58 protein-coding genes and 1 tRNA gene (2 of these 59 only partly in view) are annotated in these 55395 nt (G+C 67.6%); 33 read left to right on the top strand and 26 right to left on the bottom strand.

Going from position 1 to position 55395, the window contains the following annotated elements; all coding sequences use genetic code 11:
• Positions 1 to 34, bottom strand: the beginning of a protein-coding gene (locus tag PSV00_RS12345) for a cyclic nucleotide-binding domain-containing protein (protein WP_300447707.1). Its footprint begins 746 nt before the window's first position; only the first 34 of its 780 coding nucleotides appear in the window; it begins with the start codon at positions 32 to 34; the stop codon falls past the left edge of the window.
• 303 nt (positions 35 to 337) lie between these two features.
• On the opposite strand from PSV00_RS12345, the gene PSV00_RS12340 reads away from it, so the two are divergent.
• The 12 genes from PSV00_RS12340 to hemN are packed head-to-tail and all read left to right on the top strand — an operon-like array spanning position 338 to position 15355.
• Positions 338 to 1678, top strand: coding sequence for a nitrate/nitrite transporter (locus PSV00_RS12340; RefSeq protein ID WP_300447646.1), 1341 nt, complete (start codon positions 338 to 340; stop codon positions 1676 to 1678).
• Between the two features lie 12 nt (positions 1679 to 1690).
• On the top strand, positions 1691 to 3085 hold the full coding sequence (locus PSV00_RS12335) for an MFS transporter (RefSeq protein WP_300447644.1): 1395 nt from the start codon (positions 1691 to 1693) through the stop codon (positions 3083 to 3085).
• Positions 3086 to 3087: 2 nt separating this feature from the next.
• Complete coding sequence (locus tag PSV00_RS12330) at positions 3088 to 6831, top strand: nitrate reductase subunit alpha (RefSeq protein WP_300447642.1); 3744 nt, start codon at positions 3088 to 3090, stop codon at positions 6829 to 6831.
• Entirely contained in the window at positions 6828 to 8351 is a 1524-nt protein-coding gene (gene narH / locus PSV00_RS12325; protein WP_300447641.1) for a nitrate reductase subunit beta, read from the top strand. Before PSV00_RS12330 ends, narH begins: the two co-directional genes overlap by 4 nt.
• A gap of 2 nt (positions 8352 to 8353) precedes the next feature.
• Positions 8354 to 9064 (top strand): nitrate reductase molybdenum cofactor assembly chaperone, encoded by a 711-nt coding sequence (narJ, locus tag PSV00_RS12320; RefSeq protein ID WP_300447639.1) that lies wholly within the window; start codon positions 8354 to 8356, stop codon positions 9062 to 9064.
• An 11-nt stretch (positions 9065 to 9075) separates the two neighbouring features.
• The gene (gene narI / locus PSV00_RS12315; protein ID WP_300447637.1) at positions 9076 to 9795 is read left to right on the top strand and encodes a respiratory nitrate reductase subunit gamma; all 720 of its coding nucleotides are present in this window, start codon (positions 9076 to 9078) and stop codon (positions 9793 to 9795) included.
• Entirely contained in the window at positions 9792 to 10904 is a 1113-nt protein-coding gene (locus tag PSV00_RS12310) for a peptidylprolyl isomerase (protein WP_300447635.1), read from the top strand. Before narI ends, PSV00_RS12310 begins: the two co-directional genes overlap by 4 nt.
• Position 10905: 1 nt before the next feature.
• Positions 10906 to 12132 (top strand): hypothetical protein, encoded by a 1227-nt coding sequence (locus PSV00_RS12305; RefSeq protein WP_300447632.1) that lies wholly within the window; start codon positions 10906 to 10908, stop codon positions 12130 to 12132.
• 31 nt (positions 12133 to 12163) lie between these two features.
• Positions 12164 to 12754: a hemerythrin domain-containing protein gene (locus PSV00_RS12300; RefSeq protein ID WP_300447629.1), complete on the top strand. Its 591-nt coding sequence runs from the start codon at positions 12164 to 12166 to the stop codon at positions 12752 to 12754.
• The gene (locus PSV00_RS12295) at positions 12751 to 13422 is read left to right on the top strand and encodes a carbonic anhydrase (protein ID WP_300447626.1); all 672 of its coding nucleotides are present in this window, start codon (positions 12751 to 12753) and stop codon (positions 13420 to 13422) included. The genes PSV00_RS12300 and PSV00_RS12295 overlap by 4 nt, the downstream gene beginning before the upstream one ends.
• Complete coding sequence (locus tag PSV00_RS12290; protein ID WP_300447623.1) at positions 13419 to 14000, top strand: molybdenum cofactor guanylyltransferase; 582 nt, start codon at positions 13419 to 13421, stop codon at positions 13998 to 14000. Before PSV00_RS12295 ends, PSV00_RS12290 begins: the two co-directional genes overlap by 4 nt.
• Positions 13997 to 15355, top strand: coding sequence for an oxygen-independent coproporphyrinogen III oxidase (gene hemN / locus PSV00_RS12285; RefSeq protein WP_300447620.1), 1359 nt, complete (start codon positions 13997 to 13999; stop codon positions 15353 to 15355). Before PSV00_RS12290 ends, hemN begins: the two co-directional genes overlap by 4 nt.
• 225 nt (positions 15356 to 15580) lie before the next feature.
• On the opposite strand, the gene PSV00_RS12280 is transcribed toward hemN, so the two are convergent.
• Positions 15581 to 15672, bottom strand: a tRNA-Ser gene (locus tag PSV00_RS12280).
• Positions 15673 to 15800: 128 nt separating this feature from the next.
• Between PSV00_RS12280 and PSV00_RS12275 the strand changes: the two genes are divergently transcribed.
• Genes PSV00_RS12275 through PSV00_RS12255 form a run of 5 tightly spaced genes read left to right on the top strand, consistent with a single transcriptional unit; the run spans position 15801 to position 21492 of the window.
• Positions 15801 to 17402 carry an exopolysaccharide biosynthesis polyprenyl glycosylphosphotransferase gene (locus PSV00_RS12275; protein WP_300447617.1) on the top strand — a complete coding sequence of 534 codons (1602 nt, stop codon included), beginning with the start codon at positions 15801 to 15803 and terminating at the stop codon, positions 17400 to 17402.
• Between the two features lie 13 nt (positions 17403 to 17415).
• The gene (locus PSV00_RS12270) at positions 17416 to 18867 is read left to right on the top strand and encodes a lipopolysaccharide biosynthesis protein (protein ID WP_300447614.1); all 1452 of its coding nucleotides are present in this window, start codon (positions 17416 to 17418) and stop codon (positions 18865 to 18867) included.
• Positions 18864 to 19805, top strand: coding sequence for a glycosyltransferase (locus tag PSV00_RS12265; protein ID WP_300447612.1), 942 nt, complete (start codon positions 18864 to 18866; stop codon positions 19803 to 19805). Before PSV00_RS12270 ends, PSV00_RS12265 begins: the two co-directional genes overlap by 4 nt.
• A complete protein-coding gene (locus PSV00_RS12260) occupies positions 19802 to 20545 on the top strand; it encodes a polysaccharide deacetylase family protein (protein WP_300447610.1) in 744 nt (247 codons plus the stop codon). The genes PSV00_RS12265 and PSV00_RS12260 overlap by 4 nt, the downstream gene beginning before the upstream one ends.
• Positions 20542 to 21492, top strand: coding sequence for a glycosyltransferase family 2 protein (locus tag PSV00_RS12255; RefSeq protein WP_300447608.1), 951 nt, complete (start codon positions 20542 to 20544; stop codon positions 21490 to 21492). Before PSV00_RS12260 ends, PSV00_RS12255 begins: the two co-directional genes overlap by 4 nt.
• 9 nt (positions 21493 to 21501) lie before the next feature.
• Here PSV00_RS12255 and PSV00_RS12250 read toward each other — a convergent pair whose 3' ends face one another.
• Together PSV00_RS12250 and PSV00_RS12245 are read right to left on the bottom strand one after the other, a co-directional pair.
• Positions 21502 to 22200, bottom strand: a complete 699-nt coding sequence (locus tag PSV00_RS12250) for a hfsB (protein WP_300447606.1) — start codon at positions 22198 to 22200, stop codon at positions 21502 to 21504.
• Positions 22201 to 22249: 49 nt separating this feature from the next.
• Positions 22250 to 23695 (bottom strand): chain-length determining protein, encoded by a 1446-nt coding sequence (locus PSV00_RS12245; RefSeq protein ID WP_300447603.1) that lies wholly within the window; start codon positions 23693 to 23695, stop codon positions 22250 to 22252.
• A 128-nt stretch (positions 23696 to 23823) separates the two neighbouring features.
• Here PSV00_RS12245 and PSV00_RS12240 point away from each other — a divergent pair, with 128 nt between their 5' ends.
• Entirely contained in the window at positions 23824 to 24573 is a 750-nt protein-coding gene (locus PSV00_RS12240) for a polysaccharide biosynthesis/export family protein (protein WP_300447601.1), read from the top strand.
• Between the two features lie 51 nt (positions 24574 to 24624).
• Here PSV00_RS12240 and PSV00_RS12235 read toward each other — a convergent pair whose 3' ends face one another.
• Positions 24625 to 24933: a sel1 repeat family protein gene (locus PSV00_RS12235; protein ID WP_300447598.1), complete on the bottom strand. Its 309-nt coding sequence runs from the start codon at positions 24931 to 24933 to the stop codon at positions 24625 to 24627.
• Positions 24934 to 25124: 191 nt separating this feature from the next.
• Complete coding sequence (locus tag PSV00_RS12230) at positions 25125 to 25844, bottom strand: glutathione S-transferase N-terminal domain-containing protein (RefSeq protein ID WP_300447596.1); 720 nt, start codon at positions 25842 to 25844, stop codon at positions 25125 to 25127.
• Positions 25845 to 26019: 175 nt separating this feature from the next.
• Here PSV00_RS12230 and PSV00_RS12225 point away from each other — a divergent pair, with 175 nt between their 5' ends.
• Positions 26020 to 26577: an RcnB family protein gene (locus tag PSV00_RS12225; RefSeq protein WP_300447594.1), complete on the top strand. Its 558-nt coding sequence runs from the start codon at positions 26020 to 26022 to the stop codon at positions 26575 to 26577.
• Between the two features lie 165 nt (positions 26578 to 26742).
• On the top strand, positions 26743 to 27675 hold the full coding sequence (locus tag PSV00_RS12220; RefSeq protein ID WP_300447592.1) for an RcnB family protein: 933 nt from the start codon (positions 26743 to 26745) through the stop codon (positions 27673 to 27675).
• A 96-nt stretch (positions 27676 to 27771) separates the two neighbouring features.
• Here PSV00_RS12220 and gatB read toward each other — a convergent pair whose 3' ends face one another.
• From gatB to PSV00_RS12195, 5 genes are all read right to left on the bottom strand, one after another.
• A complete protein-coding gene (gatB, locus tag PSV00_RS12215) occupies positions 27772 to 29268 on the bottom strand; it encodes an Asp-tRNA(Asn)/Glu-tRNA(Gln) amidotransferase subunit GatB (protein WP_300447590.1) in 1497 nt (498 codons plus the stop codon).
• On the bottom strand, positions 29261 to 29656 hold the full coding sequence (locus PSV00_RS12210) for an SMI1/KNR4 family protein (RefSeq protein WP_300447588.1): 396 nt from the start codon (positions 29654 to 29656) through the stop codon (positions 29261 to 29263). Before PSV00_RS12210 ends, gatB begins: the two co-directional genes overlap by 8 nt.
• A gap of 3 nt (positions 29657 to 29659) precedes the next feature.
• Positions 29660 to 31138: an Asp-tRNA(Asn)/Glu-tRNA(Gln) amidotransferase subunit GatA gene (gene gatA, locus PSV00_RS12205; protein ID WP_300447586.1), complete on the bottom strand. Its 1479-nt coding sequence runs from the start codon at positions 31136 to 31138 to the stop codon at positions 29660 to 29662.
• A 2-nt stretch (positions 31139 to 31140) separates the two neighbouring features.
• On the bottom strand, positions 31141 to 31428 hold the full coding sequence (gatC, locus tag PSV00_RS12200; RefSeq protein ID WP_300447584.1) for an Asp-tRNA(Asn)/Glu-tRNA(Gln) amidotransferase subunit GatC: 288 nt from the start codon (positions 31426 to 31428) through the stop codon (positions 31141 to 31143).
• Positions 31429 to 31511: 83 nt separating this feature from the next.
• The gene (locus PSV00_RS12195; RefSeq protein ID WP_300447582.1) at positions 31512 to 32045 is read right to left on the bottom strand and encodes a hypothetical protein; all 534 of its coding nucleotides are present in this window, start codon (positions 32043 to 32045) and stop codon (positions 31512 to 31514) included.
• 130 nt (positions 32046 to 32175) lie between these two features.
• On the opposite strand from PSV00_RS12195, the gene ruvX reads away from it, so the two are divergent.
• The 7 genes from ruvX to topA all read left to right on the top strand — a co-directional run bounded on the left by ruvX (position 32176) and on the right by topA (position 40288).
• Entirely contained in the window at positions 32176 to 32595 is a 420-nt protein-coding gene (gene ruvX, locus PSV00_RS12190; protein ID WP_300447705.1) for a Holliday junction resolvase RuvX, read from the top strand.
• Positions 32592 to 33512: an AEC family transporter gene (locus tag PSV00_RS12185; protein ID WP_300447580.1), complete on the top strand. Its 921-nt coding sequence runs from the start codon at positions 32592 to 32594 to the stop codon at positions 33510 to 33512. The genes ruvX and PSV00_RS12185 overlap by 4 nt, the downstream gene beginning before the upstream one ends.
• A 23-nt stretch (positions 33513 to 33535) precedes the next feature.
• Positions 33536 to 34519 carry an aspartate carbamoyltransferase catalytic subunit gene (locus PSV00_RS12180; protein ID WP_300447578.1) on the top strand — a complete coding sequence of 328 codons (984 nt, stop codon included), beginning with the start codon at positions 33536 to 33538 and terminating at the stop codon, positions 34517 to 34519.
• Positions 34516 to 35802 (top strand): dihydroorotase, encoded by a 1287-nt coding sequence (gene pyrC, locus PSV00_RS12175; protein ID WP_300447577.1) that lies wholly within the window; start codon positions 34516 to 34518, stop codon positions 35800 to 35802. Before PSV00_RS12180 ends, pyrC begins: the two co-directional genes overlap by 4 nt.
• Before the next feature lie 15 nt (positions 35803 to 35817).
• Positions 35818 to 36459, top strand: a complete 642-nt coding sequence (gene plsY, locus PSV00_RS12170) for a glycerol-3-phosphate 1-O-acyltransferase PlsY (protein WP_300447575.1) — start codon at positions 35818 to 35820, stop codon at positions 36457 to 36459.
• Entirely contained in the window at positions 36456 to 37541 is a 1086-nt protein-coding gene (gene dprA / locus PSV00_RS12165; RefSeq protein WP_300447573.1) for a DNA-processing protein DprA, read from the top strand. Before plsY ends, dprA begins: the two co-directional genes overlap by 4 nt.
• 101 nt (positions 37542 to 37642) lie before the next feature.
• Positions 37643 to 40288, top strand: a complete 2646-nt coding sequence (gene topA / locus PSV00_RS12160) for a type I DNA topoisomerase (protein WP_300447571.1) — start codon at positions 37643 to 37645, stop codon at positions 40286 to 40288.
• Positions 40289 to 40295: 7 nt separating this feature from the next.
• On the opposite strand, the gene PSV00_RS12155 is transcribed toward topA, so the two are convergent.
• A complete protein-coding gene (locus tag PSV00_RS12155) occupies positions 40296 to 41123 on the bottom strand; it encodes an NAD(P)H-hydrate dehydratase (protein ID WP_300447569.1) in 828 nt (275 codons plus the stop codon).
• A 119-nt stretch (positions 41124 to 41242) separates the two neighbouring features.
• On the opposite strand from PSV00_RS12155, the gene PSV00_RS12150 reads away from it, so the two are divergent.
• Both PSV00_RS12150 and glnA read left to right on the top strand, forming a co-directional pair.
• Entirely contained in the window at positions 41243 to 41581 is a 339-nt protein-coding gene (locus PSV00_RS12150) for a P-II family nitrogen regulator (protein WP_300447567.1), read from the top strand.
• 62 nt (positions 41582 to 41643) lie between these two features.
• A complete protein-coding gene (glnA, locus tag PSV00_RS12145; RefSeq protein WP_300447703.1) occupies positions 41644 to 43053 on the top strand; it encodes a type I glutamate--ammonia ligase in 1410 nt (469 codons plus the stop codon).
• Between the two features lie 83 nt (positions 43054 to 43136).
• Here the strand turns inward: glnA and PSV00_RS12140 are convergent, their stop codons facing one another.
• Genes PSV00_RS12140 through PSV00_RS12125 form a run of 4 tightly spaced genes read right to left on the bottom strand, consistent with a single transcriptional unit; the run spans position 43137 to position 45157 of the window.
• Positions 43137 to 43403, bottom strand: coding sequence for a hypothetical protein (locus tag PSV00_RS12140; RefSeq protein WP_300447564.1), 267 nt, complete (start codon positions 43401 to 43403; stop codon positions 43137 to 43139).
• Between the two features lie 59 nt (positions 43404 to 43462).
• The gene (gene tatC, locus PSV00_RS12135) at positions 43463 to 44347 is read right to left on the bottom strand and encodes a twin-arginine translocase subunit TatC (RefSeq protein WP_300447561.1); all 885 of its coding nucleotides are present in this window, start codon (positions 44345 to 44347) and stop codon (positions 43463 to 43465) included.
• A complete protein-coding gene (tatB, locus tag PSV00_RS15325; protein WP_366944662.1) occupies positions 44344 to 44913 on the bottom strand; it encodes a Sec-independent protein translocase protein TatB in 570 nt (189 codons plus the stop codon). Before tatB ends, tatC begins: the two co-directional genes overlap by 4 nt.
• A 25-nt stretch (positions 44914 to 44938) precedes the next feature.
• Positions 44939 to 45157, bottom strand: a complete 219-nt coding sequence (locus PSV00_RS12125; RefSeq protein WP_300447559.1) for a twin-arginine translocase TatA/TatE family subunit — start codon at positions 45155 to 45157, stop codon at positions 44939 to 44941.
• Positions 45158 to 45260: 103 nt separating this feature from the next.
• Here PSV00_RS12125 and rnhA point away from each other — a divergent pair, with 103 nt between their 5' ends.
• Entirely contained in the window at positions 45261 to 45713 is a 453-nt protein-coding gene (rnhA, locus tag PSV00_RS12120; RefSeq protein WP_300447557.1) for a ribonuclease HI, read from the top strand.
• Here rnhA and PSV00_RS12115 read toward each other — a convergent pair.
• The 3 genes from PSV00_RS12115 to PSV00_RS12105 form a co-directional block, all read right to left on the bottom strand.
• Positions 45710 to 46168 carry an NfeD family protein gene (locus PSV00_RS12115; RefSeq protein WP_300447555.1) on the bottom strand — a complete coding sequence of 153 codons (459 nt, stop codon included), beginning with the start codon at positions 46166 to 46168 and terminating at the stop codon, positions 45710 to 45712. The genes rnhA and PSV00_RS12115 overlap by 4 nt on opposite strands.
• A 3-nt stretch (positions 46169 to 46171) precedes the next feature.
• Positions 46172 to 47197: an SPFH domain-containing protein gene (locus PSV00_RS12110; RefSeq protein WP_300447553.1), complete on the bottom strand. Its 1026-nt coding sequence runs from the start codon at positions 47195 to 47197 to the stop codon at positions 46172 to 46174.
• Between the two features lie 83 nt (positions 47198 to 47280).
• Positions 47281 to 47724 (bottom strand): NUDIX hydrolase, encoded by a 444-nt coding sequence (locus tag PSV00_RS12105; protein ID WP_300447551.1) that lies wholly within the window; start codon positions 47722 to 47724, stop codon positions 47281 to 47283.
• Between the two features lie 88 nt (positions 47725 to 47812).
• Between PSV00_RS12105 and PSV00_RS12100 the strand changes: the two genes are divergently transcribed.
• Positions 47813 to 49219: an FAD-binding oxidoreductase gene (locus tag PSV00_RS12100; protein WP_300447549.1), complete on the top strand. Its 1407-nt coding sequence runs from the start codon at positions 47813 to 47815 to the stop codon at positions 49217 to 49219.
• Here PSV00_RS12100 and PSV00_RS12095 read toward each other — a convergent pair.
• The 4 genes from PSV00_RS12095 to PSV00_RS12080 all read right to left on the bottom strand — a co-directional run bounded on the left by PSV00_RS12095 (position 49216) and on the right by PSV00_RS12080 (position 51910).
• Positions 49216 to 50316, bottom strand: a complete 1101-nt coding sequence (locus PSV00_RS12095) for a serine hydrolase (RefSeq protein ID WP_300447547.1) — start codon at positions 50314 to 50316, stop codon at positions 49216 to 49218. The genes PSV00_RS12100 and PSV00_RS12095 overlap by 4 nt on opposite strands.
• Positions 50317 to 50385: 69 nt before the next feature.
• Complete coding sequence (locus PSV00_RS12090; RefSeq protein ID WP_300447545.1) at positions 50386 to 51195, bottom strand: helix-turn-helix domain-containing protein; 810 nt, start codon at positions 51193 to 51195, stop codon at positions 50386 to 50388.
• A gap of 105 nt (positions 51196 to 51300) precedes the next feature.
• On the bottom strand, positions 51301 to 51624 hold the full coding sequence (locus PSV00_RS12085) for a hypothetical protein (protein ID WP_300447543.1): 324 nt from the start codon (positions 51622 to 51624) through the stop codon (positions 51301 to 51303).
• A 52-nt stretch (positions 51625 to 51676) separates the two neighbouring features.
• Positions 51677 to 51910 carry a hypothetical protein gene (locus tag PSV00_RS12080; RefSeq protein ID WP_300447541.1) on the bottom strand — a complete coding sequence of 78 codons (234 nt, stop codon included), beginning with the start codon at positions 51908 to 51910 and terminating at the stop codon, positions 51677 to 51679.
• A 138-nt stretch (positions 51911 to 52048) separates the two neighbouring features.
• On the opposite strand from PSV00_RS12080, the gene yaaA reads away from it, so the two are divergent.
• On the top strand, positions 52049 to 52825 hold the full coding sequence (gene yaaA, locus PSV00_RS12075) for a peroxide stress protein YaaA (protein ID WP_300447539.1): 777 nt from the start codon (positions 52049 to 52051) through the stop codon (positions 52823 to 52825).
• A gap of 70 nt (positions 52826 to 52895) precedes the next feature.
• Positions 52896 to 53744: a 3-hydroxybutyrate dehydrogenase gene (locus PSV00_RS12070; protein WP_300447537.1), complete on the top strand. Its 849-nt coding sequence runs from the start codon at positions 52896 to 52898 to the stop codon at positions 53742 to 53744.
• A gap of 3 nt (positions 53745 to 53747) precedes the next feature.
• On the opposite strand, the gene PSV00_RS12065 is transcribed toward PSV00_RS12070, so the two are convergent.
• The 3 genes in view from PSV00_RS12065 to PSV00_RS12055 are tightly spaced (each overlapping or abutting the next) and all read right to left on the bottom strand, a layout consistent with a single transcriptional unit that may run on beyond the window.
• Entirely contained in the window at positions 53748 to 54671 is a 924-nt protein-coding gene (locus tag PSV00_RS12065; protein WP_300447535.1) for an L-threonylcarbamoyladenylate synthase, read from the bottom strand.
• Entirely contained in the window at positions 54661 to 55224 is a 564-nt protein-coding gene (locus tag PSV00_RS12060; protein ID WP_300447533.1) for a YceI family protein, read from the bottom strand. Before PSV00_RS12060 ends, PSV00_RS12065 begins: the two co-directional genes overlap by 11 nt.
• Positions 55221 to 55395: the final stretch of a cytochrome b gene (locus tag PSV00_RS12055; RefSeq protein ID WP_300447531.1), read on the bottom strand. The gene runs 377 nt beyond the window's last position; only the last 175 of its 552 coding nucleotides appear in the window; its start codon lies beyond the right edge, outside the window; it ends in the stop codon at positions 55221 to 55223. The genes PSV00_RS12060 and PSV00_RS12055 overlap by 4 nt, the downstream gene beginning before the upstream one ends.

Genomic DNA, 55395 nt, shown 5'->3' with positions numbered 1-55395 from the left:
GGGCCTTGACCCGATCGAGGTCGGACTCGCGCATGGTCATGATGGACTCCGAATCTGGGTCAGGATGGCTTGGCCTCGCCTGCAGGAATCAGAACGAGAAGCATATGCCCTCCGTTCAGAGTGACCTACCATTTGACCTTTATCAATCGCAATAGAAACCTTAAGCAATCAAGGGCCCAAACAGGGTCTGTTTGCTTACGTTTATCAGTCAAATACACAATATAAAGAGCCTTCTGCAGCCTCGAATTGACAAGGATCAATCTTCGCGCGCTGCACCGGAGATAATGAACATCGCAGACGGGCCGGACGGCGGCCCAGCTCGATGGAGAAGACCGGAATGGTCTCCGTTTCCGAAGCGCCTGCCCCCGGGGCAACATCTGCACTCTGGGTCAGCACATTCGCTTTCACCGCCTGTTTTGCAGTCTGGACGATCTTCTCGATCATCGGGGTCCAGATCAAAGCCGATCTCAGCCTGACCGAGGCCCAGTTCGGCCTTCTGGTCGGCACACCGATCCTGACCGGATCGCTGTCGCGGATCTTCTTGGGTGTCTGGACCGGTCAGTTCGGCGGACGCATCGTCAACCTGATCGTCATGGTCCTGGCTGCTGCGGCGACCTTCCTGCTGTCCTATGCCGAGACCTATGCCCAGTTCCTGGTTGCGGCGCTCGGCGTCGGCCTGGCGGGCGGCGCATTCGCAGTCGGCGTCGCCTATGTGTCAAAATTCTACCCCGCTAACCGGCAGGGTACGGCGCTGGGTATTTTCGGAGCCGGCAATGTCGGGGCGGCCGTAACCAAATTCTCGGCCCCATTCGTCATGCTGGCCTTCGGCTGGGAGGCGGTGGCACAGGTGTGGGCAAGCGTCCTCTTGGTGATCGCGATCCTCGCCTTCCTGCTCACGCAGGATGAGCCGGAAGTCGCCGAGCGCCGTCGCACCGGCGAAAAGCCTGTAACAGCCTGGATGCAGTTGACGCCGCTGAAGGACATCCGCGTCTGGCGTTTCTCGCTCTACTATTTCTTCGTCTTCGGCGGGTTCGTTGCCCTCGCCCTTTGGCTGCCGCACTACCTGACCGGTGCCTACGGCCTCGGGATCGGCGCGGCCGGTATGCTGGCTGTCGCCTATTCGATCCCCGGTTCGCTGTTCCGGGTGTTCGGCGGCTGGCTGTCGGACCGGATCGGTGCACGCAAGGTCATGTATCTGACCTTCGCAATCAGCGCCGCCTGCGCCTTCATCCTCGCCTATCCGGCAACGACCTATGTGGTCGACGGCATTGAAGGGCCGATCCAGTTCAAACTCGCTTTGAGCCTGCCGGCCTTCGTCGCGCTGGTCTTCGTGCTCGGCTTCGCGATGAGCCTGGGCAAGGCCGCAGTCTACAAGCACATCCCCGTCTACTACCCCGACCACGTCGGCTCGGTCGGCGGCCTTGTCGGGATGATTGGTGGCCTCGGCGGCTTCGTCATGCCGATCGCCTTCGGGGCCCTGAACGACCTGACCGGCGTCTGGACCAGCTGCTTCATGTTGCTGTTCCTGCTCGTCTCCGGAGCCCTGCTCTGGATGCACCTGGCCGTGCGCCGGATGGAGCGCCGACGCTCCCCCGACCTCGCGACCCTCCCGGAATTCCCTGAACTGGCCGGCGTCGGACCCGACAAGGCCGCCCTCGCCTCCTCACGCTCGAACTAGAGAAAGACACCCATGTCCCGTCATGTTCTGAACGACTGGCATCCGGAAGATCCCGATTTCTGGGCCTCAACCGGCAAACAGATCGCCGCCCGCAATCTCTGGATTTCGGTGCCCAACCTTCTGCTGGCCTTCTCGGTGTGGATGGTCTGGTCCATGGTTGTGGCCAAGCTCGGGCTGATCGGCTTCAAGTTCGAAACCTCCCAGCTGTTCTGGTTGGCGGCCCTGCCCGCCCTCTCAGGCGCGACGCTGCGCATCTTCTACAGCTTCATGGTGCCGATCTTCGGCGGCCGTCGCTGGACGGCCCTGTCGACGCTGTCGCTGGTCATCCCGGCGGCGGGAATCGGGCTCGCAGTCCAGAACCCCGACACGCCCTACTGGGTGTTCGTTACCCTCGCCCTGCTCTGCGGACTGGGGGGCGGTAATTTTGCCTCGTCCATGTCCAACATCGGGTTCTTCTATCCGAAGGCCGAAAAGGGCAACTCGCTGGCGCTGAACGCCGGCTTTGGCAATCTGGGCGTCAGCGTCATGCAGTTCGCCGTACCGCTGGTGATCACGCTCGGTCTGTTCGCACCCGTCGTCGGTGCCCCCCAGGTCGCCGTCAGCAACGGCGTCGAAAGCCAGATCTGGCTGCAGAACGCCGGCTTCGTCTGGATCCCCTTCCTGCTGGCCTCAGCGGCTGCGGCCTGGTTCGGCATGAACGACATCACCTCGGCCAAGGCCTCCTTCAAGACCCAGTCGGTAATCTTCAAGCGCCAGCACAACTGGCTGATGTGCTACCTCTATATCGGCACCTTCGGCTCCTTCATCGGCTTCTCGGCAGCGTTCCCCCTTCTGGGCAAAACCCTGTTTCCGGACGTCAACATCCTGCAGATCGCCTTCCTCGGCCCCCTGGTCGGCGCGGCCTCGCGGGCCATGACCGGCTGGGTCTCGGATCGCTGGGGCGGCCAGAACGTCACCCAGATCGTCTTCTACGCCCTGATCGCAGGGGTGCTGGGCGTCCTCTACAGCGTCGGTGCCTTCGGGGGCGAGCCGACCTTCAACCTGTTCTTCGCCAGCTTCATCTGGCTGTTCTTCTGGACCGGCGTCGGCAATGCCTCGACGTTCCAGATGATCCCGGCCCTCGTGCGGACTGATATGCCGCGCCTGATGCCTGACGGTTCACCGGAAGAGCGCCGGAAACAGTCGGAACTGGAATCCGCAGCTATCGTCGGCTTTTCTTCGGCCCTCGGTGCCTACGGCGGATTCTTCATCCCGCTGGCCTTTGCCAACTCGATGAAGGCAACGGGCGGCCCCGTTACGGCCCTCTACATCTTCAGCGCCTTCTACGCGACATGCGCGATCGTCAACTGGGTCTACTACGCCCGTCCGCGCTCGATCCTGAATCTCTCCCTCAAAGCGGCAGTCTGATCATGAGCCATACCCTAGATCGCCTCGCCTTCTTCACACGCAAGACCGAGCTGTTCTCGGACAAGCACGGCGTCATGAACGACGATGACCGCAGCTGGGAGGAAGCTTACCGAAACCGCTGGCGCCACGACAAAATCGTGCGCTCGACCCATGGGGTGAACTGCACCGGGTCGTGCTCGTGGAAGATCTACGTCAAGGGCGGGATCGTCACCTGGGAAACCCAGCAGACCGACTATCCCCGCACCCGGCCCGACCTGCCCAACCATGAGCCGCGCGGCTGCGCTCGCGGGGCCAGCTACAGCTGGTATCTGTATTCGGCCAACCGGGTGAAATACCCGCTGATCCGCTCGCGTCTGCTCAAGCACTGGCGCGCGGCGCGGGCCACCCTGCCCCCGGTCGCGGCCTGGGCCTCGATCCAGAATGATCCGGCGGCGCGGGCCGACTACATCAGCATGCGCGGCTCGGGCGGCTTCGTCCGCGCCGAGTGGGACGAGGTCAATGAGATCATCGCCTCGGCCAACGCCTATACCGTGAAGACCTGGGGGCCGGACCGGGTGTTCGGCTTCTCGCCGATCCCGGCCATGTCGATGCTCTCCTATGCCGCCGGGGCCCGTTACCTGCAGCTGATGGGTGGCGTCTGCGGCTCATTCTATGACTGGTACTGCGACCTGCCGCCGGCCTCGCCCCAGACCTGGGGCGAGCAGACCGACGTGCCGGAATCGGCCGACTGGTTCAACTCCGGCTTCCTGCTGCTCTGGGGCTCGAACGTGCCGCAGACGCGCACGCCCGACGCCCATTTCTATACCGAGGCCCGCTATCGCGGGGCCAAGTCGGCGGTGATCTGCCCCGATTATTCCGAGGCCTCGAAATTCGCCGACCTGTGGCTGGCTGTGAAACAGGGAACCGACGCGGCCCTGGGCATGGCCTTCGGCCACGTGATCCTCAAGGAGTTCCACGTCGACCGGCAGGTGCCGTACTTCCGCGACTACCTGCGCCAGTATTCCGACCTGCCCATGCTGGTTCGTCTGGTCCCGCAGGACGGCGGCCTGGTTGCCGAGCGCCAGTTGCGCGCGTCCGACTTCAGCAAGTCCCTGGGCGAGACCAACAATCCGGAATGGAAGACCGTCGCCCTCGACGAGAACACCGGCAAGGTCGTGGTGCCCAACGGCTCCATCGGCTTCCGCTGGGGCGAGGACGGCAAATGGAACCTTGAGGAGAAGGAAACCGGCGGCAAGGAAACCCGCCTGCGCCTTGGCCTGAAGGACGACCACGACGAGGTTGTCGGCGTCCGCTTCCCCTATTTCGCCAACACTGCCACCAACGGCTTCGCCTCCAGCGACCACCCCGACGTCCTCGTCCGCAACGTGCCGGTCAAGCGAATGAAGCTGAAGGACGGCGAGGCCCTGGTGGCCTGCGTCTACGACCTGTTCCTGGCCAACTACGGTGTCGACCAGGGCTTCGGCGGCGATCATATGCCCAAGGACTTCGACGATCCGGAGCCCTATTCGCCCGCCTGGGGCGAGGCCATGACCTCGGTCCCGCGCGACCAGATCATCGCCGTGGCCCGCGGGTTCGCCGGCAATGCCGAAAAGACCAACGGCAAGTCGATGGTCATCATCGGCGCGGCGATGAACCACTGGTTCCACATGGACATGAACTACCGCGCGGTCATCAACATGCTGGTCATGTGCGGCTGCGTCGGTCAGTCCGGCGGCGGCTGGGCCCACTATGTCGGCCAGGAAAAACTGCGGCCGCAATCCGGCTGGGCCCCCGTGGCCTTCAGCCTCGACTGGTACCGTCCGCCGCGCCAGCAGAACTCGACCTCCTTCTTCTACGCCCACACCAACCAGTGGCGCTACGAGACCGTCACGCCCGCCGAAATCCTGTCGCCGACGGCCCCCGCCGGTGACTGGGGTGGCTCGCTGATCGACTTCAACGCCCGCGCCGAACGCATGGGCTGGCTGCCATCCTCACCGGCCCTGAAGACCAATCCCCTCCAGGTCGCCCGTGACGCCATCGAGGCCGGGGTCGATCCGAAGGATTACACGGTCAAGGCGCTGAAGGACCGGTCGCTCGAAATGTCCTGCATGGACCCGGACGACCCGGCCAACTGGCCGCGTAACATGTTCATCTGGCGCTCCAACCTGCTCGGTTCGTCGGGCAAGGGGCACGAGTATTTCCTCAAACACCTGCTGGGTGCGAGCCACGGCGTCCAAGGGGCTGACCTGGGCGAGTCCGGCGGCGTGAAGCCGACCGAGGTGACGTGGCGCGAGGAGGCTCCGGAAGGCAAACTGGACCTGCTGGTCACGCTGGACTTCCGCATGTCGACCACGGCCGTCTATTCCGACATCGTCCTGCCGACGGCCACCTGGTACGAGAAGAACGACCTCAACACCTCGGACATGCACCCGTTCATCCACCCGCTGACGGCGGCCGTGGATCCGGCGTGGGAAGCCCGCAGTGACTGGGACATCTTCCGCGGTCTGGCCAAGACCTTCTCGGAGGTGTGCCCCGAGGTGCTCGGCGTCGAAAAGGACGTCGTCCTCACCCCGATCCAGCACGACAGCCCGGCAGAACTGGCCCAGGCGTCCGAGGTCCACGACTGGTGGAAAGGCGAGTGCGAGCCGATCCCCAACCGCACCATGCCGCAGATCACCATCGTCGAGCGCGACTACCCGAACCTCTACAAGCAGTTCACCTCCATCGGTCCGCTGATGGAAAAGATCGGCAATGGCGGCAAGGGGCTGGCCTGGAACACCGAGCATGAGGTTGAGCTGCTGAGGGCCCTGAACGGCGAGGTCCTCGAAGAGGGCGTTTCCCAGGGCCGGGCCTCGATCCACGACGTGGTCGACGCCTGCGAGGCCGTGCTGATGATGGCCCCGGAAACCAACGGAGAAGTCGCCGTCAAGGCCTGGGCCGCCCTGTCCAAACAGACCGGCATCGACCACACCCATCTGGCCAAACCCAAGGAGGAGGAGAAGATCCGGTTCCGCGACCTCGTCGCCCAGCCGCGCAAGATCATCTCCTCACCGATCTGGTCGGGGCTGGAATCCGAGCACGTCTGCTACACGGCCAACTACACCAATGTGCACGAGCGGATTCCGTGGCGCACTCTGACCGGCCGTCAGCAACTGTACCAGGATCACCTGTGGATGCGGGCGTTCGGGGAAGCACTGTGCGTCTATCGTCCGCCGCTCGATATGAAGACCCTGTCGGTCAAGGGCCTGAAGCCGAACGGTGAGCCCGAAATCGCGCTGAACTTCATCACCCCGCACCAGAAATGGGGGATCCACTCGACCTATTCCGACAACCTGATGATGCTGACCCTTAACCGGGGCGGTCCCGTCATCTGGATTTCGGAAACCGACGCCCGTCGTATCGGTGTGGTCGACAATGACTGGGTCGAACTGTTCAACGCCAACGGGGCCATCACGGCCCGGGCGGTCGTGTCCCAGCGCATCCGTGAAGGCACGACCTTCATGTATCACGCCCAGGAAAAGATCGTGAACACGCCGGGGTCCCAGATCACCGGCCGGCGCGGCGGCATCCACAACTCGGTCACCCGGATCGTGCCCAAGCCGACGCACATGATCGGCGGCTACGCCCAGCTGTCCTACGGCTTCAACTACTACGGAACCGTCGGCTCCAACCGCGATGAGTTCGTGATCATCCGCAAGATGACCAAGGTCGACTGGCTCGACGAGCCGCTCGGCGACTTTTCTCAGGCCAAGGAGCCAGCCCAATGAAGGTCCGCGCCCAGATCGGCATGGTGCTGAACCTCGATAAATGTATCGGCTGTCACACCTGCTCCGTCACCTGCAAGAACGTCTGGACCAGCCGAAAGGGCGTTGAATACGCCTGGTTCAACAACGTCGAGACCAAGCCCGGCATCGGCTATCCCAAGGACTGGGAAAACCAGAAACGCTGGAACGGCGGCTGGCGGCGCAAGAAGAACGGCGACATCGAGCCGCGGATGGGCCCGAAATGGCGCATCCTGGCCAAGATTTTCGCCAACCCGGACCTGCCCGAGATCGACGACTATTACGAGCCGTTCGACTTCGACTACGCTCATCTCCAGACCGCGCCGGAGATGAAGCATTTCCCCACCGCTCGTCCGCGCTCGGCCATCACCGGCCAGCGGATGGAGAAGATCGAATGGGGTCCAAACTGGGAGGAAATCCTTGGCGGCGAGTTCGCAAAGCGGTCCAAGGACTACAATTTCGCCGACATCGAAAAGGAGATGTACGGCGAGTTCGAAAACACCTTCATGATGTACCTGCCCAGGCTGTGTGAGCACTGCCTGAATCCGACCTGCGTCGCGGCCTGTCCCTCAGGCGCGATCTACAAACGGGAAGAAGACGGTATCGTCCTGATCGACCAGGACAAATGCCGTGGCTGGCGCATGTGCGTCTCGGCCTGCCCCTACAAGAAAATCTACTACAACTGGGACTCGGGCAAATCCGAGAAATGCACCTTCTGCTTCCCGCGCATCGAGGTCGGCCAGCCGACCGTCTGTTCCGAAACCTGCGTCGGACGCATCCGCTATCTGGGGGTGCTGCTCTATGACGCCGATCGCATCAGCGAGGCCGCGAGCGTCGACGAGAAAGACCTCTACCAGGCCCAACTCGACGTCTTCCTCGATCCGCACGATCCGGCGGTGATCGCCCAGGCCAGGGCTGACGGCGTGCCCGATGCCTGGATCGAGGGGGCCAAACGCAGCCCGGTCTACAAGATGGCCATGGACTGGAAGATCGCCTTCCCGCTCCACCCCGAATACCGGACCCTGCCGATGGTCTGGTACGTGCCGCCGCTGTCGCCGATCCAGAACGCGGCGGCCGTCGGGGCGCTTGAGATGGACGGCGAAATGCCGGACGTGAACAAGCTGCGCATCCCGGTCAAATACCTCGCCAACCTGTTGACGGCGGGCGTCGAGGCCCCGGTGACGCTGGCGCTTCAGCGGATGCTGGCCATGCGGGCCTACATGCGGGCCAAGACCATCGACGGTCGTATCGACCACACCCTCGCGGCCAAGGTCGGTCTGACCGCGGCGCAGATCGACGACATGTTCAAGATCATGGCCATCGCCGATTACGAGGACCGCTTCGTCATCCCCTCGACCCACCGAGAGACCGCCGAGGACTCCTTCGACATCCGGGGCGGCTGCGGCTTCACCTTCGGCAACGGCTGCTCCGGCGGCCGCACCGAGCTGGGCCTGTTCGGGCCTGACAAGCGCTCACGCGCCAAACCCACAGCAGAGGTGGCTTGATCATGGCCCTGACCTATCGCGCCCTCGCGCTCATGCTCAGCTATCCGACCGCTGAGATCCAGGCCGCCGCCCCCGAGGCCATCGACGCCATCCGCAACGAAGGCCTGGTCCCCGATCCGATCGTCCGGTCGCTGGAGAAACTGGCCGGGATGCTGGAACACGACGATCTCTATGATCTGCAGGAGGGGTTCGTGCAGCTGTTCGACCGCACCCGGTCGCTGTCTCTGAACCTGTACGAACACATCCACGGTGAAAGCCGCGACCGGGGTCAGGCCATGGCCGCCCTGGTCGAGCTCTACGCCTCCTACGGGCTCGAGCTGTCGGCCAAGGAACTGCCGGATCACCTACCGGTCTTCCTGGACTTCCTGTCCACCCTGCCGGACGCTGAAGCGGCCTCCCTGCTTGGTGAAGGGGCCCACGTGCTGGCCGCCCTGACCGAGCGGCTGCACAAGCGGGATAGTCCCTATCGCGCCGTCTTCGGAGCCTTGTCGAATCTGGCCGATGCGGTGCCCGACACCGACGCCGTAGCGGCCCTGATGCAGGAGCCGGACGAGGACCCAGACGACCTCGAGGCGCTCGACAAGTCCTGGGAAGAAACGGCCGTCAGCTTCGGACCTGGAGAGGTCGGCTGTCCGAAGGCCGATTCCATCCTGTCCGCGATGAACGCCGCCCCACCGCCAGAAAAGAGCCGCCGTTCCGGCGCGGCTGCCTGAGGATTTCCGTCATGGACCTGAATTTCATCGCGTTCGGGGTTTACCCCTATGTCGCCATGGCTGTGCTGGCGATCGGATCGGTATTGCGGTTCGACCGTGAGCAATACACCTGGCGCACCGGATCGTCCCAGCTGCTTCGGCGCAAGCAATTGATGCTCGGCTCGGTGCTGTTTCACCTCGGCATCCTGGCTATCTTCGGCGGCCATTTCGTCGGCCTGCTGACGCCGGTCGCCGTATGGGACTTCCTCGGGGTCACCCACAGTTTCAAACAGATGCTGGCCATCGTCGCGGGCGGTGTCGCCGGGGTCTTCTGCCTGGCCGGAGGCCTGCTGCTGCTGCACCGGAGATTGTTTGATCCGCGAATCCGCAACACCTCCAGCTTCGGCGACATCGCCATCCTGGTGATCCTGATGGTGCAGCTGTGCCTGGGACTGGCGACCATACCGCTGTCGCTGGGACACCGGGACGGCTCTGAAATGATCAAATTCATGAGCTGGGCCCAAGGCATTTTCACCTTCAACCCCTACAGCGCCGGCTTCGTTGCCGACGTCAGTTGGGTGTTCAAGACCCACATCACCCTCGGCCTGACTATCCTGCTGGTCTTCCCGTTCACCCGGCTGGTCCACATGTTGTCGGCACCGGTCTGGTACCTCAACCGCCGGGGCTGGCAGCTGGTGCGCAGCAAGCGCCCGATGCCGGTGACCCGCCGTACCGCGGAGCGCATCAAATGAACGCCGTCATCGTTGTCGACGGGGTGGAACTCCCCGAGCGTCTCGTCGCCGAGGAGGCCCAGAACCACCCGGCCGCCACGGCTGAGGCGGCCCGGAACGCGGCCGCTCATGCCCTGGCCATCAAGGCCCTGCTGCTGGATCGGGCGCATCAACTGGGTCTGCAGGCCGAGGCAGAGCTGGACGATGACGGTCGGGAAGAGACGCCGGAAGAAGCCCTCGTCCGCGCCGTTCTCGACGCCGAGATCACGGTCGAGCGCCCCGACGAAAGCGAATGTCGCCGGGTCTATGACGGCGCGCCGGACAGGTTCCGGACACCCCGGCTGACCCAGGCCTCCCACATCCTGTGCGCGCCCAAGGGTGCCGACGACGCCGCCTGGGCCGATGCCCGGGAGATCGCGCTGGCGGCCATTGCCGAACTGGCTGAACATCCGTCGCGGTTCGCGGCCCTGGCGGCCTCACTCTCGGACTGCCCGTCCAAGGGAGTCGGAGGCTCTCTCGGCCAACTCTCGCCCGGGGATCTCGCCCCCGAGGTCGAGGCCGGACTGGACAGGCTCCTGGCCGGCGAGACAGCGACCGAACCGGTCCAGTCCCGCTTCGGCTGGCACATCCTGCGCCTCGACCGGCGGATCGATGGCCAACGGCTGCCGTTCGAACACGTCCAGCCCCAGATCTCCCTCCATCTGGAAAGCCGCGCCTGGACCGCAGCGGCGACCCGCTATGTGTCCGGACTTGCGGCCGAAGCCCGGGAACGCGGCGTGGCGCTCAGCGTCACCATCGACGGCACCGTGTCCAACGGGGCCCTGTCCCTCGGGGACCTCCTGAACGACCAGGCGGCCGTCGCGGCCCGACTCGAGACCTGGCTGGACGAGGCCGATCCGGCCCTGGCCACCCGGGCCCGTGAAGTCGCTGAAGCGGCCGGGATCGGATTCGCGACCTTTGTTCAGCGAGAGATTTCCAACTTTGCCCAGGGTGCCGGCGACGAAAGCTGGACCCGACTGATCTCGGCTGCCCAGGGCTCCGGTGATCCGGCGCTGGCCTGCGTGCGGGCGATCCTGAAATCAAAACTGACGGTGCCGGTGAAGACCTTCACCCTCATCCGGAGAAATTGAGATGAAGACCCTTTCCCGCCCCGCCCTGCTGGCCCTGGCCCTGGCGGCAGCCCCCGCCATGGCCCATGCCCAGACCCCGGCCACCGGCCCCGCAGTCGCCTCGACGCAAGCGGGCGACATCCTGTTCGACAGCCGCCTGCGCTACGAGGGGGTCAGTCAGGACGGGCTTGACGATGCCACGGCCGTAACACTCCGCGCGCGCCTTGGCTGGCAGAGCCCGGACTGGTCAGGGTTCAAACTGCTGGTCGAGGGTGAGGGGGTCGTGGCCCTGGTCGACGACTACAATGACACCATCCACGGTCCGGCCAGTTATCCGGTGGTGGCCGACCCGGAAGGGATTGAACTGAACCGCCTGCAGCTGACCTGGACCGGCCTCCCGGACACCGAGGTCGTCCTGGGCCGCCAGCGCATCATTCTCGGCAACGCCCGCTTCGTCGGCAATGTCGGCTTCCGTCAGAACGAGCAGACGTTCGACGCCGTCAAGGTGACGACCCGCACCCTGAAGCCGATGACGGTGACCTATGTCTGGATCGATCGGGTCCACCGGATCTTCGGGAACGACAGCCCCGTCGGGGAATGGAATTCCGACAGTCACCTGATCAATGTCGAGGCCCCGACTCCGGTCGGAAAGCTGACGGCCTATGGCTATCTGCTCGATTTCTCCAATGCTCCGGCCCAATCCTCGGCGACCTGGGGCGCGCGACTGGAGGGCAGCCACGCCCTGTCTGCCGACTGGTCGGCCCTGTATGCCGTCGACTATGCGCGCCAGTCTGACTACGGCAGCAATCCCGCCAGCTTCGACCTGGACTACGGACTGGTCTCCGCGGGCCTGAAGCGCGGGTCTCTGACAGGCACCCTGGCCGTAGAGCGGATGGACGGCAACGGAACCCGGGCCTTCCAGACCCCGCTGGCGACCCTGCACGCCTTCCAGGGCTGGGCGGATGTGTTCCTGAATACGCCCGGGGACGGGCTGCGCGATGTGTCCGCCACGGTCAGCCATGCCATCGCCCACCCGCCCGTCGGAACCAGCGCCACGCTGACCGCCTCCTGGCACGATATTCGCGACGCCGACGGATCGAGCCGATACGGCCAGGAGCTCGACCTGTCGGGCCGGCTGGTTCTGGACCCGCGTCGGGCCATCGAGATCAAGGCCGCCCGCTTCGACGGTGCCCAGGTCGCCTTCCCCGATCGCACCAAGGTCTGGGTCGCTGCGGAATACCGGTTCTAGATGTCATGGCGGGGCAACAAGGTCATTCCGGATGAGCCAGACACCTCAGATCGAGCCCCTGCCCGCGGGCCTTGCTCACGAACCGCTGAACTGGCTGTTCGCTGAACACTATCGCCACCGTCAGCTGTGCCGCCTGATCGAGCGCGTCGGCACCGCGACCGTGCTGCTGCGCGAGGAGGCGGAGGAAATTCTGACCTTCCTGCGCCACGACATGGCCCTTCACGTCATCGACGAGGAAGAGGACCTGTTCCCCCTGCTGCGCCGTCGCTGCCTGCCGGAAGATGAACTCGGCCCCCTGCTGGGCGCGCTGTCGGCCGAGCATCGCGACGACATGGAGCAGACCCGGACCCTGGGCACCCTGCTGGAACGGGCGCTGATCGCGGGGCAACCACCGGGTCATGATCTGGAAACGCGCCGCCTGTTCACGGATTTCGCCCTGCACGAGCGTCGCCATATCGCGCTGGAAAATGCGGTCATCCTGCCGATCGCGCGCCTGCGCCTGACACCCCGGGACCTGCACGCCCTCAGCACCCGGATGGCGGCCCGACGGGGGGTATTCCTGGACAGCCCTGATCCTGCGTTCCCACCGGATGGCCCCGGATCGGCGGGAGCGACGCCGTGATCGAGGACCTCCTTCGAAACAATCTCAAATGGGCATCGGCCAAGGCCCGGATCGATCCGGAGTTTTTCCGAAGGCTATCGGCGCAGCAGTCGCCCGAATATCTCTGGATCGGCTGTTCGGACAGTCGCGTTCCCGCCAATGAGATCGTCGGTCTGGAACCCGGCGAACTGTTCGTCCATCGCAACGTCGCCAACCTGGCCCCCGCCCAGGACATGAACCTGCTGGCCGTCCTGCAGTTCGCCCTCGAGTCGCTGAAGGTTCGCCACATCATCGTCTGCGGCCACTATGGCTGTGGCGGCGTCCGGGCCGTGCTCGACGGGCAGCGCCACGGGATCCTCGACCACTGGATGCAGCGCGTTCAACGGCTGTGCGAGGACCATGACGACGAACTCGCGGCCATCCAGGATCATGAGGCGCGGATCAATTTCATCTGCGAGAAGAACGTGCTGGCCCAGGTCCGCGCCCTGTCCCGCAACCCCTTTATCACCGACGCCTGGAAACGGGGTCAGCCCCTGTCGATCCATGGCTGGATCTACTCCATTCGCGACGGTCTGGTCCGGGACATGGAGACCACGGTCACGGGTCCCGACGACGTCAGCCGTCTTGAGCCTGTCTGCCCCAAACCGCGATCGCGGTCGCGAGCCGCGGGCAAGGGTCGGCCATCATGAGTATCGTCACGGCAGTTTTGGCCGGCGGGGACGGGCAGCGGATCGGCGGGGCCAAGCCGGACAGGCCCCTCGCCGGGAGCCGCCTTTTGACCCATTCGCTGAAAGCAGCCCACGGATGGGCTGCCCCGGTGGTCCTGGTCCTGCGCAACCCGACACAGGTCAGCAATGTGCTGGCGCCGGTGATCCTTGACGACCCCGACATTCCCGGCCCCCTTGGCGGTCTGGCCTCGGCTCTGGCATGGGCTGACCTCAACGGCACCGATCGCGTGCTCACTATCCCGTGCGACATGCCATTCCTGCCCCCTGACCTTCTGGCCCGGCTCGATCAGGCCCTGAAGGATGACGTCGCGGTCGCCGTCGCCGCCAGCGGCGGGCGACTGCATCCGATATGTGCCCTGTGGCGCACCACCACCCTGCCCGTTCTCGTCCAGCGCGCCGGGAACGGACGGCTGTCCCTGAACGGTCTAAGCGAGGCGGCCGGCCGCGTCATCGTCGACTGGCCGATCGACCCGCGGGATCCCTTCCTCAACATCAACACGCCTGATGACCTCGCTCATGCGGAGGCGATGACGCTATGACTCCCCTGTCCGACCGTCTGCTGGGCCACGCGACCCGCGCCCTGCCACGCTACACCAGCTATCCCACGGCCCTGGCATTCCAGCCGGCAACGGATGACGCGGACCTCCGCCGCTGGCTGGGCGATATCCAGTCGCACGACACCCTGTCGATCTATGTCCACATCCCGTTCTGTGAGCGGCTGTGCTGGTACTGCGGCTGCCATACCAGCGTGCCCAATGGCTATGCGCGGGTCGCCCGGTTCCTCGACCAGCTGAAACGCGAGATCGACCTGTGGGGCGACGCCCTGCCCGCCCATGCCGGCACGGCTCATCTGCATTTCGGCGGCGGCAGTCCGAACAGCCTCAACACCGACGACTTCACCGGACTGCTGGCCCTCCTCGCCGGACGCTTCCGCCTGCGTCCCGGTGCCGAGGTCGCCGTGGAACTGGATCCCGGCACCCTGGACGGCGACTTCGCCCGGGGTCTGGGCGCGGCAGGGGTGACCCGGGCCAGCCTGGGCGTGCAGACCTTCGATCTGGAGGTCCAGCGCCTGGTCAACCGGATACAGCCCTCTGAACAGGTCGCCACGGCCGTCCAGGCCCTGCGCGGCGGCGGGATCGATGCGATCAATTTCGACATGATGTACGGCCTGCCGGGCCAGACCCCGGAGAATGTCACGGCCAGCATGGAGACCGCACTCACGCTGGAACCCGATCGGGTCGCCCTGTTCGGCTATGCCCATGTGCCGTGGATGAAGAAGCACCAGGCGGTCATCCGCGACGCGGACCTGGCCGATGGATCGGGTCGCTGGACCCAGGCCGAGGCCGCCGAGGCGGTGCTGGCGGCGCACGGCTATGTCCGTATCGGCATGGACCACTATGCCCGCCCGGGTGACTCCATGGCCGCCCGCCTGGCCGAGGGCAGCCTGCATCGGAACTTCCAGGGCTATACGGACGATCCGTCCGCGGTGCTGATCGGGCTGGGCCCGTCGGCGATCAGCAGCCTGCCCTATGCCTATGCCCAGAACAGACTGCGGGTCGACGACTGGACGGCCGACATCGCGGCAGGGCAGCTGCCTGTCGGCCGCCAGCTGGAAACGACGTCAGACGACCGCCTGCGCCGGGCCGTGATCGAGCGACTGATGTGCGATCTCCAGGTCGATGTGGGGGCCGTATGCCTGGACCACGGCCGCGAAGTCTCGGCGCTCGACCCGGCCATCAAGGCCGCCCGGGCCCTGCAGGCCGACGGCCTGTGCCGGATCGATGGCCGCCGTCTCCGCATACCGCACGCCATGGGTCGGCTCGTCCGGGTCGTCGCCGCCTGTTTCGACAACCGCTCCATCACCGCCCCGAAGCGCCACAGCGCGGCAGTCTGACAGCAGCGCCCCGCTTCGGTGGAGACAAGTTATCGTTTGACCGCCCCACCGGGCGAAGCGTGACGAGATCGATGTCCAGTGCGAGGCCAGTCGGGTGCGACGCAGGCGCGTATCGAGCGGTGGGTCGCTACGACTACCAGCCGACCCATCTTTAGGGTCATATTTAGGGAGGTTACCACCCGCAACAAGCAAGATGTTGTTATGAAACCCCTTTTTATAGGGTTCTGGCGGAGACGCAGGGATTCGAACCCTGGGTACCCCTTACAGGGTACGACGATTTAGCAAACCGTTGCCTTAAGCCACTCGGCCACGTCTCCAGCAGGCACGGCAGATAGCCGAGGGCGGGGCGCGGCGCAACCGGGTTTGGTGCGGGCAACAGCGGCACCGTTAACGGGACAGTGAGGGGCGCTGTGCATGATCACCGCTACCCGATTGCAGGAGTTCCATGACCCAAGCCGTCCGCAGCCGTTCGCCGGCCCGATCGTCCTCGCCGTCCGGCGAGCCGGCGACGCTGGACGCGGCCGGTCTCCAGGCCCTGGCCGGAGCCGCCCTGACCCCCGACGGTGACGGGGACGGCGATGCCGGCATCGACGCCGACGGGGCTGCCCGGCGCGGCCCGTTCCGGCCCGGGGTCTGGCTGAATGCCCGCCAGCGGCACACGGCCCGGCTGGCGGTCCACTATTTCCGCGCCTTCGACGTGCTGGCGGTGATCGCGGTCAGCCTGCTGTGTGCCTGGGCCGCCGTGCCCGGATCCCTGGCCGAGGCCCGGCTGTGGCAGGTCCTGCCCTTCGTGGCCGGCGGCATGGCCGTGCTGGCCATGATGCGGTCGCTGGGCCTGTACCGGTTCACCCGCAGTCATCGCGTCGGCCTGCACCTGGCCGCGGTGGCCGCAATCACCCTGGCCGGGGCCGCCGCCACGATCGGCGTCGGGGCCCTGATGCGCGGGGCCGCCGCCCCCTGGTCAGCCTATCTGGTCTGGACCGGCCTGATCCTGATCAGTCTGAACGGCCTGCATATCGGCTGGAGCGATCTGGTCGGCCGTTGGCGCGCCTCGGGGGCCCTGACGCCCAGCATCGTCCTGGTCGGGGCCACCCGCCACGCCGAAGGCCTGATCCGCGAGGCCCTGACGCGGCGTGACCTCAATGTGCTGGGCATTTTCGACGACCGGCTGGCCCGGTCGCCGCGCGCCATCGCCGGCGTGCCGGTGCTGGGCCGGGCCGACGACCTGCTGACCCATCACATGACCCCCTATGTCGACCGGATCGTGCTGGCCATCGATCCCAAGGCCGAGGCGCGGGTGCGCGATCTGACCACCCGGCTGCGGACCCTGCCCAATGAGGTGACCCTGCTGGTCGAACCGGCCGATGCCGACTGGGGCAAGGCGGTCGACCGGCTGGCCCGGACCTCGCTGGCCCAGCTGGACGGGCCGGTCGACGACGAGCGCCGCGCTTTTCACAAGCGACTGCAGGACCTGATCGTCGGCCTGACGGCCACGGTGCTGCTGGCCCCGGTGATGGCGCTGGTCGCCCTGGCCATCCGGCTCGACAGCCCGGGCCCGATCCTGTTCCGCCAGCGCCGCCACGGCTTCAACCAGGAAGAGATCGTGGTGTGGAAATTCCGCTCGATGCGGCCCGAGACCGCCGACGCCACCGCGTCGCGCCAGGTCACGGCCGATGACGACCGGGTCACGCGGATCGGCCGCATCCTGCGGTCCACCAGTCTCGACGAACTGCCGCAGCTGCTGAATGTGCTGAAGGGCGAGATGTCGCTGGTCGGGCCCCGCCCCCATGCGATCGGCATGAAGACCGGCCATATCGAATCGGCGCGACTGGTGGCGGAATACGCCCATCGTCACCGCATCAAGCCGGGCATGACCGGCTGGGCCGCCATCCACGGCTCGCGCGGACCGCTGCATTCGGCCCAGGACGTGCGCCGCCGCGTGCAGCTGGACATCGACTATATCGAACGCCAGTCGCTGTGGCTGGACCTGTGGGTGATGCTGGTCACCATCCCCGTTCTGCTGGGCGACCGGCAGGCCATTCGTTGAGCGGAGCACACTGATGTTCTGGCGCGGGGTCTGGGGCTATCTGCCGGCCAATATCGTCCAGGGGGTGGTCGGCTTCCTGGCCATCGTCATCTTCACCCGGGTGCTGAGCCCGGCGGATTTCGGCCGCTATGCCCTGGCCTTTTCGGTCATGACCCTGGCCCATGTGGCGGTGTTCAGCTGGCTGGAGGCGGCCATGGCCCGGTTCTGGGCCGCCGAACAGACCGCCGAGGGCCTGGCCCGTCATTTCGCCAGCCTGTACCGGACGGCCTTCCGGCTCGGCCTGGTCTTCCTGCCGGTCGCGGCGGTCCTGATCGCCCTGTGGCCGATGGATATGGCCTTCCGCATCGCCGTGGCCGTCGGGGTCGGCGGCATTCCCGTGCGCTGTTTCGCCAAACTGGCCATGGAGCGGTTCCGCGCCGCCGGTGAGGTCGGCCGGGCCGCGCGCATCGACATGATCACCGCCATCGGCGGCCTGGCCATCGGGGTGGCCGTGGCCCTGGCCGGGGCCGGAGGCTCCGCGCCGCTGATCGGGCTGATGCTGGCCCCGCTGCTGACCCTGCCCTTCATCCTGCCGGGCGAGCTGAAACAGGGGCGCGGGGCACGCGTCGACCGCACCCGACTGCGGACCTATGCCGTCTATGGCTATCCGATCGCCGCCTCGCTGGCCCTGGCGGTCGTTCTGTCCTCGACCGACCGATTCCTGCTGGCGGCCTTCATGAACGAGGCGGCGGTCGGGGCCTATCACGCGGGCTACAGCCTCGCGAACCGGACGCTGGACGTGCTGTTCATCTGGCTGGGGGCGGCGGGGACCCCGGCCCTGGTGATGGCGCTGGAGCGCGGCGGCGGCGAACGCCTGCAGACGGCGGCCCGCGAACAGGCCTCGACCTTCCTGCTGATCGGCCTGCCCGCCGCCGCCGGGGTCGCCCTGGTGGCCGGGCCACTGACCGAGGTGATGATCGGCGAGGACCTGCGCCGGGTCGCGGCATCGATCACGCCGTGGATCGCCCTGTCGGCCCTGCTGTCGGGCCTGACCACCTACTATTTCCACCAGGCCTTCACCCTGGGCCGGCGCACCGGCCTGTTGCTGGCCGCGATGGCGGTGCCGGCCCTGGCCAATATCGTGCTGAACCTGCTGCTGATCCCCGGTCATGGTGTGATGGGCGCGGCCTGGTCCACCGCGATCAGTTTCGGACTCGGGCTGATCGCCTCGATCGCCATCGGTCGCCGGGTGCTGGTCATGCCGGTGCCGTGGGAGACCCTGGCGCGCTGCGGTCTGGCCACGGCGGCCATGGCCCTGGCGGTCTCGGTCCTGCCCCGCCTCGGCGGGCTGGTCGAGCTGATGCTGCAGGCGACGGTCGGGGCGCTGGTCTATGCGGTCGTCGCCCTGACCCTGAATGCGGCAGGCGTCCGCGATGTGGCCGGGCGACTCCTCGCCACGGCCCGAACCCGGAGAGCCCTGTCATGACCGCCAAAGGCCGCGTCTTTGCCAATCCGACGTGGAAGGTCGCCAGCCCGGTCGTCTCGGTGCTGATTCCCTTTCTCGGCGATGATCCCTCAGTCCTGCTGAAACTGCTGGATGAGGAGGCCGGGGCCGTCGACGGCTCGGTCGAGATCGTCGTGCTGGATGACGGCACCCGCGATCCGGAGCTGACCAAACGGCTGACGGCGGTAATCAAGGCCATGACCCTGCCGGCGCGGCTGATCACCCTGCCCCGCAACGAGGGCCGCTCGATCGGGCGCAACCGGCTGGCGACGGCGGCCCGGGGCGGCAGCCTGCTGTTCCTGGACAGTGACATGCGGCCCGACTACCGGCGCTTCCTGCGCGACTGGGCCGATCTGGTGGCGCGCGAGGATCCGCCGGTGGCGTTTGGCGGCATCTCCCTGCTGCAGGCCCCGGTCGAGCCGCGCTTTGCCGTGCACCGGGCGATGGCCACCAAGTCGGAGTGCGTGGCCTATACGGTGCGCGCCCGTCAGCCCGAGAAATATGTCTACACCTCCAACCTGCTGGTGCGGCGCGACGTGTTCGCGGCCGAGAGTTTCGATCCCGGCTTCAGCGGCTGGGGCTGGGAGGATGTGGAATGGGCGATGCGGGTGTCGGGCCGGTTCCGGGTCCTGCACGTCGACAATCCGGCCACCCATATGGGGCTGGACACCGTCGCGGCCCTGGCCGGGAAATACGAACAGTCGGCCCCCAATTTCGCCCGGGTCGTCGATCGCCATCCGGCCATCGTCAGCACCTATCCCAGCTATCGCGCCGCCCGGTTGCTAAAGCGTCTGCCCGGAATCGACCAGCTGCGACCCCTGCTGCGGCGGGCGGCCGAGACCGAGTGGCTGCCGGTCCCGACGCGGGCCTTTTCGCTGCGCCTGTACCGGGCGGCCCTCTATGCCGGGGCGATCGCATGATGCCCCAGCCCTACAGCGCCGACGCCGGACTCCGGGCCAAGCTGCGCCGCCGCTATGCGCGACTGGTGCACCGGCGTCCCGCGCGGCTGGACCTTACCGGACCGACCGTCAGCTTCACCTTCGACGATGCCCCGGCCAGCGCGGCCGTAGCGGCCGCCATCCTCGAACGCCATCAGGCCCGGGGCACCTATTATCTGTGTGCCGGCCTGTTCGGCGAGACCGGCCATATGGGTCGCTATATCGATGCGACCGAGACCGCCGACCTGGCCGCGCGGGGGCACGAGATCGCCTGCCACAGCCATGGCCATGTCGACGCCCACCGCACCGACGGCGCAGCGCTTCTGGCCGACAGCGACCGCAATACCGCAGCCCTGACCGCGCTCGGCGGCAGCGCCCGGCATTTCGCCTTTCCCTATGGCGAGGTCTCGCCGGCGGCCAAGGCCCGACTGGCGGATCGCTATGGTTCGCTGCGGGGAGTCCATGCGGGGCTGGTCCGGGACGGGGCGGACCTGAACCAGTTGCCGGCGGTCGGCATCGAGGGCGATGACGGCGAGGCCGTGGCACGCCTGTGGATCGACCGCGCCGTTAAAACAGCGGGCTGGCTAATTCTCTTCACCCATGATGTGAGCGACAGCCCGTCACCCTGGGGCTGTACGCCGGGGGCGCTGGACCGGCTCGCCGCCCATGCCCGGGCCGCCGGATGCGCGCTGAAGACCGTCGGCGAGGTGCTGGACCGATGACGCCCCCCGAGCCCGTCGCCGTCATCATTCCCACCCTGCGTCGGCCCGAAGGCCTGGCCCGGGCGCTGGAGTCCCTGTTCCTTCAGACCGAGGTCGCCGACCGTCTGCGCGAGATCGTGGTGGTCGACAACGATCCGGCCGGAACCGCCGCGGCCACGATCGAGTCCCTGCGCGGGCGGTCGCCCTGGCCCCTGGTCTATTGCCACGCCCCGGTGCCGGGTGTGGCCACGGCGCGGAATGTCGGCCTCCAGGCCACCGATGCGCCGCTGATCGCCTTTCTGGACGATGACGAGGTCGCGGCCCCCGACTGGCTGGCCCAGTTGCTGGCGGGCCAGGTGGAGACCGGGGCCGATGTGGTGTTCGGCCCGATCCGGGGCCGGGCTCCCGACGCCGCCGACTGGCTCAAACCCTATCTCGAGGACTTTTTCGGCCGGAGCGGCCCGGCCCGCACCCGGCTGATCGACCAGCCCCATGGCTGCGGCAATTCCCTGATGGTGCGCCGGACCGCCCTGCCCGGCCCCGCGCCGTTCGATGTCGGCGCCGATCAGGCCGGCGGCGAGGATGACGCCCTGTTCGCCGCCCTGGCGGATCGAGGCGGGCGGTTCGGCTGGGCCGCCGGGGCCCATGTCGACGAGATCGCCCCGGCCCACCGGGCCACCCTGACCTATGCCCTGTCGCGGGCCTTCGCCTTCGGCCAGGGGCCCAGCCAGACGGCGGCGGCCCGACGCGACTGGATCGCCGTGGTGCGCTGGATGTTGGTCGGAGCCGTGCAGATGATGCTGTGGACCTGTGCCGCCGTCCCCTATCTGATCGTACGCAGTCCCCGCCGGGCCTGGGCCCTGGACAGGATCGCGCGCGGCCTCGGAAAACTGTTCTGGATGAAGGGGCTGGAGCCCCATTTTTATGGATCACACGAACTGGTCAGGCTGAACACCGCCGCCCGCTGAGCCCGCCGGTCAGCCGGCCAGACGGGCGAGGAATCCCGGCAGGCGATAGGTCGAGCGGTTGACCACCACGCCGGCGATCCGTCCGCCCACGGCCTCGATCTCGTCGCGCAGGATCATCGGATCCGCAGCCCGGGTCGATTCTGAAACCACCAGAATGGTCGCATCGACAAACGGGGCCAGGGTCAGGGCCATGTCGCTGCGATCCGTCGACGGCGCATCGATGACGACGGTGTCGGCGTGTTTGCGCAGCGCGTCCCAGTAGCGGGAATCGGCCACCGCTTCGGCCCGCTGTCCCGAGCGCAGCCGCGTGGTGTTGAACCGGCTGACCCACAAACGACCGCCCAGGCAGGACCGGGCCGTCAACAGCCGGGCCGGAGAGATCGGCCGGCCGTCCGGGCCCGTGACGCGCGGCGTCACCGCGAAGAAGCAGGACCCGTCGGGCGAGGCCTGGGCCGGGCGACCGATCTGGCCGAAGCGGTCCGGCTCACCGGCGATGGATTCCAGCTGCCCCTGCTGCGCCAGGTCGCCGTCGATCAGCCAGACAGGACGCCGGGCGCGCACCGCGGCCAGGCGGGCGTATTCGCGCGCGACCGTCGAGGCCCCCTCACCGGAATTGGCGGCGACGACCTGGATCACCCGTCCGCGATGGGACGGGGCCGGGCCCAGTGCCGCCCAGAGGCCGGCCATTTCAGAGGTAAGATCGACCATCGACTCGATTACGCACCTAACTCGCCAGGCCACAAACTGCCATGAGGGCTCACCGCGCCTTCATCGGCGCGACGGCCAGCACGGGCATTTCCAGCGTCCGCCCGACCGAGCCGGCGGTGGCGAACCGACGCCGGGTGAAGATCCGCAGCAGGCCGACACAGAGGGCGGTGAAGCCCGCAAACAGGAAGACGACGATCAGCAGCGGGGCCTTCAGGCTCTTGCCGCGGGTCGGGGCCTGGGCCCGTTCGATGACGGTGACATTGTCGGCCCCGGCCATGACCAGGGCGCTGTCGGCCCGGCTCTGGGTGGCGCGTTCCTGGAAGTCGCGGATGTTGGCGGTCAGGACCTCGCGGTCGCCGGCCAGGGTGGCGTTGGTCGATTCAATCTGGGTCAGCAGAGCCTGTCGCGAGCGCAGTTCACCAACCTGACGATCCAGCACCGCCAGCCGCGCGCCCAGGGACGCGGCCTCGGCCGCGGCGGCGATCCGGTCGCTCTCGGTCTGGATCCAGACCGGATTGGGCCCGGTGCGGACCTCCTTGGCCCCCACGGCGGTGCCGGTGCCGACATAGGCCTGCAGCTGGGCGATCTGTTCCTCGATGTCCCTGACCGGCTGGGCGTCGGGCCGGTAGCGCGACAGCAGCTGTTCGCGCTGGGTGCGCAACTGCAGCACCTGGTCCTGGGCCGAGATGTTCAGATCCTGCTGCAGGGTGACCTGGGCCGGGATCGCCGCCTGCTGGGCCACCAGGGTCGCCAGCCGCTGCCGCGCCTGATCCAGCTGGGCCTGAACCGAGAGTCGTTCGGTGAAGACCGTCTGATAGGTCGCCGCCAGGGTCGCCTTCAGGGTGGCAAAATCGCCGATGTCGTTCGAGGCCAGAAACGTCTCATAGGCCGAATCGGCGGTGGCCAGTTCGTCCTCGAACACCTGGCGCTGCTGTTCGATGGCCGGGGTCTTGTTGTCCTGGAACACCTCGCGACGATAGGTGAGATATTCGGCGATGACGGCATTCAGCACCCGGGCCGCGGTCTGGGGATTGTCGCTCTCGTAGCTGATGCCGATGATGGCGCTGCCCGGCGTGGTGCCGACGCCGAGGCCCGCATCCAGAACCTTCAGGGCGTCGGTCTGGCGCTTGGCCGCAGTCTCGCTGGACGGCCTGTTCCCGAGGAAGCTCTCCACGCCGAGGGCCGCGACCGTGCGCTGTTTGACCTCGAGGCTGTTCAGGATGGCCGCCTCGGACCCGGCCACCGCGTCGGCGTCGGGGGCCTGGCCGCGTTCGGCCGAGCCGACCCGGGGCTGGTAGACATATTCCTGACCGACCCCGGCATAGACCTTGCCGGTGGCCGTATAGGTCTTCTTCAGGGTCAGGACCGCGGCCGTGCCGAGCGCGAAGATCAGCACGAACACCAGAATCATCGGCAGCAGCTCGCGGAACAGCAGCCCCACGATATCGAGGAGGCCGTAGCGCGGGCGGGCTGTGGCGTAGGCCGTCGAACTCATGGGCGGCAGGTGATTCCATTGAACGCGGTGACTGATGGTCCAGACTTGGCTCACCGGCGTTAACCACTGGTTACCCATAAGCAGAGACCCTGTGTCGAACGCACCCGTCCGCCACGGATTCCCGCCCCATGCCCATCGACCGCCGCCTGCTCCTGCTGTCCCTCGGTGCCGCCGCCCTCAGTGGCTGCGCCAGCGAGAACGCCGGCCGCATGCCCCTGCCCGCGGCCGGAGCCGCCGGCGGCCGGGTCCAGCCGGTCGGCCAGACCGGCTTCCCCGAGATCGCCTTCGCCGACTGGACCGAGGCCGAGCCGGAATATCTGCTGTATCCGGGCGACGAGATCGAGGTGGCGACGCCGACGGCGGCGGAACTGACCCGGACCCAGAAGATCGGCCCGGACGGGCGGGTCGCCCTGCCCCTGATTGGTCAGGTCATGGCTGCCGACCGGACGATCGCCGAGCTGGAGTCGGATGTGGCCGGTGCCTATGCCTCACAGCTGCTGCGGCCCGTGGTCGAGATCACCCTCAAACAGGCGGGGCCGCTGAAAATCTGGGTGGACGGCGAGGTCCGCACGCCGGGTGTCTATGACATGCCGGGCGATATCGACGCCTATCAGGCCATCATCATGGCCGGGGGGTTCCTGCCGACCGCCCGCCAGCAGGAGGTGGCGCTGATCCGGCGCGGGCCGGGCGGCGTGCGCATGATGCGGGCCGCCGATCTCAGGCCCCGTCGCGGCGAGGTCATCGCCCTGCGCCGCGGGGACATATTGTTCGTGCCGCGGACGACCCTGGGCGAGGTGGCCAATTTCGTCACCCAGATCCGCAACGCCCTGCCCGTCGGCTTCACCTATGCGCTCAACGGGCAGTACCAGTCGTTCTAGGGCGTCGGCATTCCGGGGACTGGACGCAGGCGCATCCAGTCCGGGTTTGCGTCAGGCTGCGAGGGTAACGACCCCGGCGTCGATCCAGCGGCGGGCGGCGCGCTGGGCGTCGGCGATCTCGTCCCGTTCCATCTCCAGCGACATCTCGCGACGATAGACCCGGGCCTCGACGGACCCCTTCATGGCCGCCAGGTTGAAGATCATATGGGCCGAGACCCGATCCATCGGGCAGCCGGCCTGGCCGGTCGAGTACATCATGCCCAGACGAAACAGGGCATCGCCGTCCATGTCCGCGGTCGGCAGAGGCAGGGCAGCCTCGGCTTCGATCCCGATTTCCGGCGCCAGTTCTTGCGCGTTCATTACCGTATCCTCCGAACGGAGGCCGTTCTGGCCCCGTCTTCTGAGGCCTGATCAAATACCCGCGGTTTGAAGTTAAAGTTAACAGCGGCGGGCCGATTCGATCTTTTCAGTAAAGCAATAATGAATACTGGCGTGGCAGTTCACACCTCGGAAATGTCCTGGAAATCTTGTGGTTACACCTTGCCGGAAGGTTAACGTCCGCGCTGGCCGAACAGGACCTTGCGCGCCGCCTCGGCCGACTGGCCCGAGGCGGCCAGATTGCGCCGCATCGCCTCCCCGACCGCGCGGCCCGCGATCACGGCCGGCCGTTCCCCGACCCGGACCATCCAGGCCTTGAGGTTGGGGAACTCCTCCAGCGTCTGGCCCTGATACTCCGGCAGGATCCAGGGCCAGGCGGCCATGTCGGCGATCGAATAGTCGCCGGCCAGATAGTCGCGATCGGCCAGACGGCGGTCCATGACCCCGTACAGGCGGTGGGTCTCATCCGTATAGCGGCGGACGCCATAGGCGATCTGGCGCTGGTCGCGGATGATGGCCGGGGCATACTGGCGGAAATGATGGGTCTGGCCGGCCATCGGGCCGAGACCGCCGACCTGCCAGAACAGCCACTGGTCGATCTCGACCCGCGTGCGCACATCGGCCGGATAGAATTGGCCGGACTTGTTGCCGAGATATTGCAGGATGGCCCCGGACTCGAAGATCGACAGCGGTTCGCCGTCCGGACCGTCGGGATCGACGATGGCCGGCATCCGGCCGTTGGGGCTGATCGCCTGGAAGGCGGGCTCGAACTGTTCCCCGGCCCCGATGTTCACCGGCCGGACCTCATAGGGGATTCCCATTTCCTCGAGGGCGATGGAGACCTTCCAGCCGTTCGGCGTCGGCCAGTACCAGAGTGCGATCGGTTGGGTCATGAGAGGGTCCTGAAACGGCCCCCTGATCTGGGGCACCGACGGGGCCGGCGCAACCGGGCCGGCGGGCAAAGCTGACGAAGGCATTCAGGACGAGTTCATCCGGGCGGCGTCACCGTGCGGGACATTCAGGGGCCGGACACCCAACCCGCCGCCGGCCCGCCACGGGAGACTCCTCATGAACCGCCTGACCCGGGCCGCCGTTATCGCTGTCGCACTGGCGACCACGGCCGCCCCCCTCGCCGCCCAGGCCCAGAGCCGCGGCGACCGCCACGAACAGCGCCAGGACCGGCGTGACGACCGCCGCGATCACCGGCAGGACCGCCGCGAGGACCGTCGCGACGATCGCCAGGACCGGCGCAGCGACCATCGTGACTACCGGGCCGACCGCCGCGATGACCACCGCGACTACCGGTCCAGCCAGCGTTATGACCGCAACAATCGCGACTGGTACCGCGGCCGCAGTGACTTCAATGACTATCGCGGTGCCCGCAACGGCTACTGGTATGCGCCGAGCTACGGCTACTATCGGGTCAACCCGCGCTACAATCGTCATCGCTGGCAGCGGGGCCACACCCTGCCCGTCGCCTATCGCGGCTATTATGTCCGTGACCCCTATGTCTACGGCCTGCGCCAGGCCCCGCGCGGCTATCGCTATGTCCACGCCGGCAATGACATCGTGCTGATGGCCGTGGCCACCGGCCTGATCGTCAGCGTCCTGTCCGGCACCTACTAGACCGGACCGGCTTCCGGAACAGCCCCCGCTGACGGCGTGTCGGCGGGGGCTTTTTCATGACCGGCGAGCGAACCGTGACCCGTCGTTATCGTTCAGTTAAGGTTCATGCGCGGGGCGCGATCCTGTCATCGAGCCGCCCGATACGGGCGTGCGGGGAAAGAGACCATGAAACGCAATCTGATGGTGTTCACCGCGATCACCGCCCTCCTCCTGCCGCTGGCGGCCCCGATCGCCGTCCAGGCCCAGGACCGCGGCCGGCAGGCGCAGCGCGAGGGCGAAGGCCGTCCGAGCCAGACCGCCGTGCAGCGTCGCGCCGCCCAGGCCCAGCGCGAGCGGGACAGCGCGCCGCCCGCGCAGCAGCCCGAGCGTCGCCAGGAGCGCCGCGAGGAGCGCCGCGAGGACCGCCAGGAACGCCCTGACCGTCCCCAGCGTCCGCCCGAGCCGCAGCGCCCCAACCGGCCCGATCGCCCGGCCCAGCCGGACGCGCCGAACCGTCCGACCTCGCAGGATCGCGGGAACCGCTACGATCGTTCCGGTCCCACACCGGATCAACGACCCAGCCGCCCCGACACCCGTCGGGACGACCGTCAGGACCATCGGGGCGGGAATGGCTATGACCGGCGACAGGACCGCCGCGACGATCGTCGGGATGACCGGCGCGATCATCGCCGGGACGACCGCCGGGACGACCGGCGCGATCACCGCGGTGACCAGCGCCACGATCGCCGCGAGTACCGCGAGTTCCGCAACCGCTTCAACAGCAGCCAGTGGCACCAGAACTGGAACCGGAGCCACCGCTCCGACTGGTGGCGGAACGACCGGCGCTTCCGCAGCTATACGGGCTTGCGGATCGGCTTCTATTTCGCCCCCGGCCACGGCTACTACAGCGTGCCGCGCTCCTACTGGGGCCAGCGATGGACGGTCGGTGACTATCTGCCGTCGATGTTCTGGCGCTACCAGCTGGACGACTGGCGCACCTTCGGCCTCGGCTATCCGCCGCCGGGAACCCGCTGGGTCGTGGTCGACAACCAGATCTATCTGATCGACCAGTATGACGGCTACATCATCGACGTCATCCACGACGCCTGGAACTGGTAGGCCCGGCGGAATGAACGAAGGCCCCGCGGATCGCTCCGCGGGGCCTTTTTCATGCGCCCGGACGCCGGGGCGCCGCGCGTCGAGCGTTGGCGGGGCTCAGGAAATCCCCAGCCTGGCCTTCAGGATGTCGTTGACCGAGGCCGGGTTGGCCTTGCCGCCGGTGGCCTTCATCACTTGGCCGACGAACCAGCCGATGGCCTGGGGCTTGTCGGCGACGGCGGCGGCCTTGTCGGGGTTGGCGGCGATGATCTCGTCGACGGCCTTTTCGATGGCGCCGGTGTCATTGACCTGGACCAGACCGCGGGCCTCGACCACCTGACGCGGCGAGCCCTCGCCGGCCCAGACGTGGTCGAACACCTCCTTGGCGATCCTGGAGGAAATGACCCCCTCCTCGATCAGGGCGACCAGTTCGGCGACATGGGCGGCCGGCAGGGGGCTCTGCGAGAAGTCGAGGTGATCGGCGGCCAGACGGGCCGACAGTTCGTTGGTGACCCAGTTGGACACCAGCTTTGCATCCCTGCCTTTGGCGGCTTCCTCGAAATAGTCGGCCTTGGCCTGTTCCGAGATCAGCACCACGGCGTCGTACTGCGACAGGCCGTACTGGCTCATCAGCCGTTTGCGCTTCTCATCGGGCAGTTCCGGCAGCGACGCCCTGATGGTGTCGATCCAGGCCTGTTCCAGCTCCAGCGGCAGCAGGTCGGGGTCGGGGAAGTAGCGATAGTCGTTGGCCTCTTCCTTGGAGCGCATCGAGCGGGTCTCGCCGGCCGTCGGATCGTAGAGGCGGGTCTCCTGATCGATCTTGCCGCCGTCCTCGAGAATCTCGATCTGGCGGCGGGCTTCGTAGTTGATGGCCTGGCTGATGAAGCGGAACGAGTTGACGTTCTTGATCTCGCAGCGCGTGCCCAGATGGCTGAAGTCGCCGGTGGCGCGGAATTTCTCGTAGCCCCCCACGCGGCAGACCGAGACGTTGACGTCGGCGCGCAGATTGCCCTTTTCCATGTCGCCGTCGCAGGTGCCGAGATAGACGAGGATGGTCCTGATCTTCTTGACGTAGGCGACCGCCTCTTCCGGCGAGCGCATGTGCGGCTTGGAGACGATCTCCATCAGGGCCGTGCCGGCCCGGTTCAGATCGACATAGGATTCGCTGGGCGACAGGTCGTGGATCAGCTTGCCCGCATCCTGTTCCAGGTGCAGGCGTTCGACGCCGACGGTGAAGAAGGTGCCGTCCTCGGCCTCGACCTCGACCTCGCCCTCCCCGACGATGGGGAAATACAGCTGGCTGATCTGATAGCCCTGCGGCAGGTCGGGGTAGAAATAGTTCTTGCGGTCGAACTGGCTGCGTTTGTTGATCTGCGCCTTCAGGCCGAGGCCGGTGCGCACCGCCTGTTCGACACAGTGACCGTTCAGGGTCGGCAACATGCCGGGGAAGCCGGCGTCGACCAGCGACACCTGCTCGTTCGGACCCGCGCCGAAGCCGACGGCGGCGCCGGAGAACAGCTTGGCCTTCGAGGCGACCTGGGCGTGGATCTCGAGGCCCATGACGATTTCCCACGGGCCGGTGCGGCCCTGGATGAGATTGGAGGCGTCAGTCATCAGTGTCGTTGTCCGCGAGCGTTAAGGGGTCGAGGTCGCCCTGCTCTTCTATGAGTGCTTCTTCGTGGTCCCACCGGCAAACTGAACTCGAGCCCGGAAGGACAATCAACAGGTCGCCGTGACCATTGTTGGCCAAGGCGATCGCAGCGGCCGGAAAGCCATGCCATTTCCGCGCCTGCTCAGTCTCGCGTGCGACATGGTTCGCCGTGCGACCCGCCCGCTTCCGGTCGGAATCGTCCCAGACGGGGTGGATGCTCCAGTCCTCTCCATTCAGGACGAACTCGCCGCCGTTCCGCTGCTGGAGCGCGCGTCTCCAAGCGGGCGGGAATCGAAACGCGAGGCTGCGTTCGGCTGTGTCGATGCGATCAGGATCAACCGGGAACGGCATGGATCACCACCACTTCTCCGGCTTCGCCACAAAACCGGCCGCGCCTTCCAGCGCGCTGGCGACCTGGAACACGGTCGCCTCGTCCAGCGCCTTGCCGATGACCTGGAGGCCCAGCGGCAGGCCGCCGCTGTCGAGGCCGGCGGGGACCGAGATGCCCGGCAGGCCGGCGAGGTTGGCGGTGACGGTGAAGATGTCGTTCAGATACATCTGCAGCGGATCGATCTGTTTGTCGCCGAGAGCGAAGGCGGCCGACGGGGTCGAGGGCGTCAGGATGGCGTCGACCTGGCCCCAGACCTTGTCGAAATCCTCGGCGATGCGACGGCGGACCTTCAGGGCGCGGACATAGTAGGCGTCATAGAATCCGGCCGACAGCACATAGGCCCCGATGATCAAACGGCGTTTGACCTCGCCGCCGAAGCCCTCGGCGCGGCTGGTCTCGTACAGGTCGGTCAGGCTGGTCGTGCCCTCGGCGCGGTGGCCGAACCGCATGCCGTCATAACGGGCCAGGTTGGACGAGGCCTCGGCCGGGGCGATGATGTAATAGGCTGGCAGGGCGTATTTGGTGTGCGGCAGGCTGATCGGCACGATCTCGCAGCCGGCGTCCTTGAGCCAGGCGATACCCTGATCCCACAGATTCTGGATCTCGGCCGGCATGCCGTCGACGACATATTCCTTCGGCACGCCGATACGCAGGCCCTTGATCGACTGGCCGACCGAGGCGGTCCAGTCCGGGATCGGGACGTCGAGGCTGGTGGAATCCTTCACGTCGAACGAGCACATCGACTTCAGCATCAGGGCGGCGTCGGCGACGGTCCTGGTGATCGGTCCGGCCTGGTCCAGCGAACTGGCGAAGGCGACCATGCCGAAGCGGCTGGCCCGGCCGTAGGTGGGTTTGATGCCGACCGTGCCGGTGAAGGCGGCGGGCTGGCGGATCGAGCCGCCGGTGTCCGAGGCCGTGGCGGCCAGGCACAGGTCGGCGGCAACCGAGGCGGCCGAGCCGCCCGAGCTGCCACCGGGTGTCAGGTCGGCGTTGGAACCGGTTGATTTCCAGGGATTGACCACGGGACCGAAGGCGCTGGTCTCGTTCGACGAGCCCATGGCGAACTCGTCCATGTTCAGCTTGCCCAGCATGACCGCCCCGTCGCGCCACAGGTTGGCGCTGACGGTCGATTCATACGGCGGCACGAAGCCGCGCAGCATGTTGGAGCCGGCCGTGGTCTGGACCCCGTCGGTGCAGAACAGGTCCTTGATGCCCAGCGGCGCGCCCTCGAGGGTGCCGCCCTCGCCCTTCGCGAGCCGGGCGTCGGCGACGCGGGCCATGTCCATCGCCTTGTCGGCGGTGACGGTGACGAAGGCGTTCAGGGTCGGGTTGGCGGACTCGATGGCGGTCAGGAAGGCCGTGGTGATCTCTTCCGAGGAGAACTGCTTGGCCTTGAGGCCATCGACAGCGGCCTTGAGGGTGAGTTTGGTCAGATCGCTCATATCTATTCGACCACCTTGGGCACGACGAAGAAGCCGTCGGTCGACTGCGGGGCATTGCCCAGCACATCGGCGACCTTGTTGCCGTCCGTGACCACGTCATCGCGCAGGCGCAGGGCCTGGGCCACGTTCGAGGTCATCGGCTCCACGCCGTCGACGTCGACCTCGTTCAGCTGCTCGATCCAGGCGAGGATGCCGTTCAGCTCCCCGGCCAGGGGCTCCAGCCGGTCTTCCGGGGTCTTGATACGGGCGAGGTGCGCGACCTTGCGCACCGTCGCAGCGTCGATGGCCATGCGGCTCTCCAGACGTGACAGGTCAAGCGGGCGGATTAGCCGCCCGGCGGGCCTTTCACAAGGTGGAGAGCCCGCTTTGGCGTTCAGGTCGCGGGGGTGACGGTAATCGTCGACGGTGCCGGGGCGTCCGGGCCGCCCGACTCCCAGGTGATGATGAAGCGTTTGACCTCGCCGGTGACCATCTCGCCGTCGTCGCCCATCCGGCCCTGGGTCGTCTCCAGAACGAACCGGCCGGGGCCCTGTTCGCCCACGCTCCAGCGTTCGAAATCGCCGAGGGGGAAGACGCGCCAGCCCTCGGACGGATCGATGAAGAAGGCCAGATAGGCATGGTCGCCGTTCAGGGCCGGATCGCCCCCGGCCAGGCCGAACAGCTTGGCATCGGTCCCCGGAGCGGTCAGCGGCGTCACGGCCACGACCGAGGCGGCCGATTGCAGATAGTCGTCAGACTGGGCCTGGACGGACTGGGCCGGTCCGGAGGCCGTGGCCGGGGTGGTCGCGGCGGCGGTGGCCGTGGCGGAGCCCGCTTCCGGCAAGGCATTCTTGCGGGTTTCCACCCCGGAATCACAGGCGGTGACGGTCCCGGCGATGGCCAGAAGCAGCAACGGATGTCTGATCATGTCAAAACTCCCCCTTTGACGTTGCGCCATCTTGTCCTTTGACACGCGGCGACGCCAGCCCTACCGCCACAGTGTGTCAATCGTTCCGCTCCTCGACCTGCCTGCCGCCTGTCCGCCGCAAACTGCGTGGATGGGTCTGGACCTCGGCGAAAAGACGATCGGCGTCGCCGTTTCGGACGTGACCCGGATGATCGCCAGCCCGCTGGAGTTGATCCGCAAATCCAAATTCACAATCGAGGCCGAGCATCTGTTCAAGCTGATGGGGCATCGCAAGGTCAGCGGCCTGGTCATCGGCCTGCCGACCAATATGGACGGCACCGAGGGGCCGCGGGCCCAGTCCTGCCGCGCCTTCGCCCGCAACCTGCTGCGGCTGCGCGACATCCCGATCGCCTTCTGGGACGAGCGGCTGTCGACCAGCGCGGTCGAACGCTTCCTGATCGGTGAGCTGGACCTGACCCGCAAGCGCCGCGCCGACGTCGTCGACCGCACCGCCGCCGCCTGGATCCTGCAGGGGGCGCTGGACCGCCTCCGCGTCGCCGAACAGAGGTGAGCGCCCTGCTCACCGGCATCGTGCCGGTCTTCGCCATGATCGCCCTCGGCTGGGGGCTGAAGATGCGCAGCTTCCTGGCCGACGATGGCTGGCGCGCGGTCGAACGGCTGACCTATTTCATCTTCTATCCGGCCTTCCTGGTGCCGGCCGTCTGGGGCGCGGATTTCGGGGCGGGCACCGCCGGACCGGTCGCGGCCGCCACCATCGGTGTCTCCTTTGCCGTCGCCGGGCTGACGCTGCTGGCCCGGCCGTGGCTGCCGGTCAGCGATCCGGGCTTCACCAGCGTCTTCCAGGGCGTAATCCGCTGGAACGGCTTCGTCTTCCTGCCGGTGGCCGGAGCCGTGTTCGGACCGGCGGGCCTGGGCACCGCGGCCATGGCCTTCGGCGTGCTGGCCCCGGCCCTCAATGTCATCTGCGTGCTGGTGCTGTCGCGCTGGGGGGCCGGCCAGGGCGGCGGCTGGCGGCTGGCCCTGCGTTCGCTGTCGCGCAACCCGATCATCTGGGCCTGCGGTCTGGGTGCCGCCCTGAACCTGACGGGGCTGGCACCCCCGCCCCTGCTGACCCGGGTCTTCGACCTGATGGGACCCGGGGCCATCGCGCTGGGCCTGATCACGGCCGGGGCCGGGCTCAGCTTCCGCTATGCCGCCGCCCGGCCGCTGCTGATCGTGACCATCTCGGCGATCAAGCTGATCCTGCTGCCGGTCGGGATGTATTATGCGGCGGGTCTGCTGGGCGGTGACCGGCTGGCCCAGGGCGTGGCCCTGCTGGCCGGTTCGGCCCCCGGGGCGGCGGCCTCCTATGTGCTGGCGCGGCAGATGGGCGGCGACGCCCCGCTGATGGCCGGTGTGGTGGCCTTCACCACGGTCGGCAGTGCGATAACCATCCCGATCCTGCTCGGCCTGTTCCATTTCCTCTGACTCAGCCGTATAGGCGGGCCTCGATGACCCAGCCCAACGCCGTCACCGATTTGATCTCCGAACGGATGGTGCCGTTCCCCCGATCGCATTTCCTGTCCGCCGGCGATCTCAACGCCCAGACCGCCCGCGATCTGCTGGATCTGGCCGACGCCTTCGTCGCGCTGAACCGCTCCTCGGCCAAGACGCTGGACCTGATGCGCGGCCGCACGGTCATGAACGTCTTCTTCGAGAACTCCACGCGCACCAGCGCCTCGTTCGAGATCGCCGCCCGCCGGCTGGGGGCCGATGTGGTGACCATGAGCCCGCGCACCTCCTCGGTGGCCAAGGGCGAGACCCTGATCGACACCGCCGTCACCCTGAACGCGATGAAGCCCGACATCCTGGTGGTGCGCCACGGGGCCTCGGGGGCCGCCGACCTGCTGTCGCAGAAGGTCGGCTGCGCCGTGGTCAATGCCGGGGACGGCCGTCATGAACATCCGACCCAGGCCCTGCTGGACCTGCTGAGCCTGCGCCGCGCCTTCGGCGACGTCACCAGCCTGACCGTGGCCATCTGCGGCGACGTGGCCCACAGCCGCGTGGCCCGCTCGAACGTGGCCCTGCTGTCGATGATGGGGGCCCGGGTGCGGCTGATCGGGCCGCCCACCCTGGTGCCGGGCGACGCCGACCGCTGGGGCTGCGAAGTGTTCCACGACATGCGCGAGGGGCTGAAAGGCTGCGACGTGGTCATGATGCTGCGCCTGCAGCTGGAGCGGATGGAGGGGGCGCTGGTGCCGTCGACCCGTGAATATTTCCGCTTCTGGGGTCTGGACCGTGAGAAATTGTCCTGGGCCAATCCGGGAGCGAAGGTCATGCACCCCGGCCCGATGAACCGCGGCGTCGAGATCGATTCCGACGTGGCTGACGACCTGACCATCTCCCTGATCCAGGACCAGGTCGAAATGGGTGTCGCCGCGCGCATGGCGGTGCTCGCCGCCCTGTCCGCCCGCCTCGACGGAGATGCCCGATGAGCGTCCTCGCCCTGGTCAATGCCCGGCTGCTGGACCCGGCCAGCGACTATGACGGTCCGGGGGCCCTGCTGATCGAGAACGGCCGCATCATCGAGGTGATCCGCGGCACGGCCGCGCCCCTGTCGTCCGGGGCCGAGGTCATTGACGTCGACGGCCTGTGCCTGGCCCCCGGCCTGATCGACATCCGGGTCAAGACCGGCGAGCCCGGGGCCGAGCCCAAGGAGACGCTGAAGTCGGCCAGCCTGTCGGCCGCGGCCGGCGGGGTGACCACCATCGTCATCCAGCCTGACACCGATCCCGCTGTTGATGACCCGGCCATGGTCGATTTCATCCAGCGGCGCGGGGCTGCGCTGAACCTGGTCAATGTCCGGGCCGCCGGGGCCGCGACCCGCGCGCTGGACGGTCAGCGCATGGCCGAGATCGGCCTGATGACCGAGGCCGGGGCCCTGTATTTCACCGACGGTGACCGGGTCATCACCAACAGCCGCACCCTGCAGCGGGTGATGAGCTATGCGGTCGCCTTCAACGCCCTGATCGCCTGCCGCCCCAGCGAGCCCTGGCTCAGCGAGGGCACGGTGGCGACCTCGGGCGAACTGGCCACCCGGCTGGGCCTGTCGGGATCGCCGGCCATCGGCGAACGTATCCAGCTGGAACGGGACCTGGCCCTGGTCGAACAGACCGGGGTGCGGTTCCTCGTCGACCAGATCTCGACCGAGGGCGCGCTGGACAGTCTGGCCCGCGCCCGCGCCAAGGGGCTGGAGGTCGCCGCCTCGGTGTCGATCAACCATCTGTGCTTCAACGAGCTCGACATCGGCGACTACCGCACCTTCTACCGGCTGGACCCGCCGCTGCGGGCCGAGAGCGACCGGCTGGCCCTGATCGAGGCGGTGCGCGACGGCCTGATCGATGTGATCACCTCGGCCCATGCTCCGGCCCCGGCCGAGGACAAGCGTCGCCCGTTTGCCGAGGCCGCGCCGGGTGCCGTGGGTCTGGAGACCCTGCTGGCCGCCGCCCTGAGCCTGCACCATGAGGACGGACTGGACCTGCTGGACGTGCTGCGTCCCCTGACCCACGGCCCGGCCACCCTGCTGGACCTCGAGTCGGGCGTGCTGGAAGCCGACGCCCCGGCCGATCTGGTGCTGTTTGATCCCGGGGCCCCGATCGTGGTCGACGCGGCGACCCTGAAGTCCAAATCCCGCAACTCGCCGTTCGATGGCCGCCGTCTGCAAGGTCGGGTCTTGCTCACCCTCGTCGGTGGACGCATCGTCCATGACGCGCGCTAAACGGGAGACTCAAACGTGCAGGATCTGGTTGCCCCGGCCCTTTTGACCCTCGCCCTCGTGGCGACGGGTGGTTATCTGCTGGGCTCCATCCCGTTCGGCGTGGTCATCACCCGCGCCGCCGGGGCCGGTGACGTGCGGACCATCGGTTCGGGCAATATCGGCGCGACCAATGTGCTGCGCACGGGCCGCAAGGACCTGGCCCTGGCCACCCTGTTGCTGGACGCCGGCAAGGGGGCCGCGGCCTATCTGATCGTTCAGGCCCTGTTTCCGGGCGTGCCGTCGCTGGCCGCCATCGCCGGGGGCGCAGCCTTCATCGGCCACCTGTTCCCGGTCTGGCTGGGTTTCAAGGGCGGCAAGGGGGTGGCGACCTTCTTTGGCCTGCTGCTGGCGGCCTGGTGGCCGCTGGGCCTGATGGCCGGGGCCTGCTGGCTGATCGTCGCCTTCACCCTGCGCTATTCGTCACTGGCGGCCCTGGTCGCGGCGGCCATGGCCCCGATCCTGGCCATGTTGACCGTTCCGGCCCTGCACCTTCCGGCCCCGACCCCGATCCTGCTGCTGTCGGCCGGCACCGCCGCGCTGATCTGGATCCGTCACCATCAGAACATCGCCCGGCTGCTGAAGGGGACCGAACCCCGGCTGGGCGCCAAGAAGACGTGAGCGCGCCGGACGCGGCGGAACGGTTCGCCCGGCTGCGGCTCGCCCGCGCCGAGCGCGTCGGTCCCGTCACGTTCCGGCAACTGCTCGAACGGTTCGGCCGCGCCGCCGCCGCGCTGGAGGCCCTGCCCGCCCTGGCCCGCCGGGCCGGCGGCACCGGCTTCACCCCTCCCCCCGCCGCGCGGATCGAGGCCGAGATGGCCGCCGGCGAAGCCGTGGGCGCGCGGCTGATGGTGATCGGCGATCCGGACTATCCGCCACGACTGGCCGCCGTCGATCCGCCGCCACCGGTGCTGTGGACGCGCGGTGACCCGACCCTGCTGTCGCGGCCCTGTGTCGCCGTGGTCGGGGCCCGCATCGCCTCGGCCGGGGGGCAGAGGATCGCGCGGGGTCTGGCGGCCCAGCTGGGGGCAGCCGGCCATGTGGTGGTCTCGGGCCTGGCCCGGGGCATCGACGGTGCCGCCCACGCCGGGGCCCTGCCGACCGGGACCGTGGCCGTGCTGGGCGGCGGGGTCGATGACGTCTATCCGCCCGACAATGCTGAACTCTACGAACAGATCGTCGCCGACGGCTGTGTCGTCTCGGAGAGTCCGATGGGGGCCCGGGCCCAGGCGCGGGACTTTCCCCGCCGCAACCGCATCATCTCGGGCCTGTCGCGCGGGGTGGTGGTGGTCGAGGCCGAACTGCGCTCGGGCTCGCTGATCACCGCCCGGCTGGCGGCGGAACAGGGGCGCGACGTGTTCGCCGTACCGGGATCGCCGCTGGATCCCCGCTCGCGCGGCCCCAATGAACTGCTGCGTCAGGGGGCCATCCTGTGTGAGGGGATCGAGGACATCGAACGCGCCTTCGAGACCCTGAGGTCGCTGGGCGAGCCGCCGGTCGACAACCCGTTCGGCGACGGGGCAGAGGATGTCGATACGGCCCTGATCGAGCGGGTCGCGGCGCTGCTGTCGCCGACCCCGACCCCGCGTGACGAGCTGGCGCGGGCCCTGAACGCCCCGGTCGGGGCCGTCGCCGCCGCCCTTCTGGAGCTGAGTCTGGTCGGGCGCGCCACCCTGCTGCCGGGAGGCCTGGCCTCGCTCTGATCCGTCCCCCCCCCCTGTCCGGGCGCTGGTTTCAGATGGTCGATTGACACGGGCCGTCCGGCCAACCACGTTCCCGGCCCCTTTCCGAGAACCCGTCCATCATGAATCTCGTCATTGTCGAAAGCCCCGCAAAGGCCAAGACCATCAACAAATATCTGGGGTCCGACTTCGAGGTCCTGGCCTCCTACGGCCACATTCGCGACCTGCCGTCGAAGGACGGTTCGGTGCTGCCGGACGACGATTTCGCCATGTCGTGGGAGATCGACGCCCGCGCCGCCAAGCGGATGTCCGAGATCGCCGAGGCCGCCAAACGCGCCAGCCGCGTCATTCTGGCGACCGACCCCGACCGCGAGGGTGAGGCGATCAGCTGGCACGTGCTCGAGGTGCTGACCAAGAAGAAGGCCCTGAAGGACACCCCGGTCGAACGGGTCACCTTCAACGCCATCACCAAGGCCGCCGTGCTCGAGGCCATGGCCGCCCCGCGTCAGATCGACATGGAACTGGTCGACGCCTACCTGGCCCGCCGCGCGCTGGACTATCTGGTCGGATTCACCCTGTCGCCGGTCCTGTGGCGCAAGCTGCCCGGTGCCCGCTCGGCCGGTCGGGTCCAGTCGGTCGCCCTGCGCATCGTCGTCGATCGCGAGATGGAGATCGAGAAGTTCAAGGCCCAGGAATACTGGTCGGTCGAGGCCGATCTGGCCGCCGACAGCCCGCCCTTCACCACCCGGCTGGTCAAACATCTGGGCAAGCGGATCCAGCGTCTCGACATCCCGTCGGAGGCCGTGGCCTTCGCCGCCCGCGACGCGATCAACAGCGGCCAGTTCACGATCAAATCGATCGAGAAGAAGCCGATCAAGCGCAGCCCGGCCCCGCCCTTCACCACCTCGACCCTGCAGCAGGAGGCCAGCCGCAAGCTGGGCTTCACCGCCCAGCGCACCATGCAGGCCGCCCAGAAACTGTATGAGGGCGTCGATGAGACCGGCGGTCTGATCACCTATATGCGGACCGACGGCCTGTTCGTCAGTCCCGAGGGGATCGCCCAGGCCCGCGAGGTCATCGCCGACCGCTTCGGTCCGGCCTTCGTCCCGTCGGAGCCGCGCTACTACAAGACCAAGGCCAAGAACGCCCAGGAGGCCCACGAGGCCATCCGCCCGACCAACATCGCCCGCGCGCCGGAGTCCCTGCGCCTGGATGGCGACCTGCAGCGGCTGTACGAGCTGATCTGGAAACGGATGGTCGCCTCGCAGATGGAATCGGCCCGCATCGACCGGACCACGGTCGAGGTCGAGACGCCCGACGGCCAGACCGGCCTGCGCGCCACCGGCCAGGTGGTGACCTTCGACGGCTTCCTCGCCGTCTATGAGGAAGGCCGCGACGAACGCCAGAAGGGCACCGAGACCGAGGAGGACGACGACTCCACCCGTCTGCCGACCCTGAAGGAAGGGGCCACAGCCAGGGTCGAGGCTGTGCGCGCCGATCAGCATTTCACCGAGCCGCCGCCGCGTTTCTCGGAAGCCACCCTGGTCAAGAAGCTGGAAGAGCTCGGCATCGGCCGTCCGTCGACCTATGCCTCGATCCTGACCACCCTGCGCGACCGCGAATATGTCCGCACCGACAAGAACCGCTTCTATCCCGAGGACAAGGGACGGCTGGTCACGGCCTTCCTCGAACAGTTCTTCGCCAAATGGGTCGAATACGATTTCACCGCCGCGCTGGAGACCCGGCTCGACGAGGTCTCGGCCGGCAAGCTGGACTGGAAGGTCCTGCTGCGGGAATTCTGGTCCGACTTCCATGTCGCGGCCCAGGCCGCCGGCGAGCTGCGCACCACGGCCATCCTCGACGCCCTCAATGAGTCGCTGGGCCCGCACATCTTCCCGGCCCGCGAGGACGGCGGCGATCCGCGCGAATGCCCGCTGTGCAAACAGGGGCAACTGTCCCTGAAGACCAGCCGCTTCGGGGCCTTCGTCGGCTGTTCACGCTATCCCGACTGCAAATTCACCCGGCCGGTGGCGTCACCCGACGCTGACGGTGGCGGCGCGGACGGCGGCGATCGCGACCTGGGTGTCGACCCGGTCACGGGTCAGCCGGTCAATCTGAAGATCGGCCGTTTCGGCCCCTATGTCGAAACCACCCCGCCGGGCGAGGAGAAGCCGAAACGCTCGTCCCTGCCCAAGGGCTGGTCGCCGGCGTCCCTGACGCTGGAGCAGGCCCTGCGCCTGCTGGCCCTGCCGCGCGAGGTCGGGGAACACCCCGAGGACGGCAAGATGATCACCGCCGGCCTGGGCCGCTACGGGCCGTTCGTCCTGCACGCCGGCACCTATGCCAATGTCGCCGACATCGATGAGGTGTTCGAGGTCGGGCTGAACCGCGCCGTGGTCCTGCTGGCCGAGAAACGGGCGGGCAAGTTCGGCGGACGCGGGGCTGCCGTGGCCCCGCTGAAGGACCTGGGCGCACACCCGGAAACGGGCGATCCAGTGCATGTGATGGCCGGGCGCTTCGGCCCCTATGTCAAATCGGGCAAGATCAACGCCACCCTGCCCAAGGGCACCACGCCCGAGGACCTGACGATGGAACAGGCCCTGCCCCTGCTGGCCGCCAAGGCCGGGGCCGCGCCGAAGAAGAAGGCTCCGGCCAAGAAGGCCGCTGCCAAGAAACCCGCGGCGAAGAAGCCGGCCGCCAAGGCTGCGACAACCAAGAAGCCGGCCACGAAGAAACCGGCGGCGAAAAAGGCCGCGGCCGCCGACTAGATTCGCCTCACTGGCCCGGCCACAGCCGGGCCAGGACCGCGGGCAGCCGGTCGGGCAGATCTTCGGCGATCAGGCCGGGGCCGAACCCGGCGGCGGCCTCGGCATGGATCCACACCGCGGCGCAGGCCGCGTCGAAACTGTCCATCCGCTGGGCCAGCAGGCCGCCGATCATCCCGGCCAGTACGTCCCCGCTGCCTGCGGTGGCCAGCCAGGGCGTTCCATTGTCATTGATGACCCTGCGCCCGTCCGGGGCGGCGATGACCGTCCGGGGCCCCTTCAGCACGATGACAGCCCCGGCCCGGACCGCGGCCTCGGTCGCCGCCTGCTCCCGCCCCAGCGCCAGCAGATCGGGAAACAGCCGGCGGAATTCACCCTCATGCGGGGTCAGGACGTCATCGCGGTCCAGAACGGCGAACAGATCCGTCGGCCATCCCGCGAATACCGTCAGTCCGTCCGCGTCGATGACGAGGGCCGCCCCGGTCCCGGCCAGGGCCTGGACGTGGGCCACTGTCGCGTCATTGATGCCGGCCGCCGGGCCGATCACGACCGCGTCCAGGCCCTCGGCCAGTTCGGCCAGCACCTCGGGATCGCCGAACGGCTTCAGCATCACCGCCTCGACCGCCGGGGCCAGGACCGCCACCGCCTCGACCGGGCAGAGCAGACTGACCACCCCGGCCCCGATCCTCAGACCGCCGCGGGCCGCCAGCCGGGCCGCCCCGGTCTGGCTGGATCGACCACTGACAACCCCCAGCCGGCCGCGGGCGTGTTTGTGCGTCTCCGGGCCCGGCCAGGGCATCGCGGTCCGCCAGTCGTGGGGCTTCTGATCACCGGTCATCGGCTTCCTCTGTTCACGGATGACGACAAAATCGAAAAGAGGCTTGCCTTATTGTGCAATGCAATGTCCCTTTGGTGCCCGAGTGACGGGGCATTCAGCAAGCCCGTCCCGGGGTCGCCATGAAGAAGATCGAAGCCGTCATCAAGCCGTTCAAGCTCGATGAAGTGAAGGAAGCGCTCCAGGACGTGGGCGTGCAAGGTATGACTGTGCTGGAGGCCAAGGGATATGGTCGCCAGAAGGGGCATTCCGAACTCTACCGCGGTGCCGAGTACGTCATCGACTTCCTTCCCAAGATCAAGATCGAGGTCGTGGTTCCCGACGACATGGCCCCGGCCGTGGTCGAGGCGATCCAGGCCGCGGCCCGCACCGGCAAGATCGGCGACGGCAAGATCTTCGTCTCCGACATCGCCGACGTCATCCGTATCCGTACCGGCGAGACCGGCCCCCAGGCTGTCTGAGCCGTCCCGCGCCGCCCGACCGGACGGCGTCCTCCCCTCCTCCCCGAACGAACAGGACCCAGATCATGAGCGCCGATAAAATCCTCAAGGAGATCAAGGAAAAGGACGTTCGTTACGTCGACCTCCGCTTCACCGACACCAAGGGTCGCCTGCAGCATATGACCTTCGACATCGACCTGGTCGACGAGGAGTTCCTCGAGGAAGGCACGATGTTCGACGGCTCCTCCATCGTCGGCTGGAAGGCGATCAATGAGTCCGACATGCTGCTGAAGCCGGACCTGACGACAGCCTATATCGACCCCTTCTACCAGCAGACCACGATGTTCCTGTTCTGCGACGTGCTGAACCCGGACACCAACGAGCCCTACAACCGCGACAGCCGCTCGATGGCCAAGAAGGCCCTGGCCTTCGTCCAGTCGTCGGGCGTGGGCGACCAGGTGTTCTTCGGCCCCGAGGCCGAGTTCTTCATCTTCGACGACGTGCGCTGGAACACCGCCGCCCACGACACCGGCTACAGCTTCGATTCGATCGAGCTGCCGGCCAATACCGGTGCTGAATATTCCGAAGGCAATATGGGCCATCGCCCGGGACCCAAGGGCGGCTATTTCCCGGTCAATCCGGTCGACAGCGCCCAGGACCTGCGCGGCGAAATGCTGGGCGTGATGAAGGAACTGGGCCTCGACCCCGAAAAGCACCACCACGAGGTCGCCCCGGCCCAGCACGAACTGGGTCTGAAATTCAGCGACCTGCTGACCATGGCCGACCGGCTGCAGCTCTACAAATACGTCGTCCACAATGTCGCCGCCGCCTATGGCAAGTCGGCCACCTTCATGGCCAAGCCCATGTACGGCGACAACGGTTCGGGCATGCATGTGCACCAGTCGATCTGGCGTGACGGCAAACCCCTGTTCGCCGGCGACAAATACGCCGGTCTGTCGGACATGTGTCTGTGGTACATCGGCGGCATCATCAAACACGCCAAGGCCATCAACGCCTTCGCCAACTCGACCACCAACTCCTACAAGCGTCTGGTGCCCGGCTATGAAGCCCCGGTGAAACTGGCCTATTCGGCCCGAAACCGCTCGGCCTCGATCCGTATCCCGCACGTCACCAGCCCCAAGGCCAAGCGTATCGAGGCGCGCTTCCCCGATCCGATGGGCAACCCCTATCTGACCTTCGTGGCCCTGCTGATGGCCGGTCTGGACGGGATCGAAAACCGCATCGATCCGGGCGCGCCCGCCGACAAGAATCTCTACGACCTGCCGCCGGAAGAGCGCGGCAACATCCCCGAGGTCTGCGGCAGCCTGCAGGAGGCCCTCGACAGCCTCGACAAGGACCGGGCCTTCCTCAAGAAGGGCGGCGTGATGGATGACGACTTCATCGACAGCTATATCGCGCTGAAACAGGAAGAGGTGCTGCGCCTGCAACTGCACCCCCACCCGGTCGAGTTCGACATGTACTACAGCTGCTGATCGACGGCCGAGACCAACGAGAAAGGCCCCGGACGGGAAACCGTCCGGGGCCTTTTCAATTCCGTTCAGGACCGGTCGGGCGGTCAGCGCCTGGTTTCGACCGAGATGCCGTTCTGGTCGGCGCGGATGGTGGTCGAGTCCTGGTCGGCCGGGCGGCCGTTGCCGTCGACGATCACGACCGGCGGGCCCTGGCGCTCGATGACGACGGGCGGGCCGGGGACTTCACGGGTTTCAACGACCGTGTGGGTGACGGTGTCGGGCTGGGTTTCGGCCGGCTGGGTGCAGGCTCCGGCTCCGAGGGCAACGGCGGCGAGCGCGGCGGCGACGATCGCGAAATGGCGAGGGTTCATGGGTAGGCTCCTGGGGGATGGTGTCCAGCCCAAACGGCTACGCTCGACGTCGGTTCCGGTCAGGGGCGCCCTTCGACAGGGTCCCGCCTGCGCTTGCCCAGTTCGATCAGCCGCACGCACCAGATGCTGATCTCGTAGAGCAGCACCAGGGGCACGGCCAGCATCAGCTGGCTGACCGGATCGGGCGGGGTCACCACGGCGGCCACGACCACCACGGCGACGATCGCATAGCGCCGGCCCTGGGCCATCATCTTCGAATTGACGATCCCGGCCAGCCCCAGCAGCGTCATCACGACCGGCAGCTGGAAACACAGGCCGAAGGCCAGCAGCAGGGCCGTGACCAGGCTGAGATAGTCCGACACCTTGGGCAGCAGCTGGGCCGAGACGCCGCCCCCGGCGATCTGCTGGCTCAGCGAGAACCACATGACGAACGGCAGCATGACGAAATAGACCAGCGCCGTGCCCAGCAGGAACAGCAGCGGTGCCGCGAACAGGAAGGGCAGGAAGGCCCCCTTCTCGTTGCGGTACAGGCCCGGGGCCACGAACCGGTACATCTGCCAGGCCAGGATCGGGAAGGAGACGATGAAGGCCCCGAAACCGGCCAGTTTCATCTTGGTGAACAGGATTTCCAGCGGGGCCGTATAGATCAACTCGACCGTCTGCCCGTCGACGAACGGCAGGGCCTTGAGGCCCGCGGTGCCGAGGATCAGGTCGATCGGCGAGACATGGGTGCCCGGGGCCAGACTCTGGTGGAAGGCCGCGGCCACGGCGAACGGCTTGACCAGGAAGATGTAGAGCGGCTCGGCGAAAGCGAAGCACAGGATGAAGCCGAGGATGAAGGCGATGACGCAGATCAGCAGCCGCCCGCGCAGCTCGATCAGGTGATCCATCAGCGGGGCGCGCGAGGCCTCGATCTCGGCCTCGTCGCGGTCGGGGGCGCTCACAGTTCAGCCTTCTTGGTACGCACCGCCCGGGGGCGGGCAGCAGCCCTGGCCCTCGAGGCCGCGGTCGGCTTGGCTGCGGCCTTGGATGCCGCAGGTTTGCTTGCCTTGGAAACGCGCGCCTTGACCGGGGCCTTGGCCTTGGCACCGGTTTTGATCGGGGGGGCGCTGTCTGGCTCTGCCGGGGCCGCCAGCGGCATCATCGCCGGTCCGGCGTCGGGCCATTCATCGGGGGCGGGAGTCATCGTCGGTACCGGGCTCGGGGCCAGTCCGGAGTCGAGATCCCTGCCGATTTCGCGGAAGGCCGCGTCGGCATCGGCTCCGAGGGCATGGATGCCCTGGTTGGAGCGCAGTGCCTCGACCTCCTTGCGCAGCTCGTCGAGCTCCGACTGGCGGGCCATTTCATCAAAGCTGGCCCGGAACTCATTGGCCATGCCGCGGGCCTTGCCCATCAGCTTGCCCAGCTTTCGCATCAGCACAGGCAAATCCTTGGGCCCCACCACAAGCAGGGCCACCAGGCCAATTACCAGGATTTCCGTGCCACCGAGACCGGGGCCGAGACCACCCATGCGTCAGACTCCGACGTTCAGGGGGCTAGTTTTTCAGGTCTTCTTTTTCGGCATCGGTCCGCGGCAGCGAACTGGTGCCGCCCGACGGGCCGTCCTTGCTGTCGTCGTCCTTGAGGCCGTCCTTGAACGCCTTCACGCCCTTGGCGGCGTCGCCCATCAGGCCCGACAATTTGCCGCGCCCGCCGAACAGCAGGGCCACGACGATAATCACGATGGCCCAGTGCCAGATGCTCAAACTGCCCACGTAACGCTCTCCTCAGACGGACCAACCCGGTCCGCGTCAAATCTGTCCCGCCATATAGGCCACCTGATGGCGCCGCGCCAAGGGACCCTGTAGGGACGCGGTCATGAGTCACGTGATCATCCACACCGACGGTGCCTGCAAGGGCAATCCCGGCCCCGGCGGCTGGGGCGCGATCCTGCAGACCGGCCAGGGTCACGAGAAAACCCTGTGGGGCGGCGAGGCCCTGACGACCAACAACCGGATGGAGCTGACCGCCGCCATCATGGCGCTGGAGGCCCTGTCCCGCCCCTGCAAGGTCGAGCTGCATACCGACAGCAAATATGTGATGCAGGGCATCGACCAGTGGATCCACGGCTGGAAGGCCCGCGGCTGGAAGACGGCCGACAAGAAGCCGGTCAAAAACGAGGATCTGTGGAAGCGGCTCGACACCGCCCGCGAGCGGCACAATGTCCACTGGCGCTGGGTCAAGGGCCACTCGGGCCACGTGCTCAACGACCGCGCCGACGCCCTGGCCAACCGGGGCGTCGATGAGGTGCTGGCGGCGAAGCGGGGCTAGACCGCCCGCACCTTCAGCATCGGACCCGCCACCGATTCGACGATGACCGTTTCGCCGGCCAGGGGCTGGCTGCCCTCGATCATGGCCGGCCATTCGGCCCCCGAGATGAAGACCCGCCCGCGCCCGCCCACGAAGGCCTCGACGACCTGGGCCTTCAGTCCGACCAGACGCAGGTCGCGGTCATTGATGTCCGGCGAATCGGTCGGATTGACCCGCTGGATCAGCTGCCGCGACAACAGGGTCGAGACCAGGGTCAGGCCGGCGAAGATGCCCAGCTCGACGCCGAAGCCGAAGCGCAGACCCAGGGCCGTCAGCACGGCCACAACCCCGGCCGAGACCGCCGGCCACAACAGCCATTCGGTCGAAAAGGCCGCCTCGACGGCCAGCAGCAGCACGCCGACGCCCAGCCAGATCCAGAACGGCTGGGCGACATACAGGTCCACGATCGGGGTCATGTCCTACTCCGTTGTCGGCACGGAACCGCCGGGGCGGCGCGGGGCACGGGTCTGGGCCGGCGGGGCCGACCGGGTGGTGGTCGGTGCCGGTGCCGGCTCACGGCGGGCCTCGACCCGGGACGCCTGCTGGCCACGGGCCATGCCGACCAGCTCGCCGATACCGGCGATGGAGCCGACCAGGGCCCCCATTTCGGCGGGAACGATGACCGTCTTGGCCGTCGGGTTGCGGGCCAGTTCGCCGAAGGCCTCGACGTATTTCTGGGCCACGAAATAGTTGATGGCGTTGACGTCACCGGCGGCGATGGCGTTGGACACCATTTCCGTCGCCTTGGCCTCGGCCTGGGCCAGACGCTCACGCGCCTCGGCGTCGCGCGAGGCGGCCTCCTTGCGGCCCTCGGCCTGCAGGATGGCCGACTGTTTGGCCCCCTCGGCGCGGGCGATGGCGGCCTGTTTCTCGCCCTCGGCCTCGGTGATCACGGCCCGGCGTTCGCGCTCGGCCTTCATCTGGCGGGCCATGGCATTGGTGATGTCGACGGGCGGGGTCAGGTCCTTGATCTCGATCCGGTTGACCTTGACGCCCCACGGCTCGGTGGCGGCGTCGATCACGGTCAGCAGGCGCGAGTTGATGTTGTCGCGCTGGAACAGCACCTCATCCAGGTCCATCGAGCCGACCACGGTCCGCAGATTGGTCGAGCACAGCTGGGTGATGGCATAGGGCAGGTTCTCGACCCGGTAGGCCGCGGCGGCGGCGTCCATCACCTGGATGAAGACGATGGCGTCGACCTTCACCATGGCGTTGTCCTTGGTGATGACCTCCTGCTGGGGCACGTCCAGGACCTGCTCCATCATGTTCATGCGGCGGCCCGTGCGCTCGATGAACGGGGCCAGGAAGGTGATGCCGGGCTTCAAGGTCCGGGTGTAGCGACCGAAGCGTTCGATTGTGAATTCACGGCCTTGCGGCACGATCTTGACCACACTGAACAGCAGCACAAAGGCCAGAACCACCAAGGCAATAGCGAAATAACTCATGTCGTCCTCCAGTTACGACCAAGGGTATCCCCCGGGCGGTTCCCACGCCACCGAAACCGGAATTCTTCCGGATGACATCGCCGTTATATGTGGCGCGGATCGGCCTGGACGGCGATCACCGCCCGCCGCACCGCCTCGGCGATAACGCGCCGGGTCTCGGACCAGTCGACCAGGCCCTCGACCTCGGACAGGGCCACGAAGCGCGCGTCCAGGGCATCATCCCCGGCGACCGGCTCGCCGGAAAGCCAGCGCGCGGCATAGTCGATCAGAACATAGTGGCGGCCGGAGCCGGGAAAGAGCCCGTCGACCACATCGATCAGACCGGTCAGCTCCGCCACGACCCCGGTCTCCTCACGGAGCTCGCGCAGGGCCGCGTCCACGGCCCGCTCGCCCGGCTCGATGCGGCCGCCCGGCAGACTCCAGCTGCCTCGCATCGGCGGGGTGCCACGGCGAATCAACAGCACCTGGTCACCCTTCAGGCAGACGACGCCGACGGCGGGCACGGGGGCTGGCAGGGGCTGGCTCATCCCCTCCCTCTAGCGCGGCGTCCCCGGCCCTGTCGCCCCGATCGCTCTGCGGACTGGCGCAAGCCGCCGGGCCTTGGCACAACAGGCCATGCCCCTCCCCTCGCCCGCCGCCCTCGCCGCCCTGAAATCCGCCGTCGGCGATGGCGGCTGGACCGATGATCCGTCCGAGATCGCCCCCTGGCTGACCGAATGGCGCAGCCGCTGGAACGGCCACACCCCGCTGATGTTGATGCCACGCTCGACGGCCGAGGTGGCCCGGGCCGTGGCCGTCTGTGCCGAACACGGCGTCGCCGTCGTGCCCCAGGGCGGGGACACGGGTCTGGTCGGGGGTCAGATCCCGTTCGGCGAGGTGCTGCTGTCGACCCGTCGGCTGCGCACCGTGCGTGACGTGACCCCGCTGGACGACGCGATGACGGTCGAGGCCGGGGTCACATTGCTGGAGGCGCAGCAGGCCGCCGCCGCGGTCGACCGGATGTTCCCGCTCAGCCTCGCCGCCGAGGGCAGTGCCACGATCGGCGGGGTGATCTCGACCAATGCCGGCGGCACGGCCGTGCTGCGCTACGGCGTGATGCGCGATCTGGTGCTGGGGATCGAGGCGGTCATGCCCGACGGCCAGATGTTCAACGGCCTGAAACGGCTGCGCAAGGACAACACCGGCTATGATCTGAAACAGCTGCTGATCGGGGCCGAGGGCACGCTGGGCGTGATCACGGCGGCGACGCTGAAACTGTTCCCGGTCATGCGCAGCCGGGCCACGGCCGTGGTTGGCCTCGACGATCCGGCCGCCGCCATCCAGCTGCTGGCCCGGGCCAAGGCCGAGACCGGCGGCGGGGTCGAGGCCTTCGAGCTGATGAAGCGGATCGGCATGGAATTCGTGCTGGCCAACATCCCCGACACCCGCGAGCCGCTGGACAGCACCCCGCCCTGGTCTGTGCTGATCGAACTGGTGTCCGGCGAGCCGGGCGCGGCCGATGCGGCGATGGAGCGGCTGCTGACCCACGCCTTCGAGACCGGGCTGATCACCGACGCCGCCATCGCCCAGAACGACGCCCAGCGCGCCGCCTTCTGGAAGGTGCGCGAGGAACAGTCGGCGGCCCAGAAGCCCGAGGGTGGCGGCTGGAAACACGACGTCTCCGTCCCCGTCTCACGCATCGCCGCGTTTCTCGAAGAGGCCACGGCCGCGGTCGAACGCTTCCACCCCGGGGCCCGGGTCAGCGCCTTCGGCCATGTCGGTGACGGCAATCTGCACTACGATGTGCTGTGCCCGAAGGGCGGGGACCTGAAAGCCTTCCTCGCCCGCTGGGAGGAAGGCTCGCAGATCGTCCACGACATCGTGGCCCGCTATGACGGCTCGATCAGCGCCGAACACGGTCTGGGCCGGCTGAAGACCGACGAGGCGCGCCGCTACAAGTCGCCGCTGGAGATCAGCACCATGCAGGCCATTCGGGCCGCCATCGACCCGCAGCGGATCATGAACCCGGCGGTCCTGTTCTAGGGCACCAGCGCCGCCAGCGCGTGCTCGCTGATCAGGCGGTCGGCGATGCCGTGGGGATTGCGGACATTGTAGTTCTCGGTCGTCACCACCACGACAGCCTGCAGGGCCGGAATGATCACGACCTTGTTGCCACCCGTCCCGGCCATGGCCCAGGCCGGATAGCTCACGCCCTTGACCGTGTAGGACGGCAGCCAGGTCAGGTAACCATAGTCGCCGCGCCCCTCGCCGGCCGAGGCGTGGGGTGTGGTCATCGCCGTGACAAAGGCCTCCGGCAGCACCTGACGCCCATGCCAGCGCCCGCCGTCCAGCAGCATCTCGCCCAGTTTGAGCAGGTCACGACTGCGCAACCCCAGGCCGCCGCCGCCCTGGGCCAGCCCGGTCGGTGAGAACTGCCATTCCTCACCGGTGATGCCCAGCGGCGTGAACAGAACCTCACGGGCGAAGTCGGGCAGAGCCTCGTGGGTCGCCGACTGCACCACGGCCCCCAGGGTGGTCACCCCGGTCGTGCAATAGCTGAACGACCGGCCGTAGGGGGCGTCTTCCGGCTTGGGCACCCAGGCAGCGAATCCGCGGATCGGCAGATCAAAGGCGAATTTCACCCAGTCCTCGATCAGATACATCCGCTCCTCGTTGCCGCGCGAGAACTGGTTGTCGTCGTCGCACTCCAGCAGCGAACTCATCGTCAGCAGGTCCTCGATCGTGATCCGCGCCTTGCGGGGGTCCGGATTGTCGAACGGGCCATGGTCGGCGATGAACGGCAGAACCGGGGCCTGGACGCTGCTGATCGACCCCCGTGCGATGGCGGCCCCGACCAGCATGGCGGTCACGGTCTTGGTGACCGAACGGGTGTTGCGCCGTCCCTCGGCCCCGGCATCATCGAAATAGCTCTCGTGGATGACCCGGCCGTGCCGGGCGACCAGCACACTGGTCACCTTCTGGAATTCGCCGGCGCGCACCGCCGTGTCCAACCGGGTGAAGGCCTCGGCGGTCGCTGACCCCGCGGCCGGAACGACAATCGGCCAGTCATCCGTCTGTTGCGCCAGGGCGGGCGCGGCGGCGAGCAGGGACAGGCAGGCGGCGAGGACGAGATTACGCATGGGACACTCCGGTTTCACCGGACCAATGACCCGGTTCATCACCCACTGTCTTGAACCGGTGCAACATTTTCAGACGAGGGCGGCCGCGCTGACCGTCGGGCTGACCCCATAGATACGTCCATGTTCGCGGGTCATATGGCTCTGGTCCGCATAGCCCGCGGCCTGCGCCGCCTCGATCGGGCGCAGGCCGCGCGCCAGGGCTGCCATGGCGATATCGGCCCGACGGCGGCGGATCGCATCCCCCGGACTGATACCGAAACACTGCCGATAGGTGCGGGCGAGATGCACCGGGTGCACACCGACCGCCGCCGCGATGCCGCGCACCTCCAACCCCTGCCGGCAGGCGAGGTCGGCGATCATGTCCCGGGCGGTTTCGAGCCAGTCGGGCGTGCCCGTCGATTTTCCCGCCCCGCGCTGCCCGGCGACCGCCACCATGGCCAGGGCCTGGTCCTCCAGCGCCAGGTCATCGCCGGGTTCGAAGCGGATACAGCCCCCGACCAGCCGCCGCACCGCCGCCGTCGACACGGCATCGTCCAGCAGGACCGGCCGGTCGCCGCCGATCGCTGCCGACGCCGGGGTCGAGACCGACAGAAACCGGCCGCCCGCCTCGTCGAAACAGTCCTGATGGGTCGTACCCGGCGGATTGTAGATCAGCGCACCGGCCCGGACCGCCCCCCCTCGCCCGGACCGGTCGCCGTCGGCGAGGCTGCGATAACCCTCATCCAGGGGCAGGATGAAATGGGCCTCGTCATGAGCGTGTTCGACCACGGCCTCGGGCGGCAGGGTGGCGATGCGCAGCTCGACGCAAAATCCGCCACCCGAGACGGACTTCCGCAGCGCCCCGAGAAAATCCCCGCGCGCCAGGCGCCTCTGCGTCATCGTCACGACTCCCGGGCCGGCCGGGCCCGAAGGCAGTAAGCAACAATCCCGGTACCGATTCAATTGCCCATCAAACCGGCCCGGGGGCCGGGCCGGAACCGGGGCTCAGCGGCCCCGGTGGGCATCCAGCTTGCCGAACTCCCGATCAAGCGCCGTCGTCATTTTGCGCAGGGCCCCGCTGAGGGCCAGGTCGGGGGTGGCGGCATGGTCGGTGACGGTCATCGGATCCAGCCCCTGGGGACGCGCCTCCATCATGCAGCGGGTTTCCGCCCCGCCGTGCTGGACATTGGCCTCGTCGCCGAGATGAACCTCGACGCGGGTCAGCCGACCGTCAAAGCGGGACAGGCCGGTGCGGACGTCCGTCTCCATGGCGGACACAAGGGCTTCGCGCCCGTCGATATTATTGGCCGTGTTGATCTGGACCTGCATGAAGTCTCCGTCGGTGTTGAGCGTGGGTTGGTCTGGGCGGAATCGGGCCGGTTCAGCGCACCTTGCGCGACCGTTCCAGCACCGGGCGCTGCCCCTCGGCCCCGAACGCGCCGGAGGGGGCGATGCCCGCCCGCGGCGTCGGATTCATGCCGTCGTCCGCCGTGCGGCCGGACTGCGGATGCGGGACGTCAGCGGCCCTGGACTTCAGGTCCATCGCCTTTTGCGCCAGATCCTTCTGGGTCGTGTCGGGCTGGGTCGTGTCCGGGGTGTTTGTCTCGCTGGTCATGGAACGTGCTCCTTGCTGCGGGGATACATAACCAACCCCCTGCGTCCCCGGGCGTTCCGGCGCTGTGACGTCGCACACCCGGTTCAATTCGTCATCAAACCCGCCTAAGAGACGGCGCACGCCGCCCGGAGCCTCGCCTTGCTGATCGTCCTGTCCCCGGCCAAGCGGCTGGATTTCACCGAAGCCGACCCGTCCCTGCCCGCCACGACGCCGCGATTCGCCGAGGACACGGCCACCCTGTCGAAGACCACCCGCCGCCTGACCCGGGCCGACCTGCGCCGGATGATGTCGATCTCGGACAAGCTGGCCGACCTGAACCACGACCGTTTCCAGGCCTTCGATCCCGAACCCGCCGACGACCTGGGGGTTCAGGCCGCCCTGGCCTTCGCCGGCGACACCTATGAGGGGCTGGCCGCCCGCGACCTCGACGCCGTGGGACTGGCCTGGGCCCAGGACCGGTTGCGCATCCTGTCAGGCCTGTACGGCCTGCTGCGTCCGCTGGACCGGATCCAGCCCTATCGACTGGAGATGGGGACCCGGCTCAAGACCCGGCGCGGCGGCAGCCTGTATGACTTCTGGGGCGACCGCATCTCGCAGCAGCTGAACGCCGATGCCGCAGGCCAGGCCGATCCGGTTCTGGTCAATCTGGCCAGTCAGGAATATTTCGGTGCGGTCGACGCCAAGGCGTTGAAAATCCCGGTCGTGACCCCGCATTTCCGCGAGGAAAAGGATGGCGAGAGCCGCATCATCTCCTTCTTCGCCAAGAAGGCCCGGGGCGGCATGGCCCGGTTCGCGATCGACGAACGAATTGATCGAAGCGAGGGTCTGAAGGCCTATGACCGCGACGGCTACCGCTTCGACAAGACCGCCTCCACCGCCACCGACTGGATATTCACCCGATCAGGAAATTCCTGAGCCGGACCTGTCGCCTTCGCGCCCGCGAAGGGCTAGGCTGACTTCCCGAGACAAGACGGACGATACCTCCATGTTCCAGTGGCCCAAACGCGGCGACGGCTCTGACGCCGGACAGGCTCCCTTTCGCGACATCGGCGACCTCAAGGGACAGGTAGCGGTCATCTCGGGATCGACCTCCGGCATCGGCCTGGCCCTGGCCCGGTCGGTCGCGGCGCGCGGTGGCGACGTCGTGCTGAACGGTCTCGGCGACCCGTCCGAAATCGAACGCACCCGGTCCGAGATGGAAGCCGCCTGCGGCGTGCGCGTCCGCTATCACGGGGCCGATATGCGCAAGGGCGAGGAGGTGGCCGACATGGTCGCCTTTGCCCGGCATGACCTCGGCCGGCTCGACATTCTCGTCAACAATGCCGGCGTCCAGCATGTCGAGGCGGTCGAGAAATTCCCGTCCGACAAATGGGAACAGATCATCGCCATCAACCTGTCGTCGACCTTCTATGCGACGCGGGCGGCGATCCCGATCATGAAGGCCCAGGGCCGCGGCCGGATCGTCAACATCGCCAGTGCCCACGGCCTGGTCGCCAGCCCGTTCAAATCGGCCTATGTCGCCGCCAAGCATGGGGTCCTCGGCTTCACCAAGACGGTGGCCCTGGAACTGGCCCAGGACAACATCACCTGCAACGCCATCTGCCCCGGCTTCGTCGAGACGCCGATCGTCGAAAAGCAGATCGCCGACCAGGCCCGCACCCGCGGCATGTCGAAAGAGGCGGTCCTCAAGGACATCATCCTCGGCTCCCAGCCGACCAAACGGTTCGTCACCACCGACGAACTGGCGGGCCTGTTCCTGTATCTGGTCAGCGACCTCGGGGCCTCGGCCAACGGGGCCAGCTTCTCGATCGACGGCGGCTGGACGGCGCAGTAGGCTTCAGCCGACAAACCCCGCCGCCCGCCTGAGCCGGTCATTGATCGCCTCGCCCAATCCGTGGTCGGGCACCGGGGCGACAGCGATGCCGACCGGGTGTTCGCGATCCGCTTCACGCAGGTGCCGGAACAGATTGGCCGCCGCCTCGCGCAGGTCGCCGGTCGGGCTCAGACTCCAGCGCGCCTCGCCACTGCCCGGGCCGAAACCGAGCAGGATCTCGCCGTCGAGCGCCTGCATCGCCTCGATCCGCACCGGGGCGTCCGGCGCATAGTGCAGGGTCAGCCGTCCCGGGGAGCGATGCCCCTCCCCGGCCGTATCGACCGGCCCGACCAGGGCCTCGATCTCGGCCCGGGTCACCGCCCCCGGTCGCAGCAGCGCCACCCGTCCGTCCAGCACCGAGACCACGGTACTCTCGACCCCGACGGCGCAGTCGCCCCCGTCGATCGCGGCGGCGGCGGACGATCCTGTCTCCTCGACGGCGTCGGCATAGGTGGTCGGGCTGGGCCGGCCGGAGCGGTTGGCCGAGGGGGCCACGACCGGCCCGCCAAAGGCGGCGATCACATCGCGGGCCCGGCGGTGTCCCGGGACCCGGATCGCCACACTGTCCAGCCCGGCCCGGGCCAGATCGCAGACCCGGTCACGGTCGCGCACCGGCACGACGAGCGTGAGGGGGCCGGGCCAGAAGGCCGCGGCCAGGGCCCGGGCCCGATCATCGAACACACCGATCCGCTCGGCCTCGACCGCATCGGCGACGTGGGCGATCAGGGGATTGAAGCGCGGCCGGCCCTTGGCCTCGAAAATGGCGGCCACGGCATCCGGACTGGCGGCATCCGCCGCCAGACCATAGACGGTCTCGGTCGGCAGGATCACCAGCTGCCCGGCCCGCAGGGCGTCGGCGGCCTCACGGTCGGTCGCGTCAGACGACATGTTGCATCCGCAGCGCGACCCGGACCTGGACCCGGGGGCCGACCAGACGGTTCAGCGGACCCGAGGTGCCGAGATCGAAATCGGCACGGTCGAGGCTGAAGTCGCCGGATATCCGGGCGGTGTCGCCCTCGACCTCAAGCCGCACCGGAAAGGTGATCGCCCGGGTGTGGTCCTTGATCGACACATCGGCATGGGCGGTGAACTGCCCAGCGCCGACGGTATCGAGTGACCGCAGCTCGAACCGGATCTGCGGATGGTGGGCGGCGTCAAGAAAGGCCGGGCCGGTGGCCCGGCGCGTGGCGATCGCCGGATGCATCTTCAACGAGGCGGCCTGGACCACCACGGTGGCCCGGGTCCGGACCGGTGCCGCCGGATCAAAGCGGATATCGCCCTGCCAGGTCTCGAACCGGCCGGCGTGTTCGCTGCCGAAGGCATGGACCCGCAGATCAATGGTCGAGGTCTCCCGGGCGACCGTCCAGACTGACGGCGGCGGCGACATCGCCGTCGTCGTCAGGGCCAACAGACCGGCCAGCAGGACTGCGCCCCGTGTCACGGCCGGCGGCGCAGGATCGGCAGCATCCTGTACAGGATGTTGTCGCGGTCGATGAAATGGTGCTTCAGCGCCCCGGCGACGTGCAGGGCCAGCAGCACGTAAAGCACCTTCACCCCGGCCCCGTGCAGGTCGATGAAGGTCCGCGCCAGGGACTTGTCCAGCGGCACCGGA

It is taken from the genome of Brevundimonas sp., from assembly GCF_029945885.1.
GTDB lineage: Bacteria > Pseudomonadota > Alphaproteobacteria > Caulobacterales > Caulobacteraceae > Brevundimonas.
This window is presented reverse-complemented; position numbering and strand designations above follow the sequence as displayed.

Coding starts and splice junctions, on each gene's coding strand:
- PSV00_RS12180 (WP_300447578.1), top strand. CDS start 33,536: ATGACCCAGCCCAACGCCGTCACCGATTTGATCTCCGAACGGATGGTG.
- PSV00_RS12330 (WP_300447642.1), top strand. CDS start 3,088: ATGAGCCATACCCTAGATCGCCTCGCCTTCTTCACACGCAAGACCGAG.
- ruvX (WP_300447705.1), top strand. CDS start 32,176: ATGGGTCTGGACCTCGGCGAAAAGACGATCGGCGTCGCCGTTTCGGAC.
- tatB (WP_366944662.1), bottom strand. CDS start 44,913: ATGGGTGGTCTCGGCCCCGGTCTCGGTGGCACGGAAATCCTGGTAATT.
- PSV00_RS12250 (WP_300447606.1), bottom strand. CDS start 22,200: ATGGTCGATCTTACCTCTGAAATGGCCGGCCTCTGGGCGGCACTGGGC.
- gatA (WP_300447586.1), bottom strand. CDS start 31,138: ATGAGCGATCTGACCAAACTCACCCTCAAGGCCGCTGTCGATGGCCTC.
- PSV00_RS12115 (WP_300447555.1), bottom strand. CDS start 46,168: ATGACCCCGATCGTGGACCTGTATGTCGCCCAGCCGTTCTGGATCTGG.
- PSV00_RS12220 (WP_300447592.1), top strand. CDS start 26,743: ATGAAACGCAATCTGATGGTGTTCACCGCGATCACCGCCCTCCTCCTG.
- PSV00_RS12300 (WP_300447629.1), top strand. CDS start 12,164: ATGAGCCAGACACCTCAGATCGAGCCCCTGCCCGCGGGCCTTGCTCAC.
- gatB (WP_300447590.1), bottom strand. CDS start 29,268: ATGACTGACGCCTCCAATCTCATCCAGGGCCGCACCGGCCCGTGGGAA.
- PSV00_RS12225 (WP_300447594.1), top strand. CDS start 26,020: ATGAACCGCCTGACCCGGGCCGCCGTTATCGCTGTCGCACTGGCGACC.
- rnhA (WP_300447557.1), top strand. CDS start 45,261: ATGAGTCACGTGATCATCCACACCGACGGTGCCTGCAAGGGCAATCCC.
- PSV00_RS12305 (WP_300447632.1), top strand. CDS start 10,906: ATGAAGACCCTTTCCCGCCCCGCCCTGCTGGCCCTGGCCCTGGCGGCA.
- PSV00_RS12070 (WP_300447537.1), top strand. CDS start 52,896: ATGTTCCAGTGGCCCAAACGCGGCGACGGCTCTGACGCCGGACAGGCT.
- PSV00_RS12090 (WP_300447545.1), bottom strand. CDS start 51,195: ATGACGCAGAGGCGCCTGGCGCGCGGGGATTTTCTCGGGGCGCTGCGG.
- PSV00_RS12080 (WP_300447541.1), bottom strand. CDS start 51,910: ATGACCAGCGAGACAAACACCCCGGACACGACCCAGCCCGACACGACC.
- PSV00_RS12140 (WP_300447564.1), bottom strand. CDS start 43,403: ATGAACCCTCGCCATTTCGCGATCGTCGCCGCCGCGCTCGCCGCCGTT.
- PSV00_RS12340 (WP_300447646.1), top strand. CDS start 338: ATGGTCTCCGTTTCCGAAGCGCCTGCCCCCGGGGCAACATCTGCACTC.
- narJ (WP_300447639.1), top strand. CDS start 8,354: ATGGCCCTGACCTATCGCGCCCTCGCGCTCATGCTCAGCTATCCGACC.
- PSV00_RS12105 (WP_300447551.1), bottom strand. CDS start 47,724: ATGAGCCAGCCCCTGCCAGCCCCCGTGCCCGCCGTCGGCGTCGTCTGC.
- PSV00_RS12110 (WP_300447553.1), bottom strand. CDS start 47,197: ATGAGTTATTTCGCTATTGCCTTGGTGGTTCTGGCCTTTGTGCTGCTG.
- pyrC (WP_300447577.1), top strand. CDS start 34,516: ATGAGCGTCCTCGCCCTGGTCAATGCCCGGCTGCTGGACCCGGCCAGC.
- PSV00_RS12240 (WP_300447601.1), top strand. CDS start 23,824: ATGCCCATCGACCGCCGCCTGCTCCTGCTGTCCCTCGGTGCCGCCGCC.
- topA (WP_300447571.1), top strand. CDS start 37,643: ATGAATCTCGTCATTGTCGAAAGCCCCGCAAAGGCCAAGACCATCAAC.
- PSV00_RS12245 (WP_300447603.1), bottom strand. CDS start 23,695: ATGAGTTCGACGGCCTACGCCACAGCCCGCCCGCGCTACGGCCTCCTC.
- PSV00_RS12260 (WP_300447610.1), top strand. CDS start 19,802: ATGATGCCCCAGCCCTACAGCGCCGACGCCGGACTCCGGGCCAAGCTG.
- PSV00_RS12155 (WP_300447569.1), bottom strand. CDS start 41,123: ATGACCGGTGATCAGAAGCCCCACGACTGGCGGACCGCGATGCCCTGG.
- PSV00_RS12275 (WP_300447617.1), top strand. CDS start 15,801: ATGACCCAAGCCGTCCGCAGCCGTTCGCCGGCCCGATCGTCCTCGCCG.
- PSV00_RS12150 (WP_300447567.1), top strand. CDS start 41,243: ATGAAGAAGATCGAAGCCGTCATCAAGCCGTTCAAGCTCGATGAAGTG.
- PSV00_RS12265 (WP_300447612.1), top strand. CDS start 18,864: ATGACCGCCAAAGGCCGCGTCTTTGCCAATCCGACGTGGAAGGTCGCC.
- gatC (WP_300447584.1), bottom strand. CDS start 31,428: ATGGCCATCGACGCTGCGACGGTGCGCAAGGTCGCGCACCTCGCCCGT.
- PSV00_RS12065 (WP_300447535.1), bottom strand. CDS start 54,671: ATGTCGTCTGACGCGACCGACCGTGAGGCCGCCGACGCCCTGCGGGCC.
- PSV00_RS12100 (WP_300447549.1), top strand. CDS start 47,813: ATGCCCCTCCCCTCGCCCGCCGCCCTCGCCGCCCTGAAATCCGCCGTC.
- PSV00_RS12270 (WP_300447614.1), top strand. CDS start 17,416: ATGTTCTGGCGCGGGGTCTGGGGCTATCTGCCGGCCAATATCGTCCAG.
- PSV00_RS12195 (WP_300447582.1), bottom strand. CDS start 32,045: ATGATCAGACATCCGTTGCTGCTTCTGGCCATCGCCGGGACCGTCACC.
- narI (WP_300447637.1), top strand. CDS start 9,076: ATGGACCTGAATTTCATCGCGTTCGGGGTTTACCCCTATGTCGCCATG.
- PSV00_RS12230 (WP_300447596.1), bottom strand. CDS start 25,844: ATGACCCAACCGATCGCACTCTGGTACTGGCCGACGCCGAACGGCTGG.
- narH (WP_300447641.1), top strand. CDS start 6,828: ATGAAGGTCCGCGCCCAGATCGGCATGGTGCTGAACCTCGATAAATGT.
- PSV00_RS12290 (WP_300447623.1), top strand. CDS start 13,419: ATGAGTATCGTCACGGCAGTTTTGGCCGGCGGGGACGGGCAGCGGATC.
- PSV00_RS12335 (WP_300447644.1), top strand. CDS start 1,691: ATGTCCCGTCATGTTCTGAACGACTGGCATCCGGAAGATCCCGATTTC.
- PSV00_RS12310 (WP_300447635.1), top strand. CDS start 9,792: ATGAACGCCGTCATCGTTGTCGACGGGGTGGAACTCCCCGAGCGTCTC.
- PSV00_RS12255 (WP_300447608.1), top strand. CDS start 20,542: ATGACGCCCCCCGAGCCCGTCGCCGTCATCATTCCCACCCTGCGTCGG.
- PSV00_RS12235 (WP_300447598.1), bottom strand. CDS start 24,933: ATGAACGCGCAAGAACTGGCGCCGGAAATCGGGATCGAAGCCGAGGCT.
- PSV00_RS12085 (WP_300447543.1), bottom strand. CDS start 51,624: ATGCAGGTCCAGATCAACACGGCCAATAATATCGACGGGCGCGAAGCC.
- PSV00_RS12095 (WP_300447547.1), bottom strand. CDS start 50,316: ATGCGTAATCTCGTCCTCGCCGCCTGCCTGTCCCTGCTCGCCGCCGCG.
- hemN (WP_300447620.1), top strand. CDS start 13,997: ATGACTCCCCTGTCCGACCGTCTGCTGGGCCACGCGACCCGCGCCCTG.
- PSV00_RS12210 (WP_300447588.1), bottom strand. CDS start 29,656: ATGCCGTTCCCGGTTGATCCTGATCGCATCGACACAGCCGAACGCAGC.